Genomic DNA, 56,523 nt, shown 5'->3' on the forward strand with positions numbered 1-56,523 from the left:
CGTAAAGCTGGGGAATAGTGGGCCAATCGGAATAGTCCTTGATCCCCTGACGGATTTCATCATCGGCCAGAACATTCACGTCCATGAAATCGACGCCCATGTAGTTCAGAACCCCCGCCACGCGCGAGGAGAAGCCACATTGGGGCATCTGCTTGGTGCCTTTCATGAACAGCACCACGTTGTTGTTTTTCACCGCTTCGTCGATACGGGTCTTTGCGTCGCTCATTCTATTTTGCCTTTCTGAATGCGCTTAGTCGGGCGCTTTGGTGGTCAGCGCCAGCGCGTGCAATTCGCCATCGGGGCCGTCCATTTTGCCCTTCAGGGCGGCGTAAACGGCGCGCTGTTGTTGCACACGGTTCAGGCCGCGAAAACTTTCGTCAACCACCATTGCAGACATATGCCGCCCATCGCTGCCTTCAACGGCTATCTGCGCGTTGGGAAAGCTTTCGCGGAGCAGGTCTTCGAGTTGTTGGGCGAATATGGCCATATGTGTCTCCGGGATTCTTGGGTTCAGGGTGAATCTAGGGCGCGGTGGGGGCGGTATCAAGCGCCCGGATGTCAGGCGCTTGATCCATTTTACGGCTTAGCCAACAGCCTGTTCAAAGGCCGAGCGGTACAATGCCGCCAATTCAGCCAGCGATGCCTCGGACCCGCCAAGGCGCACGCTGTCGCCGGTGAATTTGCCGACGGTTTGGATCGTCACACCGGCCTGAGCGGCGGCGGCCATCAGGGCTTCGGCCTGATCGAAGTTGCAGGCGATCAGATAACGGGCCTGATCTTCGCCGAACAGGCGGGCCATGTCGGTTTCGTCGATTTGCACGCCAACGCCACCCGCTTCGGCCATTTCAAAGGCCGCAACCGCCAGACCGCCATCGGACAGGTCGGTACAGGCCTTGATCAGTTCGTAATTGGCGCGGATGAAATCGCCGTTACGCTTTTCTGCGTCCAGATCGACATGGGGCGCATCGCCGTCTTCGCGGTTGAACACTTCGGCCAGCAGGGCAGATTGCCCCAGATGCCCGGCGGTTTCCCCGACCAGCAGCGCGACATGCCCGTCGCGCGCGGTGCCAAGGATGGCCTTTTCCGGGCTGTCGATCAGGCCAACGGCGCAGATCGTCGGGGTGGGCAGGATGCCCTGACCGTCCGTTTCGTTATACAGCGACACGTTGCCCGACACGATCGGCACGTCCAGCGCGGCAACGGCCTGACCGATGCCCTGAATGGCGCCCACGAACTGCCCCATGATTTCGGGCTTTTCGGGATTGCCGAAGTTCAGGTTATCGGTGGTGGCCAGCGGCAGCGCGCCCACGGCGGTCAGGTTGCGATATGCTTCGGCCACGGCTTGCTTGCCGCCCTCAACCGGGTTCGCTTTGACATAGCGGGGGGTCACGTCGCTGGTGAAGGCCACGGATTTGTCCGTGCCGTGAATGCGCACGATGCCCGCGCCCAGACCGGGGGCTTGCACGGTATCGGCCATCACCATTGTGTCGTATTGCTGATACACCCACTGTTTTGCGCCATAGTTGGCGGACCCGATCAGCGCCTTCAGCCCGTCGATGGCATCGACGGCGGGAACATCGGCCAGTGCTTCGGCTTCGGGGGTGGCAACCCACGGGCGGTCATATTCCGGGGCCGAGGACGACAGTTTCGACAGCGGCAGATCGGCCTTTACGTCATTGCCGTGCAGGATCAGGAAGCGGTCTTCGGGGATGGTTTCCCCGACGATGGCGAAATCCAGATCCCATTTTTCAAATACGGCGCGGGCTTCGGCCTCTTTTTCGGGGCGCAGGACCATCAGCATCCGTTCCTGCGATTCCGACAACATCATTTCATAGGCGGTCATGTTCTGTTCGCGCTGGGGAACATCGTCCAGTTGCAGCTTGATGCCCAACTGCCCTTTGTCGCCCATTTCCACGGCAGAGCAGGTCAGACCAGCCGCGCCCATGTCCTGAATGGAAATCACGGCGCCGGTTTTCATCAGCTCCAGCGTTGCTTCCATCAGGCGTTTTTCGGTGAACGGGTCGCCCACCTGAACGGTGGGGCGCTTTTCTTCGATGGTTTCATCGAATTCGGCGCTGGCCATTGTCGCGCCGCCCACACCATCGCGCCCGGTTTTTGCGCCCAGATACACAACCGGCATCCCCACGCCCGACGCGGCCGAGTAGAAAATCTTGTCCGCATCTGCCAGACCGGCGGCAAAAGCGTTCACAAGGCAGTTGCCGTTATAGGCGGGGTGAAACCGGACTTCGCCGCCCACGGTGGGAACGCCGAAGCAGTTGCCGTAACCGCCGACACCTTCGACCACGCCATGCACAAGCTGTTTGGTTTTGGGGTGGGACACTTCGCCAAAGGACAGCGAGTTCATCGCCGCGATGGGGCGGGCGCCCATTGTGAACACATCGCGCAGAATGCCGCCAACGCCAGTGGCCGCGCCCTGATAGGGTTCGATATAGGACGGGTGGTTGTGGCTTTCCATCTTGAACACGATGGCTTGACCGTCGCCGATATCCACGACGCCCGCATTTTCACCGGGGCCACAGATGACCTGTGGGCCGGTCGTGGGCAGGGTGCGCAGCCATTTCTTCGACGACTTATAGGAACAATGTTCGTTCCACATGGCGCTGAAGATGCCCAGCTCGGTAAAGGTGGGTTCGCGCCCGATGATTTCCAGAATCCGCTCGTATTCATCCGGCTTCAGGCCGTGGGCTGCAATCAGGTCGGGCGTGATGGCTGGGTCTTGCATGGGTCTCTCTCCGCAGGCGCGCTGTTTGGGCGCTTCTTTAGGGCAAAGGGACGTCAGGGAAAAGAGGCAACACAGCTTTGCGGGGGCGTGGGATTGACGCAAGCGGCGATTTTAGCGTGAACTTTACCGATCCGGGGCGGAAGCTGGCGAAAAGGGAACGGAATGCAGCGGGGATTCGACGTATCGGAATACCGGGCGCGGGTGGTGGCGGCGCAGACCGGAATGGCGCGGGCCGGGGTGGGGGCGCTGCTGGTGATGACGGAACCCGAGGTGCGATATTTCACGGGCTTCCTGACCCGGTTTTGGGAAAGCCCATCCCGCCCGTGGTTTCTGGTGGTGCCTGCGGCGGGCGATCCCGTCGCGGTGATCCCGTCTATCGGGGCGGCACTGATGGGGCAAAGCTGGATTTCGGACATACGAACATGGAGCGCCCCGGACCCGGATGACGATGGCGTAAGCCTGCTGGCGGATACGCTGCGGGAAATCGGTGGGCCGGTGGGGGTTCCATCGGGGCCGGAAACGGTGCTGCGTATGCCGTTGACCGATTTTGAGCGGGTCAAAGCGCAATCAGGGCTGACGTTTTGCAGCGATCACGGGATCATGGCAGATTTACGGGCGATGAAATCTGAAACCGAGATTGCCAAGATCCGCCACGCCTGCGGCATTGCCGGGCGGGCCTTTGATCGTGTTGGGGATATTGCCCAACCGGGTGTGCCGCTGTCACGGGTATTTCGGAATTTTCAGCGGCTATTGCTGGAGGAAGGCGCGGATTGGGTTCCGTATCTGGCGGGCGGTGCCGGGCCGTATGGCTATGCCGATGTGATTTCCCCGGCGACGGATGCACCTTTGCAGTCCGGGGATGTGCTGATGCTGGATACGGGCGCGGTTTGGGACGGATATTTTTGCGACTATGATCGGAATTTCGCGATTGGCTCGGTGGACCCGGTTTGTGATGCCGCGCATCGTCGGGTGTTGGAGGCCACGCAGGCGGGGCTGGAGGCCGCGCGCGCCGGTGCTTTGGCCTGTGATGTCTTTGCGGCAATGGCAGGAATGGTTGAGGGTGGCGAAACCGCCGGACGTTTGGGGCATGGTTTGGGAATGCAACTAACCGAAGGTCTGTCACTGACGGCAAAGGATCGGACAGTGCTGTGCCCCGGCATGGTGATAACGCTGGAACCAGGAATCGAGGTCAGGCCCGGACAGTGGATCGTGCATGAAGAAAATATCGTGATCCGTGAAAAAGGCGCTGAAAAGCTGTCCCCGTGGACGACCGATCTGGTGCGAATTTGATTCGCGCAAAAAAAAAAGGCCGAGCACTAAGCTCGGCCGAAGTCCAACAGGGAGGTATGAAGATGATGCGAGAAGTATCAGCATCACCGTCGATTGATGAAATAGGCATCGAAATTGAATCGATCAAGCCTGAACATGCCGCAGTCGCAGCATGGCCGCTATGCAATCGGTGCATAACTCGTTTGATCTGCGCTTAACCTGTTAGTTAAGTTCCTGATCTTTCATCTGTTTACGGTAAGAGATGATTTCATCCTGCACGAAATCCCGGAAGGCTGAAATCCGTTTCGAATGGCGTAGCTCCTCGGGGTAGGCAAGGAAAACCGGCACTTCAATAGATTGCACGTCTGGCAAAACGCGCACCAGATTCGGGAAATCCTGCAAAAGATAGTCCGGCAATACCCCGATCCCCAGATGGTTGATCACCGCCTGAAGCACCCCGAAGTAGTTATTCACCGTCAGGGTTGAATGAACGTCATAGGTCATCAGGTGTTGCACCAGATTGGCGCCCGCGCCGACCTGAGTCGAGTTCGGGTTCTGGCAAATCAAACGATGCGCGCCGATTTCCTCGATCGTTTCGGGGGTGCCGTGGCGTTCCAGATATTCGCGCGACGCATAAAGCAGCATCCGCACAGACATCAGCCGTTTGCGGATCAGATCGGCCTGACTGGGTTCCTTCATGCGAATGGCCACGTCCGCTTCGCGCATGGGAAGGTCCAGAACGCGTTCTTCCAGCATCAGATCAATTTTCAGATCGGGGTATTTTTCATACAGCGCAGGCAGGCGCGGGGCCAGCCACAGCGATCCGAATCCGGTGGTCGTGGTAACGCGCAATTCGCCGAACACTTCTTCTTCGCTGTCACGAATGCGGGCGGCGGCGGTGTCCAGCCGTTTGCTCATCGCGCGCGTGGCGTCAAACAGCAGTTCCCCCTGTTCAGTGAGAATCAGCCCCCTTGCATGGCGGTGAAACAGGGTGGTGTTCAGGCTTTCTTCTAAAGAGCGGACCTGACGGCTGACAGCCGATTGCGACAAATGCAGGATGTCCCCCGCATGAGTCAGGCTGCCCGCATCCGCGACCGCGTGGAAGATTCTTAGTTTATCCCAATCCATTCCGGTAACTTTCGATTTGAGCGCCCGTCATACACGAAACATATGCAAGTTGTAGGCCTTAGCATTGCGTTACGCCGCCGGATGTCAAACTTTTCTCTTGGTAGGTCAGCTTTTTTGACCTAATATTGCCCTATAGTTAAGCACGTGATCCAGCGTTGGGAGGCGCAAGATGACCAGCCAAAAAGTATCACTGAACGATAAGTTCGATCTGACGAAATCCCCGGTTCTGATGAATGGCACGCAGGCGCTTGTGCGGTTGATGCTGATTCAAAAGGAACGGGATCGTCAGGCGGGACTGAATACAGCCGGATATGTGACGGGCTATCGTGGTTCGCCGCTGGGCGCAGTGGATTTGCAGATGACCAAGGCGGAAAAATATCTGACTGCCTCGGATGTGAAATTCCATGAAGGGCTGAACGAAGATCTGGCCGCCACGGCCCTTTGGGGTAGCCAGCAGGCGGAATTGCGCGGCGAAGGCAAATTCGACGGTGTTTTCGGCCTGTGGTACGGCAAGGGGCCGGGGGTTGATCGTTCGGGTGACGTGATGCGCCACGCGAATATGGCCGGAACATCGCAGCACGGGGGCGTGCTGATGGCGATGGGGGATGACCATACCGGGGAATCCTCGACCGTTTTGCATCAGTCGGAATGGGCGCTGGTTGATGCCTATATGCCCGTGGTTAGCCCGGCGGGCGTTCAGGAAATTCTGGATTACGGTGTTTACGGATACGCGCTGTCCCGGTTTGCCGGTGTGTGGGTCGGTCTGAAAACCATGAAAGACACGATCGAGGCGACGGCGGTGGTGGATGGCCGCCCGGACCGGATGCAATTGGTTGTTCCTGAATTTGACATGCCGCCCGGTGGGTTGAATATCCGGCTGGGGGATACACCCCACGCACAGGAAGCGCGGGTGATTGATCACAAACGCTTTGCCGCCGAAGCCTTTAGCCATGCCAACAAGATGGACAAACGCATGTGGGGCAAACCCGGTGCGAAGATCGGATTCGTGGCTGCGGGCAAGAACTGGCTGGACCTGCTGCACGCCATGAGCCTGCTGAACATTGACGAAGCCGAGGCCGAGCGGTTGGGCATCACGCTGTATAAGGTGGGGCAGACCTTTCCGCTGGATATGCGCGGTTTCCATGACTGGGCCGAAGGTCTGGACCTGATCATTGTGGTCGAGGAAAAGCGCAAGCTGATCGAAATTCAGGTGAAAGAAGCGATTTTCGATGATCGCCGGGGCCGCCGTGTCTGGGGTTGGCACAAAGGCGGGGGTGCAGGATCAATGCACGGGCCGGAATTGTTCCAGACCAAGGCCGCGCTGGACCCGATCATGATTGCCGAGCGTCTGGGGGCCATCCTGATCGAAGAAGGGCGCGGCACAGACGGGATCAAGGCCGGGATGTCCGCGCTGGAGGAAGTCCGCCGCAACGATAACGCGCAGGAAATCGCTACGCGGGTTCCTTACTTTTGTTCGGGCTGCCCGCATAACAGCTCTACCAAGGTGCCGGATGGCAGCCGGGCTTATGCCGGGATCGGGTGTCACTACATGGTGCAGTGGATGGACCGGAAAACCGAAGGCTTCACCCATATGGGGGCCGAAGGGGCCAACTGGATCGGCGAAGCGCCGTTTTCCACCCGTGACCATGTGTTCCAGAATTTGGGCGATGGCACCTATAACCATTCGGGGGTACAGGCGATCCGGGCGGCTTTGGCCTCGGACGCGAATATCACCTATAAAATCCTGTTCAACGATGCGGTAGCCATGACTGGCGGCCAACCGAACGAGGGCGGGCTGACCGCCTATCGTATTGTCAATGAAATCAAGGCGATGGGGGTGAAACATATCGCCGTTGTCTACGATGAAAAAGAAGCGGTCGATCTGGCGGCGTTCCCGTCTGGTGTGGAAAAACACGAACGGGCCGAACTGATGGCCGTTCAGGACAAATTCAGCAAAATCAGCGGTGTATCGGCCATTGTTTACATTCAAACCTGTGCCGCTGAAAAACGCCGTCGCCGCAAGCGCGGGAAGTTCCCCGACCCGGATCGCCGGGTGTTCATCAATACCGATGTCTGCGAAGGCTGTGGCGATTGCGGGGTGCAATCCAACTGTGTGTCCATCGTTCCGGCTGAAACGGAACTGGGACGCAAGCGGGCGATTGATCAATCGTCCTGCAACAAGGATTTTTCCTGTCTGAACGGGTTTTGCCCATCCTTTGTGACGCTGGAAGGCGCGCAGGTGAAAAAGGCTGAAACTGCGGCGCTGGACCTGCCGCATTTGCCGAAACCCAACCTGCCTGCGATCAACGGCACGTTCAACGTGGTGATTACGGGCGTGGGTGGCACCGGGGTTGTGACCATCGGCGCGGTGATGGCGCAAGCGGCCCAGATTGATGGTAAGGGGGCGGGCATGATGGAAATGGCCGGGCTGGCCCAAAAGGGCGGCGCGGTGCATATCCATTGCCGGATTGCGGAAACGCCCGACGACATCAGCGCCGTACGTGTGGCAACGGGCGAGGCGGATGCGCTGATCGGTGGTGATCTGGTGGTCAGCGCCGGGGCGAAAACGCTGGGTCTGACGCGCACGGGGAAAACCGGCGCGGTGGTGAACAGCCATGAAATCATCACCGGCGATTTCACGCGGAATACGGAATTCGCGCTGCCCTCGGATCGTTTGGCGTTGCAATTGCAGGCGCGGTTGCAAGACCGGGTGATGCTGTTCGATGCCTCGGATCTGGCGAAGGTTACGCTGGGGGATTCGATTTTTTCCAACATGATGATTTTCGGCGCGGCGTGGCAGAATGGATTGGTGCCGCTTAGCCATGAGGCGATCACCCAAGCCATCGAATTGAATGGTGCGGCGGTTGAACGCAATCTGCGGGCCTTTGATATCGGTCGTTGGGCGGCGCTGCACCCCGAGGACGCGGCGGCGATGCTGACCCCGAAGGTGGTCGAAAAGCCGAAGTCGCTGGACGAAAAAATCACCTACCGCGAAGCGAAACTGGTGGATTATCAAGGCAAGCGTCTGGCGAAGAAATACCGCAAACTGGTGGACCGTTTCGACGACCTGCGCCTGAAAGAGGCCGTGGCAAAAGGCTATCATAAGCTGTTGGCCTATAAGGACGAATACGAGGTGGCGCGGCTGTTGTTGGATTCCGAATCCAAAGCGCGGGCCGAATTTGACGGTGATTTCACCCTGAAATTCCATCTGGCCCCGCCGATCCTGTCCAAAGAAGGGGCAAATGGCCGCCCGGTCAAAAAGGAATTCGGCCCCGGCATGATCCGCTGGTTCCGTATTCTGGCCCGGCTCAAGGGGCTGCGCGGCACGCCATTTGACCCGTTCGGGCGCACGGCAGAACGCAAGATGGAACGGGCACTGATCAAGCAATACGAGGCCGATATGGCCGAAGTGTTGAAGCGCACCAGCCCGGATAAGATGGATGTCGCCGTGGCCCTGGCGGAATTGCCCATGTCGATCCGGGGCTTTGGTCCGGTGAAATTGGCGAATGAGGCCAAGGCTGCGAAACAGCGCGAGGCCTTGCTGGCCGAACTGCGTAATCCTGCGCCGACGATGGCGAAAGCTGCCGAATAAGTCACAGGACGGGGCCGGGATGATCCGACCCCGTTTCAACGCTGGCGTGATCCGTTCCCACCCCTTATCTGCAAAAGCAGGAGGATCGGACGCCATGACCCAGCGCCAGATTGCAAAAGATATCAGTTACGCTCACGCTGCGGCCACCCGATCCGGGCGGGCGGTGATCCGATTGATGGAAAATTCCACGGGGCGCGTGGGGCTGATCCGGCGGGCGCGGGGCTATGAGCAGGAAACGGCGGCTGGTCGCTGTTTTTGGGATGTCATGGCGGATCGTTATGGGCTGAGTCTGGATGTGGTGGGCGGTACGCTGGGCAATATTCCCGCCGATGGACCGCTAATCCTGATTGCCAATCATCCGTTCGGGATACTGGACGGGTTGATGATGGGGCATCTGCTGGCGCAGCGGCGGGGGGATTTCCGCATTCTGGCGCATCGGGTTTTCCGCAAGGCCGAAGATTTGAACCGCGTGATCCTGCCCGTTGCCTTTGATGAAACCAAAGAAGCCGTGCAGCAAAATCTTGACACCCGCAAAGAGGCGCTGCGCTATCTGGGGCAGGGCGGTGCGATTGGTGTGTTTCCGGGCGGCACGGTCAGTACTGGGCGGACACCGTTTTCGTATCCGATGGACCCCGGTTGGCGGGCTTTTACCGCGCGGATGGTCGCAAAATCCGGTGCGCAGGTGGTGCCGGTGTTTTTTGACGGGCATAACAGCCGTTTGTTTCAGATTGCCAGTCATTGCCACCCGACCTTGCGCATGGGCCTGTTGATCAAGGAATTCGCCCGCCGGGTCGATCGCCCGGTGCGTGTGGTGATCGGGCGCCCCATCCCGCAGGCGGAATTGCAGGCGCGGGCAAGGGATGCAAAAGCAATGATGGATTTCCTGCGCGTGGCGACGTATGAGCTGTCACCGACTCCGTTAGTGCCGTATAATTACGGATACGAGTTCGAGGAAAAACATCGCGGCGCACGCGGCAGATAAAGGACCGAGGCAGATGGCAGTAGGGATTTTCGACAGCGGTTTAGGCGGGCTGACGGTTCTGGACGCGGTTCAGAGGCGCCTGCCGGATGTGCCGTTTGTGTATTTCGGGGATAACGCTCATGCCCCCTATGGGGTGCGCGATGCCGATGACATTTATGCGCTGACCACCCAAGCGGTTGAACGGATGTGGGACGCGGGCTGTGATCTGGTCATTCTGGCCTGCAATACGGCCAGCGCGGCGGCGTTGCGGCGGATGCAGGAAAGCTGGATTCCTACGGATAAACGGGTGTTGGGCGTGTTTGTTCCGCTGATCGAGGCGCTGACGGAACGCAAATGGGGCGACAATTCCCCGCCGCGCGAAGTGGCGGTGAAACATGTGGCCCTGTTCGCGACACCGGCAACGGTGGCCAGCCGGGCATTCCAGCGGGAACTGGCGTTCCGCGCGATCGGTGTGGATGTCGAAGCGCAGGCTTGTGGCGGTGTGGTGGATGCCATCGAAGACGGCGACATGATCCTGTCCGAAGCATTGGTGCGGTCGCATGTGGATGCGCTGAAACGCAAAATGCCCCAGCCCGAAGCCGCTATTCTGGGCTGCACCCATTACCCGCTAATGCAGGACGTGTTTCAGGACGCGCTGGGGGCGGATGTAACCGTGTATTCGCAGGCCAATCTGGTGGCGGATGCGCTGGCGGATTATCTGGAACGGCACCCGAAAATGATTGGGACCGGAACGGACAGCGTGTACCTGACCACGGGCGATCCGCGCAAAGTGTCGTCGCGGGCGACCCAGTTTCTGAAACGCAAGATCGACTTCCAACAGGCCTGAAACCGCGCCCCGGCAAATGCCCTTCTGGAAGAATGGCATCATTTTCAAGGCCGCGAAGGCCCGATGCCGATGCGGTCGTGGCTTGGCTGCCCACCGGAGAGCGTTGGTGGATCTGACTGATTGAGCGGCGGTATTTCGCAGAGTTGTAAAAGGTGGGTGTCAACAATATCGTGGCGGAATGGAGATAGAAGTCCCGTTCCTTTCGCCAGAGCGACAAACGCTGATCGAAGCCTATGAACAGGCGGATCGGGCTGCGGTGGGGTTTTCAATGGATTACCCCAGTGGCCTGTATACTGGTATGCACAGCCATCCAAAGGCGCAGCTTATCTATGGCATTTCCGGTGTGATGCGCGTTGAAACTGAAACTGCGTTTTTCGTGCTGCCGCCGACCAAGGCGCTGTTTTTGCCCCCTGACGAGCTGCATTCCATTACGATGGAGGGCGATGTTGCGATGCGGGAGCTGTTCATAGATCGGGGTCTGGCGGAAAAAGTCGCGTCCGAGGCGCGTGTTATGACTGTTGGGCCGCTGCTGCGCGAATTGCTGCTTGCGCTCTGCAATGAACCTGTCGCGTGGGACGAGGCTGGCCGTGCCCCGCATATCGTTGCTCTTATTCTTGACGAAATCGGGCGTGCGAAGACTTTGCTCACGCGCTTGCCGTCCATTCACGAACCCCGATTGCTGCGTGTTGCCCAAGCCATTATCGAAAACCCAGCTGATGCCCGGTCCCTTGAGGATTGGGCGGAAATCTGCGGCGCGTCGGATCGGACGCTGGCCCGGTTATTCCTGCGAGAAACGGGGATGACCTTTGGTCAGTGGCGGTTGCAAGCAAGGTTGAATGCGGCGTTTATCTTGCTGATGACGGAAGGCGACATTCCGCGGGTGGCGCAAAAGGTCGGGTTCAGCAGCCAATCCGCATTCGGCGTTGCGTTCCGGCGGACGTTTGGCCTGACACCAGCGCAGGCCCGCACGCTGCACCTTGGGTAGTGCGATCGGTTTGTCTGTTTGACGACAAAGCTTGTCCTGCTGTTTTTTGCCCGGCCATGCAAATTGGCAGGCAGATGATCAACGCCGCCAAGGGGACAAAGCCATGAGTGCAGAACTTTTCAAAGAAATCGGTGTCATCCGATCGGACGAGCTTGAAGACGGTCCGATCACGCCCGGACAAATACGCCGCAAGGCGCTGGAGGCTGGCGACCTGTGGGTTGGTGAATGCCATGTCACGGCGCTGGATCAGCCAAGCCAATGGCACCACCACAAGGATTTCGACAGCGTGATGTACATGCTGTCTGGCCGCATCCGTGTCGATCATGGTCCCGGCGGCACGAAGTCTTTTGAAATGGGTGCGGGGGACTACGCCTATTTCCCGCGCCGCCTGATCCACCGTGCCCAGATCCTCGAAGGAGGTGACGATGTTCGCTACGTCTTTATTCGGATTGGCAAAGGCGAGACGTTGGAAAACGTCGATGGCCCCGACGCGGTTTGAGTGACCACAGATTATTGATGAAGGAGCCAGACATGACCGAAGACCTGTCCCTTTGGACGCCCCGCCCAACCCCCTCGACCAACCCGATGGAAGGCCGCTTTGTGCGGCTGGAAAAGCTTGAACCAGAAAAGCACGCCGATGGCCTGTTCGACGCCTCGGCCCAGCCCGATGGCGAGGAACGGTTCCGTTGGCTGCCTGATTTGGTGCCCACGGACCGCGCCGCGTTTCGCACTTGGGTGGAACAGGTCGCGGCCAGCGAAGACCCGATCTTTTTTGCGGTGATCGACAAGGCCACAGGGAAAATCGCGGGCCGCCAGACCTTCATGCGGATGGACCCGGCGAATGGGGTTGCGGAGATTGGGCATATCTATTGGGGGCCGCTGGTTTCCCGCAGGCCCGCCGCGACCGAAGCGCTGTTCCTTTTTGCTCGCCACATTTTCGATGATCTGGGCTATCGCCGCTTCGAGTGGAAATGCAACAACGAGAACCTGCCATCGAAGCGCGCCGCTGCCCGATTTGGGTTTCGCCACGAGGGCGTGTTCCATCAGCATATGATCGTGAAGGGACGTAATCGCGATACGGCTTGGTTTGCGATGCTGGACAAGGATTGGGCAAAGCTTCGGCCTGCGTATGAGGCGTGGCTGGCGGCGGGCAACTTCGACGAAACGGGCGCACAGCGTCGGAAGCTGGAAGAGCTGCGGGAGGGGGGCGAGTGACGTTGGAACCGACCACCTAAAAATGGTTCGTGGTTCGGTCCTGATATTCGCATTCTGATCGCGAATGCGTTCTGCGAGCCGTTTGCCGAACTCTCTGGTGATTGCCGCGCGTGTCTGACCTGACAAAAGGTAGCAGGGGGGGCATCTTGCAGAATGCTTGGCCGATGCTACGTGAGGGAGTAGAAAAGCAAAAAGGCCGGGCGCGGTGCGCGTTCGGCGGCACATTGGAAGGATGCGGGATCATGAAGGGGCTGAAGAAAAAGCGCAGGATACAGGTGGTTGCGATTGCTGCTGTGGCTTTGGTGCTGGCAACCGGATTGATTGGATACGGGTTGCGCGACGGGATCAATTTCTTTCGCTCGCCCAGTCAGGTGATGGCGGAACCGCCGTCCGCTTCGGAAACCTTTCGGATTGGCGGGCTGGTCGAGGAAGGCAGCCTGCTGCGCGATCAGGGCGAGGTGATCCGGTTCAACGTCACCGATGGCGGGGCGACGGTGCCTGTGGTGTTCAAGGGCATTCTGCCGGATTTGTTCGCTGAAAATCAGGGGATGATCGGCACCGGAAAATATATCAACGGCGTATTCGAAGCCTCTGAAATCCTTGCCAAACACGACGAGGATTACATGCCCAAGGAAGTGGTGGATGCGCTGAAAGAACAGGGCGTTTATCAAGATCCCAAAAGCTGACCTGATCGAAGAACGCAGTTCATGGATAGCCCCCGGTTTCACGACCGGGGGTTTTTCGTTGGGCTTAGGGCGCGCTGGTGTGAGGGGAGGTTAACCTTTGACGGGCAGGGTGATCGCATCGGGCATTACCGGGGTGATACCATGCAGACAGTCAGGCAATTGGCAGAAGAGACTATCGGGCGCGAAGGGGGCTATGTGAACGACCCGGACGATCCGGGCGGGGCCACGAATTTCGGGGTGACGGTGGGCACGATGCGACGGTTGGGGCTGGACCTGACCGGCGACGGGCTGGTGGATGCAGAGGATGTGAAAATCCTGTCGCGGGACCAAGCGGTGCAGATTTTCCTGCGCGACTATTACGAAAAGCCCCGGATCGCTAGCCTGCCCGAAGTGCTGCGGGCGTCGGTTTTTGATATGTATGTCAATGCGGGATCGAATGCAGTGAAAATCCTGCAACGGCTGTTGCGCCAGATGGGAGAAGCGGTGGCTGAGGATGGGGTGATCGGGCCGTTGACGGCTGCGGCGGCCTATCGCGCGGCGCAGGTGGCCCCGGCTTATCTGGCGGATGCGTATGGAATTGCACGGCGGAATTACTATTTCGCGCTGGCGGATGCGCGACCTGCATCCCGGAAATACGCGGTCAGCCGGGCCGGGGGCAAAGGCGGCTGGATCAGGCGGGCCGAAGACTTTATTTCGCCGCGCTATCATCTGAGCGAGGCGGCATTTCGGCAAAGGATTTCGGCATGGGGATGATGATGCGGGCAATGGAGATGCTGTTTGGCGACGGGCGCAATCTGATACAGAACACCGCCGAGGTGTTTCGGGTGAATGCCGAAGATGAAGCGGCGCGGCGCGTGGTCTTGCAGCAGGCGGCGCTGGAGCAGTTCGGGGCGGAATTCGCCCAGCCGCGCAAGGGGGTATTTGATCGGATGGTGGACGGGCTGAACAGGTTGCCGCGCCCCGGTCTGGCGCTGGGAACGCTGGCACTGTTCATTGGCGCGATGGTGGACCCTGCGTGGTTTGCTGCCCGAATGGAAGGCATCGCCTTGGTGCCGGAACCGCTGTGGTGGTTGCTGGGGGTGATCGTGTCTTTTTATTTCGGCGCACGTCACCAAGCCAAGGGGCAGGAGTTTCAGACCCGCGTGCTGCGCGACCTGTCCATGCGGTCCGGCGCAGTCCCACCCGAGGAGAACGCGGCGCTAAGCGATTGGCAGGCGCAGGGGGCGCTGGCAGGCCGGTAAAGATGCAGGGCGCGACAATGTGATCAGGGTTAGTGTCCGAATCCGATTGGACGGATATGCGCAAAGCACTATAACCACCGCATGATTACAGAGCTTGGCCACTTCGCCCTTATCCTTGCCTTTCTGGTCGCCTGTGTACAGGCGGTCGTTCCTTTGATTGGCGCCCAGAAACGCTGGCCCGGCTGGATGGCCGTCGCCGAACCTGCTGCAAATTTGCAGTTCTTGCTGACGGCATTTTCCTTTGCCGCGCTGACTTATGCCTTTGTCACCTCGGACTTTTCGCTGCGTCTGGTGGTGCTGAATTCCCATTCGCTGAAACCGATGCTGTACAAGGTGTCGGGCGTGTGGGGGAATCACGAAGGGTCCATGCTGCTTTGGGTGCTAATCCTAAGCTTGTTTGGCGCGATGGCCGCATGGTTCGGCGGGAACCTGCCCCCCACCTTGAAGGCGCGGGTTCTGGCGGTTCAATCTGCGATTTCCGTGGCATTTTTCGGGTTTATCCTGTTCACCTCGAATCCATTCCTGCGGCTGGCTGTGCCACCGTTTGACGGGCAGGATCTGAACCCGCTGCTGCAAGATCCCGGTTTGGCCTTTCACCCGCCGTTCCTGTATCTGGGTTATGTGGGGCTAAGCATGGCGTTTTCCTTTGCTGTTGCCGCACTGATCGAAGGGCGCGTGGATGCGGCATGGGGGCGCTGGGTACGCCCGTGGACGCTGGCCGCATGGGTGTTTTTGACCATCGGGATCGGTCTGGGATCGTGGTGGGCCTATTACGAATTGGGCTGGGGCGGGTTCTGGTTCTGGGACCCGGTGGAAAATGCCAGCTTCATGCCGTGGTTGCTGGCGGCTGCACTGCTGCATTCCGCGATTGTGGTGGAAAAACGGGAAAGCCTGAAAAGCTGGACGATCCTGTTGGCGATCATGGCCTTTGGGTTCAGCCTGATCGGCACGTTTATCGTGCGCTCGGGCGTGATTACCAGCGTTCATGCCTTTGCTAATGATCCTGAACGCGGGGTGTTTATCCTAGCGATTCTGGCGGTGTTCATGGGCGGTGCGCTGACGTTGTATGCTGCGCGTGCCGGTATCATGGAAGCCAAGGGCATTTTCGGTCTGGTCAGCCGCGAAAGCGGTCTGGTCGTGAATAACATCCTGTTGGCGGTCAGCGCTTTTGTGGTGTTCATCGGCACGATCTGGCCTTTGATCGCGGAAATTGCGTTCGAGCGGAAACTGTCGGTTGGTGCGCCGTTTTTTAACATGGCGTTTACGCCCTTTATGCTGGTGTTGGGTATCATCCTGCCAGTGGGGGCAATGCTGCCGTGGAAACGCGCATCCTTGCGGCGGACGATCAAACCGCTGATTCCGGTGCTGGTTCTGGCGCTGGCGCTTGGCGGGCTGGCTTGGGCTGTCCAAAGCGGGCGCAGCCTGCTGGGACCAGTGGGCGTATTCCTGGGGGCGTGGCTGGTGTTTGGCGCGGCTGTGGACCTGTGGGGCCGGACTGGGCGCAAGGATCGGCTGGCGCGCCTGATGCGCCTGCCGCGGGCCGATTGGGGCAAGGCGGTCGCCCACGCTGGTCTGGGGATCACCATGCTGGGAATTGCCGGGCTGATGGCATGGGAAGAAGAAGATATTCGTGTCGTGCAGCTTGGCGAACCGTGGAACGTGGCCGGCTTTACGCTGGAACTGACCGAGGTGAACCGGGTGCAGGGGCCGAACTATTTCTCGACCATGGGAACGATGGAACTGTCGAAGGATGGTCAACCGATTTCCACGCTGCATCCTGAAAAGCGGCAATATCCGGTGGCGCGTATGCCCACGACGGAAGCCGCGATTGATAACGGCTTCCTGCGCGATGTGTATACGGTGATCGGTGATCCGCAGGATGGCGGCGGTTGGGCTGTGCGTGTCTACTACAAACCGCTGGCCAACTGGATTTGGGGCGGGTCGATCCTGATGGCGATCGGCGGTGCGCTTAGCCTGTCGGACCGGCGCTATCGTGTGGCGGCGGGCGCGCGTCGGCGGCAAGCGATGCAAGGGGTGCCTGCGGAATGAAACGGTTGATCTTTATCCTTTCGCTGGTGCTGGCTGTTCCTGCCTATGCTGTGCAACCCGATGAAATGCTAAGTGACCCCGCGCTGGAAGCGCGGGCGCGTGAAGTCTCCAAGGATTTGCGCTGTCTGGTTTGCCGCAACGAAAGCATCGACGATTCCAATGCCGAATTGGCCCGTGATCTGCGTATTCTGGTGCGTGAACGGATCACGGCGGGCGACAGCAATCCCGAGGTGAAGCAATACCTGGTGGATCGCTACGGCGAATATGTGCTGCTGAAACCGCTGACCGGCGGCGTGAACTGGCTGTTGTGGGGGGCAGGGCCGCTGATGTTGTTGATCGCGCTGGTGATCGGCATTGGCTATCTGCGCAAGCGGCAATCGGGCACGGAAACCCCGGTCGTTGCCTTGTCCGAGGAAGAGCAGACCCGCCTGAAGGAAATTATGGGCGAGTAAGGCGCTGTTTCCCTTTACCAGACCGTGCAGCCGGTTATGTTGCGCTGGAAACGGCACGGGAGGCCCTAAATGGACTATCAGACCATAACGCTGAACACGACCGACTGTGTTGCGGTGTTGACGCTGAACCGCGCGGATAAGATGAACGCGCTGAATGCCCAGATGCGGGCAGAAATCGCCCATGCCGCACAAGAGGCCGGAAAAACGGCGCGTGTACTGGTGATTACGGGCGATGGCCGGGCGTTTTGTTCCGGTCAGGATCTGAGCGATCGGGCCACGGCTGCCAATCTGGATCTGGAACGCACGCTGCGCGACGAATATTACCCGATGCTGAAGGCGATATTTGATTGCCCAATCCCGACGATTTCGGCGGTGAATGGCCCGGCGGCGGGCGCGGGGGCCAATCTGGCATTGGCGGCGGATGTGGTGATTGCCACGGAAAGCGCCTATTTTATGCAGGCCTTTACCCGGATCGGGCTGATCCCGGATGCGGGCGGCACCTATTGGATGACGCGCAATATGGGGTCGGCCAAGGCAATGGGCGCGGCCCTGTTCGCGGATAAGATCAGCGCCCGGCAGGCCGATGACTGGGGCCTGATCTGGGAAGCGGTGCCAGATGCGGAATTCGATGCAGTGTGGAAATCCCGTGCTGCTCATCTGGCGAAGGGGCCAACGCTGGCCTACGCCCATGTGAAACAGGCGATCCGCGGCAGTTGGGACAACACGCTGGAAGACCAGCTTGGCGTTGAAGGTCGATCTCAGGGCGTCTGCGGCCAAAGCCGGGATTTCAAGGAAGGCGTGCTGGCCTTTCTGGAAAAACGCGCCCCAAAATACGAAGGCCGCTAGGGGGAGCACCCCTCCGCGCCTTTCATCTTGCCCAAAATACTCACTGCACAGCATTTGACACAAACGGGCCGCCTGTGATGTTCACCTGCGGCCCGTCATGTCATTTGGGGGCGTTGATCGGGCGGTTTTGCGTCCAGTCATAGGTGCCTGTATCGCGTTCATGGACCGCCTGTTTCCAGCCCACATCCTCGGCCCGATTTTTGAAATTGATGCCTTCGGGGGAATGGCGGGTGATGCCGTCGAAAATCGTGGCCAGCCGCTGGGTGTTCATCAACCCGGTTTGTTCCACGGCCTGATTGATCACCATCTTTTGCATCACCAGTTGGTTAATCGGAACCGAGGCCATGCGATCCGCCATTTCCTCGACCGCGTTATCCAGATCGGCGGCGGGGGTGGCTTTCAGGATCAGGCCCATGTCCTCGGCTTCGCGTCCGGTGATTTTATCGCCGGTGAACATCATACGCTTGGCCTTTTCCGGGCCAAGACGATAGACCCACATCGCGGTGGTGGGGCAACCCCAGACGCGGGCGGGCATATAGCCGATTTTTGCCGTGTCCTCCATGAACACCAGATCGGAACACAGCGCGATGTCCGATCCCCCCGCAACGGCAAAGCCGTGGACCTTGCAAATCACAGGCTTCAGCGCACGAAACAGCGACATAAAGGCCTGTGTGTTTTTCCACATAAAGGCATAGTCCTTGATCGGATCCCACGGCATGTCCTGCGTGGCCTGACCGTTGCCGTTGCCTTCGGCGTAATAGGTCAGATCATAGCCTGCGCAAAACGCCGGGCCATTGCCTGACAAAACCATCACATGCACACCGGGGTCGGCATCGGCTTGCGCCACTGCTGCGGCCAGTAGATGCGGTAATTCGTCGTCGATGGCGTTCATCACCTCGGGGCGGTTGAGGGTGATACGGGCGATCCGTCCGGTTTTCTCATACAGAACTTTTGTCATGCGCTCCTCCCTTTGCGAAGACGGGAACAGGGTGGCGCGATGCAGGCAGGCTGCCAAGGGAAAACGGCAAAGGTGACGCATCGTCCCGTTTGGGGGTTTTCTTTCCGCCTGATCCATGAGAAAGGGACGTGCCAACACCGATCCCCATTTTGCCGGAGTCCTGCCAATGGAAATTCGTGAGGCCCTTACCTTCGATGACGTTCTTCTGGTTCCCGCTGCGTCCAGCGTTTTGCCGTCTACGGCGGATACGCGCACGCGTGTGACCAAATCTATCGCATTGAATATCCCGCTGCTCAGCTCGGCTATGGATACCGTGACCGAAAGCCGGATGGCGATTGCCATGGCGCAGGCCGGTGGCATGGGCGTGATCCACAAAAACCTGACCGCAGACCAGCAGGCCCAAGAGGTTCGCCGGGTCAAACGGTTTGAATCCGGTATTGTGTATAACCCTGTAACCCTGACCGTGAACCAAACGCTTGCCGATGCCAAGGCACTGGTCGAGCGTTATAATTTCACCGGCTTTCCGGTGGTTGATGAACGCGGGCTGGTTGTGGGTATCCTGACCAACCGGGACATGCGGTTTGCCAGCTCGGACGATATGCCGGTGTCGGCAATGATGACCAGCAATGATTTGGCGATGCTGGCGGAACCCGCCGATCTGGACGAAGCCAAAAGCCTGATGAAGGCGCGCCGTATCGAAAAGCTGCTGGTGCATGATGGGAACGGAAAGCTGACGGGCCTGTTGACGCTGCGCGATACCGAACAGGCCGTGCTGAACCCGACCGCCTGCAAGGACAATCTGGGCCGTTTGCGTGTGGCGGCGGCCACGGGCGTGGGCGATGCCGGGTTTGAACGGTCCGAGGCGCTGGTGGATGCCGGTGTGGATATTCTGGTGGTGGACACCGCGCACGGCCATTCGGCGGGTGTGCTGGAGGCGGTCAAACGCGCCAAGGCCCTGTCGAACGAAGTGCAGGTAATCGCGGGCAACGTGGCCACCGCCGCAGCCACAAAGGCGCTGATTGATGCAGGGGCCGATGCCGTGAAGGTCGGGATCGGGCCGGGGTCTATCTGTACCACGCGGATGGTGGCCGGTGTGGGTGTGCCGCAGCTAACGGCCATCATGGATTGCGCGGGTGCGGCGGGCGAAACGCCTGTCATCGCGGATGGCGGGATCAAATTTTCGGGCGATTTCGCCAAGGCGATTGCCGCCGGTGCAAGCTGCGCAATGGTCGGCAGCATGATCGCCGGGACCGATGAATCGCCGGGCGAGGTGATCCTGTATCAGGGTCGGTCGTTCAAATCCTATCGCGGTATGGGGTCTTTGGGCGCAATGGCACGCGGCTCTGCGGATCGCTATTTCCAAAAAGATGCCGCCAGTGACAAGCTGGTGCCCGAAGGGATCGAAGGGCAGGTGCCGTACAAAGGTCCGGCCTCGGCGGTTATTCACCAATTGGTCGGCGGTTTGCGGGCGGCGATGGGCTATACCGGCAATGCGACGGTCGAAGAGATGCGCAAGAACTGCAATTTCGTAAAGATCACCAATGCCGGTCTGACCGAAAGCCATGTGCATGACGTGCAGATCACGCGTGAAAGCCCGAACTATCGGATTGGTTGATTTATCAATCTGTTGCGCATCAAAGCTAAGGTAACGCTATGACCCCAGAGGCCCGGATCGGTGCAGCCGCCGAAGTGTTGGAACTGATCCTGGCCGGGGAGCCAGCGGAAAAGGCGCTGACCTCTTGGGGGCGGCGCTCGCGTTTTGCCGGGTCCAAGGATCGTGCGGCGGTACGCGATCACGTTTTCGATGCGTTGCGCTGCAAACGGTCCTTTGCCGTTCTGGGCGGGGGGCTGTCGGGGCGTGGTCTGATGATTGGCCTGCTGCGATCCGAAGGGCGCGACCCGGCGCAGGTCTTTACCGGACAGGGCCATGCGCCCGCGCCGTTGACGGAACAGGAAGCCGCAGGCGGTTCTGTTCCCGAAGGTGCCGATGCGCTGGATTTGCCGGATTGGATCGTGCCGGAATTGCAGGCGTCGCTAGGCGATCCGGCCCCATTGGCACAGGTTTTGCGGTCCCGTGCGCCGGTGATGTTGCGGGTTAATCTGCGGAAATCCTCGGTTTCCAAGGCCGTCGCGCAGTTGGCCGCAGATGGGATTGTTGCGGCGCCGGTTTCGGTGTCGCCAACCGCGCTGCTGGTGTCCGAAGGCGCGCGCCGGGTGAATGGCTCTGCTGCCTATCTACAGGGTATGATCGAATTGCAGGACGGCGCATCGCAGGCGGTGGTGGATCGTCTGCCGCTGCGTGATGGGATGCGTGTTCTGGATTATTGCGCTGGTGGCGGTGGTAAAACCCTGGCGATGGCAGGCCGGGCGCGGGCAGAGTTTTTTGCCCATGACGCCAATCCCCGGCGGCTGAAGGATCTGCCTGTACGGGCGGACCGGGCTGGTGTTTCTGTTAAGCTATTGGAAAATAGCGGGTTATCCGGGGCAGGTCCGTTCGATCTGGTTCTGTGCGATGCGCCCTGTTCCGGTAGCGGTGCATGGCGGCGCAGCCCCGAAGGCAAATGGGTGTTTGATGCGTCCGCCTTGGCTGAGTTAACGCAAATTCAGGATGAAATTCTGGATCAGGCCCAAGGGCTTGTGGCGCAAAATGGCGTCCTTGCCTATGCGACCTGCTCTGTTTTGCGGGCTGAAAACGATGCGCGGGTAGATGCGTTTCTGGCGCGGCATCCAGATTGGGATTTGCAGTGGTCCCAACAATGGTTTCCCGGTCCCGAAGGCGACGGGTTTTTCGCCTGCTGCTTGACCAAATCACCGAAGTGACGCAACCATAAGCTGAAATGGCGCAAATTAAGCGCCGATTAACTGTTTCCGGGGCAGTCTGGGGCAGAATCAACAGCTGGATGGTGGGACATGACATTGACTGCGCAGACCATGCCTGTGACACCGCAGCGTCGCGGACCGGGGCGGGGGATGGTGTTGTTGGCCCTTGGGCTTGGGGCCGTGCTGGCTGCGTTTTTGCTGCCAAATGGCGCGGCCGCGCAGGGGGCTTTGGCTGCCGGGATCGGTTTGCTGACGGTGTCTGCTGTGGTTTTGGTACAGCAATTTCGCCTGTCACGTGCGCAAAACGCTTTGCAGGCGCTGGCTGCGGAATTTTTAGCACATGATCCCGCTTTGGGTTTTATGACGGATGATCTGGGGCAGATCAAATCGTTTAATGCTGCGGCGCAGGCGCGGTTGCAGCCCGTGCGAGGCATGACACTGGCGTCATCTTTGCGGGATGTGCTGCCTAATCCGGGAACCTCTTTGGCGCGGTTACAAATCCGGGCAACCGAAGCGGGAGGCGCACAAGATGAAATCGCGACGCGGCGTGGGTATGTCCGCTTGAGCGTTACCGCAGTGGGGGCGTATAATTTTATCTGGCGGATTGAGGAAGTGACGGAACAGCGTCCGCGTGGCGGCCCCGGCGCGGCCTTGCCAATGCTGACGACTGGGCGCAGTGGTGCGATCCTGTCGATGAACGAAGCCGCACGTGAATTTGTGGGCGGGCGCGTCCGGCGGCTGGAGGAGGTGTTTCCAGACCTGCCACTGCAATCGGGGCATATAAATCCGGTGCGGCATGGGGATGGCACATACCCGTGTTTTGTTGTGGAAACACAGGCAAATGCGGGAAAACGTGAGGTTTTCTTTCTACCCTCTAACATGGGCGAAGACGCGTGGGATGCCGAATGGGCGGCTTTCGACGGATTACCAGTAGCGATCCTGCGGTTGGCTGTTGGTGGGGAAATCGTGCAATCCAATCGCATGGCGCGCAATCTGTTGGGGCTGCCCCGGACCGAAGGGGTGACTTTGCCACGTGTTCTGGAAGGGTTGGGCAGACCCGTTTCGGATTGGCTGAACGATGCGTTGCAGGGGCGTGATTTGGGGGAGTCAGAATTCCTGCGCCTGAAATCCAGCGAAACAGAAGTGTTTCTTCAGGTTTCTTTGGGGCGGGTCGAGGATCCGTCAGGCCCATCGCTGATTGCAATCCTGCATGATGCGACCGAATTGAAAAGCTTGGAGGCGCAATTTGTACAAAGTCAGAAAATGCAGGCGATCGGCGAATTGGCCGGGGGGGTGGCGCATGATTTCAACAACCTGCTGACGGCGATTTCCGGCCATTGCGATTTGTTGCTTCTGCGCCATGATCAGGAAGACCCCGATTACGCCGATTTGGTGCAAATCACACAAAATGCCAATCGCGCGGCGGCGCTTGTGGGGCAGCTTCTGGCGTTTTCCCGTAAACAAACGTTGCGTCCTGAAATCTTGGCGGGAAACGCTGGCTGATCTGACGCATCTGCTAAATCGCTTGGTGGGGGAAAAGATCACTCTGACCTTGATGCATGATCCGGTGCTGAAAAATGTACGGGCGGATAAGCGGCAGTTGGAACAAGTGCTGATGAATCTGGTTGTGAACGCCCGCGACGCCATGCCAGAGGGCGGGGACATTCGGATCGAAACTGGTATTCAGCGGTTGGAAATTCCATTGGAACGGGACCGTGCCACAGTCCCGCCGGGGGAATATGTGACGGTTCAGGTGTCTGACAAAGGATGCGGCATTCCTGTTGATAAGTTGCAAAAGGTGTTTGAACCCTTTTTTGCCACCAAGCGACAGGGCGAAGGCACAGGTCTGGGGTTGTCCACGGCATATGGGATCGTCAAGCAAAGCGGTGGTTTCATCTTTGTGGACAGCACTGTGGGCCGGGGCACGACCTTTACGCTGATGTTCCCTGTTTATCAGGGCGTTCCTGTTGCTGGACCTGCGCGGGACAAACCTCTGCCGTCTCGGAACGTGCCTATGCCACGTGATGAAGGTGTGGTGCTGCTGGTCGAGGACGAGGCCCCGGTGCGGGCATTTGCATCGCGGGCGTTGAAGCTCAAGGGCTACACGGTGATCGAGGCGGGAACAGGTGAAGAGGCGATGAACCTATTGCAAGACCCGTTGTTGGATGTGGATCTGTTCGTGACGGATGTGATTATGCCGGGGATGGACGGCCCCACATGGGTTCGTCAGGCACGCCAAATCCGCCCGGATGTACGGGTGGTTTTCGTGTCCGGCTACGCCGAGGATGCGCTGGACGACAGCGCAGACCCCGTCAGCAATTCCGTCTTTTTACCCAAGCCGTTTTCGCTGACCGATCTGCTGGATACGGTGCAAAAACAAATGGCGTGATGTGGGCTTACCGCGCCGCGCTTTCCCATAGCGCGAATTCTTCGGGGCGTTTGCGTCGCAGGCGGCGTTCGATTTCGGGGGACAGGTCCAGCGACATTTGCGGAGAGACGTTTTCTTGTGTCAACTCCAGTGTGACGTTCAATCTGTCCTCTAGAAAGCGACGTAATTCGGGTTGGTCTTCGTAGCGAAACAGATGTGTCACGGCTGTGCCGTTTGGGCGCGGTTCCAGAAATTTGGCCTGACTGCCGACATTGGCAAAGCCGGGCGGTTTCCCCTGAAGATAACCTTCGACGAATGCGTCGAAGCTGACGTTATGGGTTGCATTTGGCCGTCCTTCCATAAAGGGGCGGCGGCGGTATCTATACCAGCTTCCCAGCCAACTGATCGGTTCGCGCACAACCGCCAGCGTCTCCATATCGGCCCCGCCCACCTTGTCGAACATCGGGCGGAAGAAGCGGTTATAGCGGTAAAGCGGGGCATGTTTCAGCTCCGGCGGGTCGGTCACGACCATCGTCGCACGGGGGGCAAGGGCTGCCTGATAGGCTGTCGTGCCGGTTTTTGGAACAGACAGAAAAACAATTTTTTCCTTCCAAAACACAAGCATGTGCGGAATTCCTTATGTGATATTTGAAAATATACCGGCGGCGTCAACCAATCATTAACGCTCTTTGCTCAAATTGAAACTAGGAATTTTTCTGTTGTAATGTTCTTGTTTTGTATTCATAACGAGCGGGAACATACGGCGAACACATGCAGCGATTGCCGCGGGGCGGCTGGTATGGGATAAGGAAGCGAACAATGGCAACGGCAGATCTTCTTTCGATGGACAGCAAACGCAACGCGGATAAGCAAAAGGCGCTGGATAGCGCATTGGCGCAGATTGAACGGCAATTCGGCAAAGGCTCGATCATGAAACTGGGCGGCGAAAATGCCGTGCAAGAGATCGAGGCGACCTCGACCGGGTCTTTGGGGCTGGATATTGCGCTGGGGATTGGCGGCCTGCCTAAGGGGCGGATTATCGAAATTTACGGGCCGGAAAGTTCGGGGAAAACCACGCTAACGTTGCATTGCGTGGCCGAAGAGCAGAAAAAAGGCGGGATTTGCGCCTTTGTCGATGCCGAACACGCGCTGGACCCGCAATATGCCAAGAAGCTGGGCGTTAATCTGGATGAGCTGCTGATCAGCCAGCCTGATACGGGCGAACAGGCATTGGAGATCGTGGATACGCTGGTGCGGTCCGGGGCCGTCAGCATGGTTGTTGTCGACTCGGTCGCGGCGCTGACCCCGAAATCCGAGCTGGAAGGCGACATGGGCGACAGCAATGTCGGCGTACAGGCCCGCCTGATGAGTCAGGCCATGCGTAAATTGACCGGGTCCATCGCGCGCAGCAAGTGTATGGTGATCTTCATCAACCAGATCCGCATGAAAATCGGCGTTATGTTCGGCAGCCCGGAAACCACGACTGGGGGCAATGCGCTGAAATTCTACAGCTCTGTCCGGCTGGATATCCGCCGCATTGGGGCCATTAAGGACCGGGACGAAGTGGTGGGCAACTCCACCCGCGTGAAAGTGGTGAAAAACAAGGTTGCGCCGCCGTTCAAACAGGTCGAATTCGACATCATGTATGGCGAAGGCATTTCCAAAACTGGCGAACTGCTTGATTTGGGCGTGAAAGCGGGCGTGGTGGATAAATCGGGTGCTTGGTTCAGCTATGCCGATGAACGGCTGGGGCAGGGACGAGAGAACGCCAAGCAATTCCTGCGCGACAACCCGGAAATCGCCTATCAGATCGAGGATAAAATCCGCGCTGCGCATGGTTTGGATTTCCACATGAACGAAGAAGATGACGACGTGCTGGAGGCCTGATCGGTCCCACCCATCCCGTTTCATTTGCAAAAAGCCGGGTGCAGTATCGCGCCCGGCTTTTCCATATTCCGGATTTTGTAACGGCGTGACGGATTGCAAACCAAGCTAGCTGTGGACACCGGGCGCGGGCGGGGCTAAATCTGCGGGAAATTTGGCCTTGCCTGAAAGATCGTGAAACCGATGCCCAGCCTGAACGAGATCCGCTCGACCTTCCTGAACTATTTCCAAAAACAGGGGCATACGATTGTCCCGTCCAGTCCGCTTGTGCCGCGCAACGACCCGACGCTGATGTTCACCAATTCGGGGATGGTGCAGTTTAAGAACTGCTTCACCGGGGTGGAAAAGCGCGATTACGTCCGCGCAACAACCGCGCAGAAATGTGTGCGCGCGGGTGGGAAACACAACGATCTGGACAATGTCGGCTATACCGCGCGGCACCACACGTTTTTTGAAATGCTGGGGAATTTCAGCTTTGGCGATTATTTCAAAAAAGAAGCGATCCCATTCGCATGGGAACTGGTGACGAAAGAATTCGGGATCGACAAATCCCGCCTGCTGACCACGGTTTACCATACCGATGACGAGGCGTTTAATATCTGGAAAAGCGTGGGCGTGCCCGAAGACCGGATTATCCGCATCGCCACCAGCGATAATTTCTGGCAGATGGGGCCGACTGGTCCCTGCGGTCCCTGCACCGAAATTTTCTATGATCACGGCGATCACATCTGGGGTGGCCCTCCGGGTAGCCCGGAAGAAGACGGCGACCGTTTCATTGAAATCTGGAACGTCGTTTTCATGCAGAACGAACAGTTCGCAGACGGGTCGATGATTGATCTTGATATGCAATCCATCGACACTGGCATGGGGCTGGAACGGATCGGGGCGCTGTTGCAGGGCAGCCATGACAACTATGACACCGATCTGTTCCGCGCGTTGATCGAAGCCTCGGCCCATGCCACGAATGTGGACCCGTTCGGGGATCAGAACGTGCATCATCGGGTGATCGCGGATCACCTGCGGTCAACCTCGTTCCTGATTGCGGATGGGGTGATGCCCAGCAATGACGGGCGCGGTTATGTGCTGCGGCGGATCATGCGCCGTGCCATGCGCCATGCGCATCTGTTGGGGGCGAAAGACCCGGTGATGAACCGGCTGGTGCCAACGCTGGTGGCGCAGATGGGCGATGCCTACCCGGAATTGCGGCAGGCGCAGGCGCTGATCGAAGAAACGCTTCTGCTGGAAGAAACACGGTTCAAGCAAACGCTGGATCGTGGCCTGAAGCTTCTGGATGACGAAGTGGCAGGTTTGGGCGACAGCACGGCGCTACCGGGCGAGGCGGCGTTCAAGCTGTATGATACCTATGGGTTCCCGCTGGACCTGACGCAGGACGCGCTGCGCGAAAAGGGTCTGACCGTGGATACCGATGGGTTTGACGCGGCAATGGCCGAGCAAAAGGCCAAGGCCCGCGCGGCCTGGGCCGGTTCGGGCGAAGCCGCGGATGCAACCGTTTGGTATGACATCGCGGAAAACAAGGGCGTGACCGAATTTCTGGGTTATGACACCGAAACGGCCGAAGCGCAGGTGGTGGCCGTGGTCAAGGATGGCGCGCAGGCGGACAAAGCCGCCAAGGGCGACAGCATCCAGATCGCAGTGAACCAGACGCCGTTTTATGGCGAAAGCGGCGGTCAAGTGGGGGACACCGGCACGCTGAAAACCGAAACCGGCGTGGCGCGTATCACCGATACCAAGAAAGCGGCGGGCGTGTTCATCCACTTTGCCGAAGTGACCGAGGGCGAAATCGCCACCGGCGCAGCGGCGGTGCTAGAGGTGGATCACGCGCGGCGGTCGGCCATTCGGGCCAACCACTCTGCGACGCACCTGCTGCATGAAGCACTGCGCGAAACGCTGGGCGAACATGTGGCGCAGCGCGGATCGCTAAATGCGCCGGATCGTCTGCGGTTCGATTTCAGCCATGCCAAGGCGCTGTCGGATGCGGAATTGAGCAAGGTTGCCGCCGATGTGAACGCCTATATCCGGCAGAACACGCCGGTAGATACCCGGATCATGACGCCGGATGATGCGCGGGCGCTGGGGGCGCAGGCTTTGTTCGGTGAAAAATACGGGGACGAGGTGCGCGTGGTGTCGATGGGCCGTGCGCCAACCGGCAAAGGGCAGGATGGCAACACCTATTCGCTGGAGCTGTGCGGCGGCACCCATGTGAAACAGACCGGCGATATCGGCATGTGCGTGATCCTTGGTGACAGCGCGTCCAGCGCCGGGGTGCGCCGGATCGAGGCGCTGACCGGACAGGCGGCGCTGGAATATCTGCACGAACAGGCCAATACCTTGTCTGCCGTGATGGGCGCATTGAAGGCCCAGCCGACCGAGGTGGTCGAACGGGTCGAAGCGTTGCTGAGCGAGCGCAAGGCGCTGAGCAACGAGGTTGCGCAACTGCGCCGTGATCTGGCGATGGCTGGCGGGGCCGGGCAGGGCGGTGGCGCGGGCGCCGAGGAGGTGAACGGCGTGCAATTCGTGGCTCAGGTTCTGAGCGGCGTTTCAGGCCGGGATCTGCCGCCGCTGGTGGATGAACACAAGGCGCGGCTGGGATCTGGTGCAGTGCTGCTGATTGCCGATGCCGATGGCAAGGCAGCCGTGGCAGCGGGTGTGACGGGCGACCTGACCGATCGGCTGTCTGCGGTTGAAATGGTGCGGGCCGCGGTGGCCGAACTGGGCGGCAAGGGCGGCGGTGGCCGTCCCGATATGGCGCAGGGTGGGGCCAAGGACGTGGCCAACGCCGATGCCGCGATTGCCGCAGCCAAAGCTGTGTTGCAGGGATAAGGAGAGCCACATGACGGCCTATATCATCGCGCGGATCGACGTAACCGATCCCGAAGATTACATGACCTATGCCAGCCAGACGGTTGCGCTTGCGGAAAAGGCCGGGGGGCGGTTTCTGGTTAAGGGCGGCGAACAGGAAACGGTCGAAGGCGAAGCCCGCAGCCGTCAGGTTCTGATCGAATTCCCGGATCGTGCTGCGGCAATTGCGTGGTATAACTCGGCCGAATATCAGGAAATTTTGCCGATTGCTTTGCGTGCCAGCGTCCGCGACATTGTTGTCGTGGATGGTGTCTGAGAAAAAGGAGAGCCGACATGCCAGCCCTATGGATTGCCCATGTGACTGTCACCGATGCCGAGGCTTACGGTAAATATGCCGAACTGGCCGGGCCTGCGATTGCCAAACACGGCGGCCGTTTCATTGCTCGCGCAGGACGGTTCGTACAGTTGGAAGGTAAGGAACGCCCGCGCAACGTGGTGGCGTGGTTCCCCGATGTGGATACGGCGGTGGCCTGTTATAACAGCCCCGACTACCAAGAAGCGCTGAACCACGCCCGTGGCGCGTCCGAACGGGAATTGATGGTGGTTGAAACGTCTGAATAAGGACGGAACCGTAACAAATCAAAGGCCGCGCGGGATGCGCGGCCTTTTTCGTTTCAGAACGGGTTTTTCGCGCTGCGATCCGATGACAGCGAGTGTTGGCGGGTTTCGACCAACTCCTCGATTGCGTCGGCCAGATGGATTTCCTGAATGTTGTAATCCCCACGTTCCACCCGGATTTTATGGGCGCGGATCATCACATCGGCATAGGTGCAGCCCACGGGCGGTTCAAACCGATAACAGGCCAGTTCGATCAACAGCCCCAGCGGGTCCTTGAAATACAGCGAATCCATGAAACCGCGATCTTTCGGCCCGTGAACGACAATCCCGCGTGCTTTCAGACGGTCGGCGGCCTGGGTGAAGCTGGCCTTGCTGACGTTGAACGCGATGTGATGCACAGCCCCCGTATCGGTCGAGGTACGGCGGCGGTCTGCCTGACGGTCTTCGTTGGTGAAAATCGTGATCAACCGCCCGTCACCGGGATCGAAATACAGGTGGCTGTCTTTGGGATTGTCCAGATTGGGCTGCTCAAAGACGAAGGGCATCCCAAGCACGCCTTCCCAAAAGTCGATACTGGTTTGGCGGTCAGCCCCCATCAGGGTGATGTGGTGAACGCCCTGTGATTGAATTTTGCGCATGATGGTGTTCCTTCCTTTGGCCCCCAAGATAATACGCACAGAAGCGTTTGCGAAGGCGGGTTTTTGTGCATCTGCGCGAAGATGCTGTGCCGAAGAAAAAGGCCGCCCCGAAGGGCGGCCCATCAGCATCAGGCTTGGCGTGCCATCCGCTTGCGTTCATGCGGGTCCAGATAGCGCTTGCGCAGGCGGATCGCGTTCGGCGTCACCTCGACCAGTTCATCGTCGTTGATATAGGCAATCGCCTGTTCCAGCGTCATGCGCGAAATCGGCGTCAGGCGTACCGCTTCGTCCGTGCCAGAGGCGCGCACGTTGGTCAGTTTCTTGCCTTTCAGCGGGTTCACTTCCAGATCGTTATCGCGGGAATGTTCCCCGATGATCATGCCCTGATACACTTTTTCCTGCGGTTCCACGAACAGCTTACCGCGTTCCTCAAGGTTCCACAGCGCATAGGCCACGGCCTCGCCATCCTCCATCGAGATCAGAACGCCAGCGCGGCGGCCCGGAATGGAACCCTTGTGTTCGGACCAGCCGTGGAACACGCGGTTCAGCACGCCGGTGCCGCGCGTATCGGTCAGGAATTCGCCGTGATAGCCGATCAACCCGCGCGACGGCACATGGGCGATGATGCGGGTTTTACCTGCACCGGCGGGTTTCATTTCCACCAGTTCGCCCTTGCGTGCGCCAGTGATTTTTTCGATCACAGCACCCGAGTAATCGTCATCCACGTCGATGGTGACTTCTTCGACCGGCTCGATCCGCTTGCCGTCTTCTTCTTTCATGATCACCTGCGGGCGCGAGATCGACAATTCGAACCCTTCGCGGCGCATGTTTTCAATCAGAACACCCATCTGCAATTCGCCACGGCCCGACACTTCGAACGCTTCACCGCCGGGGGTGTCGGCAATTTTGATGGCGACGTTGGATTCCGCTTCTTTCATCAGGCGATCACGGATGACGCGCGATTGCACCTTTTTGCCATCCCGGCCCGCCAGCGGGCTGTCGTTGATGCCAAAGGTCACGGTGATGGTGGGCGGGTCAATCGGTTGCGCGTCCAGCGGTTCATCCACAGCCAGCGCACAAATGGTATCAGCCACGGTGGCCTTGCTCATCCCGGCCAGCGTCACGATGTCACCGGCAACGGCTTCGTCGATTTCCTGCATGGCCAGACCGCGGAAGGCCTGAATTTTCGTCACGCGGAATTGTTCGATTTTCTGACCCACGCGGCTGATCGCCTGCACGGTTGCGCCCACTTTGGCACGACCGGATTCAACACGGCCCGTCAGGGTACGACCGATAAAGGGGTCGCTGCCCAGCGTGGTCGCCAGCATACGGAAATCTTCGTCCTGGTGCTTCAACTGTTTCGGGGCCGGAACGTGGTTCACAATCAGTTGGAACAGGGCGTGCAGGTCTTTGCGCGGACCATCCAGATCGGCATCTGCCCAGCCATTGCGCCCCGAGGCATACATATGCGGGAAATCAAGCTGGTCTTCGTCGGCACCAAGGCTGGCGAACAGGTCAAAACATTCGTCCAATGCGCGGTCAGGTTCGGCATCGGGTTTGTCGACCTTGTTCAGCACCACGATCGGACGCAGGCCCAGTGCCAGCGCCTTCGAGGTCACGAATTTGGTTTGCGGCATCGGGCCTTCGGCGGCGTCCACCAGCAGAACCACACCGTCCACCATGCTGAGGATACGTTCCACCTCGCCGCCGAAATCGGCGTGGCCGGGGGTGTCCACGATGTTGATACGGGTGTTTTTCCATTCAACACTGGTGGGTTTGGCGAAGATGGTGATCCCGCGTTCCCGTTCCAGATCGTTGCTGTCCATGGCACGTTCGGCCACGGCCTGATTTTCACGGAAGGCCCCGGACTGTTTCAGCAGCTCATCCACAAGGGTGGTTTTGCCGTGGTCAACGTGGGCGATGATGGCGATATTTCGCAGATCCATAAGCGTTTCCTGACTTGTTCGGGGTCCGCCTATACTGACTTAGCCAAAAAGGCCAGAGGGAAAGCCGCCCCAGTGCCTGAACGTTCTGAGCAAGGGCGAAAGCACAGGCAAAGACAGCCATGTATGCCCCAGTTTTACGGGGATTGCACCGCTGCCCAGCTTGAATCGGGCCAGACCGGGGGCGGTTCGGGTGTCCAGCGGTCCCAGTTCCAGATGGGTCACGCTGCGGGTGCGCAGGATTTGGCTGGCGCGCCACAACAGCAACGTATGGGCATTCAGCGCGTGACCTTCGGGGTTGGACCAGCCGATATGATAGGTCGCGCCGGGGGCGTGCAGCAAAAACAGCATTGCCGCAACGGGGCGGTTTTGCCGGGTCGCGGTCAGCAACAGGGTTTGGTCACACGGATAGGCACAGGTAAAGGTATGGGGCAGGGCGCGGTAACGGCGCGTTTTGCGCTGGTGGGTTTCGTGATCTAACAACCAGCCGTGGCGGGCCGGATCGAAACGACAGGCGTGGGTTTTCAACGGGGCCGCCGCAGCCCGGCGCAGACGATTGCGCCATTTGCCATGCTGGGCGGCCATCCGTGCGGGATCATCCGGGCGCAGGTCCAGTACAGCCATGATTTGCGGTGTCATCACCGGGATATGCCCCGCAGCGTGGTGCCGCGTATCGGCAGCCGGATCGGGGGCGTTGATCAGGCAGGGACCGGGCGGCAGATCGCCGGGGCAGGTGGCACGGGGCAGATAGGTCAAATCCCCAAGCAGCGGCACCCGCCGGTGCAGAGACAGCGCCGGACCAATCCGGTGCGTGGGAACCCCAAGCGCCATCATGGCCGTGGCATAGGGGGCGGATTGTTGGAGCGGGGCGATTTCCATAGCTCTGTTAAGACAATGAAAACCTAATGTGTGGTTAATACGGTCTTATGAGGTCACAGAAATCAACCGTTTTGGGGCATGACGCCCCGCCGCCGCGCCTGACGATGCAGGCGTTGACATTGATCGCCTGTGCTTTGTCTGTCCCCGCGGCGTTAATCCTGTGGGGCATCGAAGCGATAGTGCGCTAAATGCAAAAGGCCGCCCGAATAGGGGCGGCCTTTGTGTCTGTGGTGAAAATACCGGGATCAGAACGGGATTTCGTCGTCAATGTCGCCACCGCGCGACCCGCCGCCCTGATTGCCGCCGCCATAGGACGGACCCGAGTCATAAGACGGGCCGGAATCGTAACCGCCGCCATAGCCGCCGCCCTGATTGCCACCACCGTAGCCGCCGCCACCCTGACCGCCGCCGCCTTCGCCGCGACCGTCCAGCATGACCAGCGTGCCGCCGAAACCTTGCAGGACGATTTCAGTGGTATAGCGGTCCTGACCGGATTGATCCTGCCATTTGCGGGTTTGCAACTGGCCTTCGATATAAACCTTGGAGCCTTTGCGCAGGTATTGTTCTGCAACGCGCACCAGACCTTCTTGGAAGATCGCGACCGAATGCCATTCCGTCCGTTCACGGCGTTCGCCGGTGTTGCGGTCTTTCCACGTTTCCGAAGTGGCGATGCGCAGGTTGCAGACTTTGCCGCCATTCTGGAAGCTGCGCACCTCGGGGTCGCGGCCCAGATTGCCCACCAGAATTACCTTGTTCACAGATCCGGCCATGATGCTCTCCCGTTGACTCGTTTCCCTGCTTACACCACGGGCAGGGGAAAAGGTAAAGTTCCGACAATACCCCGGTTCGTCAGTCGTCTGTTCACGTAAAACCGCCTAAACCTAAGGTATAGGCGCAGGGGTTTCCCGCAAATACACCCCCGGACCAATAGGATTTCCTGCGTTACCCTGCGATTTGATCCAGACCGGCGCAGGGCCGGAACAGATACAGGAGAAACGAATATGATCCGCAAATTGACCTCGGCAGCATTGGCAGGCGTTCTGGTTGCAGGGCTGGCAAGCCCGGTTTTGGCCAGTGGCAAAGTGTCCGAAGATATGCAGACGAAAATCCGCGCGCATCTGACCGAGCAGGGGTATGACGTGCGCAAAATCAAACGCGAAGACGGCCTGTACGAGGCTTATGTGATGAAGGACGGCCAAAAGCTGGAAGTCTATCTGGACGAGCAACTGACCGTGGTACGCACCAAGAGCGACGATTGATCTGACGTGATGAATGGGCCGGGGCGGGAAACCGCCCCTTGGCCCCTTTTGGAAAAGGACAGAATGATGACCGAGGTCAAAGTCTGGGACCCGTTTGTACGGCTGTTCCATTGGATGCTGGTATTGGGGATCGCCTTAAACGGGCTGATCCTGGACGATGAAAGCAAGTTGCATAACTGGATCGGCTACGGGGTTGTGGCGCTGGTGGCTGCGCGAATGATTTGGGGGCTGATTGGCACGAAACACGCGCGGTTTTCGGATTTCCCGCCCGATGTCAATGCGTCGCTGGAACAGGTGCAGGACATTGCCTTGGGTCGGGTCAAATATCACAAGGGGCATACCCCGCTTGGGGCGCTGATGATCTATAACCTTCTGCTGTCGGTGGCGCTGATCGGATTGACCGGCTACATGATGACCACCGATATGTTTTGGGGGGTCGATTGGGTGGAAGAACTGCACGAAATACTGGCCGGTTGGATCGGGTTTTCCGTTGCGGCCCATGTGGCGGCAGTACTGTTTGAAAGCTGGCGCACAGGGGTGAACCTGCCGCGTGCTATGGTCACTGGCCGCAAGCAGATGCCAGATACAGCCGGGGATCGCCCGTGATTGATCCGGGGCTGAAACGGCGGGGCCTGTCACTGTTGATCCTGATCACGGTGCAGGCTTTTGCCGCGGTGTTTTTCGTGACGGATTCGGTGGCCGATTATTGGGACAGCGGGGCGTTATATGTCGATCTGCATCTGATCGTTGAAACGCTGGCGGCGCTGACGCTGGCGATTTCCATTGTGATCGAGGTGGTGTACCTGCTGCGGATGCTGCGCCGTCAGGCCCGGATGGAGCGGGGTTTGTCTGTTGCGTCCGGGGCGTTACACGAATTGATGGAAAGCTATTTTCAGGCGTGGCGGCTGACACCATCGGAACAGGATGTCGCAACCTTTGCAATCAAGGGGGCGTCGATCAGCGAAATCGCGCAAATGCGGGGCAGCGCCGAAGGCACGGTCAAAGCGCATCTGAATGCGATATATCGCAAGGCCGGGGTGAATGGCCGGGGTGATCTGGTCAGTTTGCTGATCGAGGATTTGATGACGCAACCCTTGGTGCCGTCCGGCGATGGGCAGGCTGCTGCCGACTGATCCGGTTCAGGGGTGGAAATTCGGCTGATTACGGCTAATATGCGCCGCAAGTAAACGGTGTGGGACAGAATGATGCGCAAAATGGTGATGGCCGTCAGTGCGCTGGCTGTAATGTCGGCGGGTGCGGTGCAGGCGGATATTCTGTCTTCCAAGTCGCGGAACAAGCTGTTCAGATCCCAGACAAAGGTTTTGGATAACCGGGCCTCGGATCAATACAAAGCCAGCGTGCGATTGCAGCCGCCCAGCGTGAACACCCCAACGAACTGGGGGCCGCAGATGTATAACGGGAAATATCGCGGGCCGTATCTGGATATGGCGCGATCCGCCGCGCAGCGTCATGGCGTCCCCGAGGAGCTGTTTTTGCGGCTGGTGCATCAGGAAAGCCGTTTCAACGCCAATGCCAAATCACACAAGGGGGCGCTGGGACTGGCGCAGTTGATGCCGGAAACGGCGCAGGTGCTGGGGGTGGACCCGCTGGACCCGTTCCAAAATCTGGATGGCGGCGCACGCTATCTGGCGCAGCAGTTCAAAAATTTCGGATCGTGGCGGCTGGCTTTGGCGGCGTATAATGCCGGACCGGAAGCCGTGCGCAAATATGGCGGCGTGCCGCCCTATGAAGAAACCCGCAATTATGTTGTGACCATCTGGGGCAGCTAAATCAGTTTACCTTATATCCAACAAAATTACTCGACTATTGATTATTGTCAAGGTAAGTCCCTGCCATGCGGGTAGACCCGCCTGATCGTCGAATATTGGGGATGTGGGCGTATGGCACGGATTTGGATTGCATCGGCATTTGTACTTGGCGCCGGATTGGCCGCAGTGATCGGTGTTGCCGAAAATCAGCGGTATGATACCCGCGAAGCTTTGGGCGCGGCGTTGTTTTTCGATGTGAACCTGTCCCAAAACCGAACCCAGTCCTGTGCGACCTGCCATGATCCGGAAACCGGATTTGCCGATCCGCGCGGTGTACGGCTGGGGATGGCGACATCTCTGGGGGATGATGGGGTGTCTTTGGGGGATCGCAATGCCCCAACGGCCAGCTATGCCGCGTTTTCGCCGGGGTTCCACAAACGTGAAGACGGGAAATGGAATGGCGGGCAGTTTCTGGATGGACGCGAGGCCGGACTGGAAGGACAAGCCGGTGGGCCGCCGCTGAACCCGGTGGAAATGGGTATGTCGGATAAGGCCGAAGTGATCGCTAGGTTGCAGGAGAACCCGGATTATGTTTCTGCGTTTTCAGTTCTTTATGGTGAAAACGTCATGCAAAACCCTGACGCGGCCTATGATGCGATGACCGATGCCATTGCCACGTTTGAACGTGGTCCCGCCTTTGCCCCGTTCGATTCCAAATATGACCGCTATCTGCGCGGCGAGGTGGAACTGACCAAGCAAGAAGACCTTGGGCGGCTTTTGTTCTTTTCGCAGCAATTCACCAACTGCAATATTTGCCACCAATTGCGCACCAGTGCGGTTGATGCGCGGGAAACCTTCTCGAACTACGAATTCCACAACATCGGCACCCCGGCCAACTCCACGTTAGAGGACCAACTGGGCCGTCAGGTGCGGGATGCTGGCTTGGCGGCGCATATCGACGATCCTGCGCAACGCGGAAAATTCAAAGTGCCGACCTTGCGGAACGTGGCCGTGACGGGGCCGTATATGCATAACGGGGTGTTCAAAGACCTGCGCACCGTGATCCTGTTTTACAACAAATACAATTCGCGGGCGGCGCATCGGCAGATCAACCCTGAAACCGGGGCGGAATGGGGTGCGCCCGAGGTGGCCGAGAACATATCGCTTGAGGAATTGAAAACTGGACCAGCCCTGAAAGATGATCGGATTGACGCGCTGGTTGCCTTCTTAAAGACATTGACAGACGCCCGATATGAGCCGCTGTTGGCGGAACTGGAGGCGAGTGAGGCGAAAAATTGAGAAAATATTTTTCGTTTAAAAACAGCATATAATAATGTATTATTGGTGTAATTTGTGTGATTTTTGAAAATTGAACAGGAACTTCCGGGCGGATTGGCCCGTTGGAAAGCCATACAAAACGCGGGGCTGCAAACAATGGTGCCGCGTTAGCTTAACAACGTAGGAAGAGTGATCATGTTCAAGAAATCTATGACTGCACTGGCTTTGGTTTTCGGTCTGACGGGGGCGGCTTTTGCTGCTGATCAACTGCCTGTTGAAACGCTGGATGTGGATGACACCATTCAGAAAATGCCGTGGGAAAATAGCGATGGGGCGCTCAAACATCCGACGCTGCCCGCTGACTTGAGCGCGGTAATCAAGTCTGAATTGGACAACCGCGTTGCTGACAATGGCTTTATCGTGGATGTGGACATCTGGGAAATCTCGATGGCGGGGGACACCAACCTGCCCGAAGATGGCCGGTTCGACCGTCTGGGCGGTTTTGTCTATATCTCGAAATCGGAAGGCACGCAGCCGGACTATACTTTTCCGATCCTGATGCATGCCGTCGATGCGGATGCGGTTCCGACCGATGCCTTGCAAACTGCGATGATTGCGGCTTTTGCGGATGAAACGGCCAACCGTCTGGATGGCATGAACGTGGCCGAACCAAAAGCAGGCGCGATGAACTGATCATAGCGCCAGATGGATGCTAATATCGTCTGTTTGGGACAAGTATGGCCCCCGTCCTTTGGGCGGGGGCTGTTTCCACCGAGGTGCGGCGCCGCAGGTCTGTGGGGCTTTGCCCGGTATGTTGCAATACAAAGCGCGAAAAATAGGCGGGGCTGCCAAAGCCGATGGCCTCGCTGATCTCCTTGAGCGGCATATCGGTGGTTTCGATCAGCAGGCGGGCTTCGTACAGGCTGCGTTTGGTCAGAATGTCCGCCGCAGTGATGCCCGTATGTTCCCGGCAGGCGCGGGACAGATGCGTGGGTGTGACCCCCAGCATTGCCGCAAATTCCGCCATCGTTTTGCCGGTACGAAATTCCTGCGTCACCAAGGCGCAAAATGCTTCGACAAGGCGCTGACCGGCAGGCAGTTTGGGTTCGTCCGGCCCATGCAATGCCAAGGCTTGCCGCCGCATCCAAACCGAAATCAACGCCACATGGGCGCGGGCGGCTTCGTCCATGAAGGGGGCATTGTGATCCCGTTCCCGTTGCAGATGATCCAGCAGACCCGTCAATTCGGATTGGGCGTGAACCTCGCGGATGCGCAGCAGCATGGGGGCGTCGTGCAGCGTTAGCGCCGGATCGTGTGGAATGCGCACCGCGATTCCAAACCCGGTGCGCCCCAGATCCAAGGAAAACAGCGTACCGGCAGGGATGTAAAACGCGTTATGCGCGCCGACGCCGCAGCGGACCCCTTGCAGGATGGCTAATCCCTGTCCTTTCGTGACCCAAAGCAACAGATCATGATCGCGGTCATGCAATTCCGCCAACCGCCACGCCCCATTGCGCAAGACCTGCGCGATAGAGGTAATGCGAATCTCGCTTGGTTTACGGGGTTCGGCGTTTGGGGGCATAATGATCGCTTTTGACTACCCATTTTGCTGGTTTCCCATGCTTGATGCGGCGAATAGTCGAAAAATGTAAAGCGATAATTGATGCGAATTTTCGCTTACGGCTGAAATCCGCGCCAGCGCTTCATTTTTGACCGGAACCATGTGCGCTGACGTTTGGCGAACTGTCGTGTGGCGATGGTGGCGTTTTCTCGGGCCTGATCCAAGGTCAGTTCGCCGCGCAAATGGGCGATGAGTTCCGGCGCACCGATGGCTTTGGCAGACAGATGTGCCGGGTTCCATGTGGGTAGGTTGGCGCGGGCTTCGTCCAGGGCGCCTTGTTCCAGCATCAGATCAAACCGCCGGGCGATCCGGTCGTTCAGCCAATCGCGATCCACGTCAAACAGGATGGGTGTGGTGCGCTCCAGCGGCAGTAGCGGCGGCGGGGTGTCGTCCTGCCACGCGGCCAATCCGCGTCCGGTGGCTTGTTGCACTTCCCACGCGCGTTGCACCCGCATCGGGTTCAGCACATCCAGACGGGCGCGGGTTTGCTGATCCAGTTCATCCAGCAGGGGGGTATGCCCATGTTCGGCAATTCGGGCATCCGCAATGGCGCGAATGTCGGGCGGTGTGGCGGGGATGTCGGCCAATCCTTCGGTCAGGGCCGTGAAATACAACCCCGTGCCACCCACGATGATTGGGAGTTCCGATCCCTGTAACAGCGGTTTCAGGTCACGCAGCCAATGGCCTACGGAATAATCGGCATCACCGGGAATATGCCCATACAGGCGATGGGGCTGGTCCGCCTCTTCCTTGGATGTGGGGCGGGCGGTCAGAATTCGCCAGTTGGCATAGACCTGAATCGCATCGGCATTGATGATGACGCCGCCTTGGGTGCGGGCAATTTCCAGCGCCAGCGCCGATTTTCCGGATGCCGTTGGTCCCGCAATCAAAACCGGGCGGTTTGCGGGGATATCGGCAAGAAGATCGGTCAGCTTTGTCATGGCCCCGCGATACCTGTTTCCGGCCCGTTTGATAAGGGGGGGGCAGGGAAATACGGTAAAGCGGGACTCTCGGATTGAACCCGGCGGCGTTTTCCTACATTTTGCGCGACAAATATAACAAGACCGTACACGGAGCCTCCCACATGGCCGATGAGATTCTTTCTGCAACGGACAAAGCCGCTGCGACCAAGTTCAAACGGGTGATGTTAAAAATTTCGGGGGAGGCGCTTATGGGCTCCCAGGGATTCGGGCTGCACCCACCGACCGTTGAACGCATCGCCCGCGAGGTGAAATCGGTTCACGATCTGGGCGTTGAAATCTGCATGGTGATCGGGGGCGGCAATATTTTCCGCGGGCTACAGGGTAGCGCGCAGGGGATGGAACGCACCACGGCCGATTATATGGGAATGCTGGCCACGGTGATGAACGCGCTGGGGATGCAGGCCGCGCTGGAACAACTGGGCGTGTTCACCCGCGTGATCAGCGCCATTCCGATGGATCAGGTGTGCGAACCCTATATCCGCCGCCGTGCCGTGCGCCATCTGGAAAAGAAACGGGTCTGCATTTTCGCAGCAGGCACCGGCAACCCGTATTTCACCACCGACACCGCTGCCACGTTGCGGGCGAATGAAATGGCCTGTCAGGCGATTTTCAAAGGCACCAAGGTGGACGGCGTTTACGATAAAGACCCGGTGAAATTCCCCGATGCGAAACGGTTCGATACCGTCACCTATGACGAGGTGCTGGCGCAGCATCTGGGCGTGATGGATGCCAGCGCCATTGCACTGGCGCGGGACAACAACCTGCCGATCATCGTGTTTTCGCTGGATGAACCCGGTGGGTTCCGGGGTATCCTTGCCGGGGAAGGCACCTATACAACCGTGGCCGGTTAAGCGTATCCTGCCAACAGCCATTCAAGACCCGGCCAGCGGGCAAAAAGGAAGAGCAAGAACATGTCTGACGATGAAATCATGATCGACACCGATGATCTGTCGCGCCGCATGGATGGGGCGATGAACGCCTTGCGCAACGAATTTGCCTCGTTGCGGACCGGGCGGGCGTCCAGTTCCATGTTGGACCCGATCCATGTTGACGCCTATGGCCAGATGACGCCGATCAACCAGCTTGGCACCGTGAACGTGCCGGAACCGCGCATGGTGACGATCAATGTTTGGGATAAAAGCATGGTCAGCAAGGTGGAAAAGGCAATCCGCCAAAGCGGTCTGGGCATCAACCCGCAACTGAATGGCACCATCATCATGTTGCCGATCCCCGAACTGAACGAAGAACGCCGCCGCGAACTGACCAAGGTGGCCGGGGATTATGCCGAACGCGCCCGGATCGCCATCCGCAACGTGCGCCGCGACGGTATGGACCAGATCAAAAAGTCCAAAGCAAACGGCATGTCCGAGGATGACCAGAAATTCTGGGAAACCGAAGTGCAGGAACTGACCGACAAGCACATCGGGCTGGTCGATAAGGCGCTGGAAAACAAACAAGCCGAGATTATGCAGGTCTGAGACCGGGAAGGGGTCTTATGACCGCCGTTGCAGCACAGCAATCGGGGCCACGCCACGTTGCCATTATCATGGATGGGAACGGACGTTGGGCGCAGGCGCGGGGCCGTCCGCGCCTGTTTGGCCATCATGCGGGTGCCCGCCGCGTTCGTGAAATCGTCGAGGCTTGTCCCGATCTGGGGGTGAAATACCTGACGATTTTCGCCTTCTCGACAGAGAATTGGAAACGAACGCAGGTCGAAGTGGCCGGGCTGATGAGCCTGTTTCGCCGCTATATCACCAAGGAAGCGCGGGCGCTGTTCAACGAAGGCGTGCGTGTGCGGTTTATCGGGGATCGGGTGAAGCTGGATAAAAAGCTGATCGCGCTGATGGATGAACTGGAACAGATCACCGCCGGGAATGACCGGGTGCATCTGACTATCGCGCTGAACTATGGCGGGCGGGACGAAGTGGCCCGCGCCACCAAGCGGCTGGCCGAAGATGTGGCGGCGGGGCGTCTGGACCCGGCCAAGGTGGACGAAGAAACCTTGCCCCGGTATCTGGATACTTGTGTGCTGCCTGATCCCGATTTGGTGATCCGCACCAGTGGCGAGGCCCGGATTTCCAACTTCTTGCTGTGGCAATCCGCTTATGCCGAATATGAATTTATTGACACGCTATGGCCCGACTTTACCGCCGAAATATTCGCGGGGATCGTCGGAAGCTACGCCGGGCGGGACCGGCGGTTTGGCGGGGTAAAGGTCTGACAATGGCGACGAACTGGGATGATCTGGCGCCGCGTGTGATTTCTGCCGTGGGAATGCTGGCCGTGGGCGGCTTTGCGATCTGGCAAGGCGGGATGGTGTTCACGCTGCTGCTGGCGGCGGTCTGCGGATTGATGGCGTGGGAATTGCTGCGCATGTTGCAGCCCGATACATCCGGTCTGGCCGTGCAGATGGGGCTGTTATCTGCCGTTGCTGTGCTGATCTCGGCGTTTCTGCCGCCCTTGTACGTCTTGCCGGTGTTACTGGCACCGTCCTTGTCCGGTGTGGGGCGGTTGCACACGCACAAGGGGATTTTTGCGGCCTATCTGGCGGTGATCCTGCTGGCGGGTAAAGGCGCGATTTCCCTGCGGGTGGATCACGGTATGATCTGGACGCTGTGGCTGGTCGCTGTGGTGATCGTCACCGATGTGGCGGGATATTTTGCCGGGCGTCTGTTGGGCGGTCCGAAATTCTGGCCCCGTGTCAGCCCCAAGAAAACATGGTCCGGCACCGCCGCCGGATGGGTCGGGGCCGCGCTGGTGGCCTTTGGGTTCATGTCGCAAACCGGGGTTGGGGCGGGGCTGATTGTGATCAGTGTTGTGTTGTCCTTTGCCTCGCAAATGGGGGACGTGGCCGAAAGCGCGATCAAGCGGATGACCGGGGTCAAGGACAGTTCCAACCTGATTCCGGGGCATGGCGGGTTGCTGGATCGGTTTGACGGGATGCTGGGCGCACTGATGCTGTTCCTGCTGGCCAGTTTCGCGGGCTTCCCGCCGGTCACCACCCCATGAGACGCGTTTCCGTTTTCGGGGCCACGGGGTCCATTGGGCAAAACACGCTGGATCTGATCGCCCGCGCCCCGGACGATTACGATGTGGTCGCGCTGACGGGCGGGCGCAATATCGCGCAACTGGCGCGTGATGCCGTGGCCTTGCGGGCGGATCTGGCCGTGACAGCGCATGTCGATCTGCTGGCGGATTTACAGGCGGCATTAGCTGGCAGCGGTGTCGAGGCCGCAGCCGGGCAGGGTGCCTTGCTCGACGCGGCCGCGCGGCCTGCGGATTGGGTGATGTCCGCCATTGTCGGCGCGGCGGGGCTGGCCCCCGGATTGGTGGCGCTGGAACAGGGGGCAACCCTAGCACTGGCCAACAAGGAATCGCTGGTGACGGCGGGGCCATTGTTGATGGAAACCGCCAGGGTGCACGGGGCGACCGTGCTGCCGGTGGACAGCGAGCATTCCGCGATTTTTCAAGCCTTGGTGGGCGAGGATATGGCGGCGGTAGAGCGCGTTATCATCACCGCCAGCGGTGGGGCGTTCCGCGATTGGCCGATAGAGAAATTGGCTCAGGCAACGTTGGAACAGGCGTCCTCGCATCCCAATTGGGACATGGGGCAGCGGATCACGATCGACAGTGCGTCCATGTTTAATAAGGCGATGGAAGTCATAGAAACCAAAGAGTTTTTTGGCGTCCAACCCGAACAGATCGAGGTTCTGGTACATCCTGAATCCATGATTCATGCCTTGGTGGGGTTCAATGATGGGGCGTTGATGGCCCATGTCGGTGCGCCGGATATGCGTCACGCGATTGGCTATGCCTTGCACTGGCCGGAACGCCGCCCGCTGCCGGTGGCGCGGCTGGATCTGGCGCAGATCGGGCAGTTGACGTTCCGCGCCCCCGATCCCGACCGCTATCCAGCGCTGCGACTGGCGCAAGAGGTTATGCAGACAGGCGGCATGATGGGCGCGATTTTCAACGCGGCCAAGGAACGGGCGCTGGATGGGTTTATTGCCGGGCAGATCGGATTTTTGGATATGGCGCAGGTGGTCGAAGATGTGATGACACAATTGTCATCCGATAATGGCCTTATTCGCGCCGGGTTTACTCTTGATAACGTTGCTTCAGCAGACCATCTGGCCCGTATACGGGCCGATCAGGTCATGGCAGATAAAACAGGCAGATAACGGGACAGGTCTTTGGATATTATTGGTGCAATCCCCGCTTTCGGTGGTTTTCTGACGACGGCATTGGCCTTTGTGATCGCGCTGTCAGTGATCGTGGCAATCCATGAATACGGGCATTACATCGTCGGGCGCTGGTCCGGCATCCATGCCGAGGTGTTTTCGCTGGGCTTTGGGCCAGTGTTGTTTTCGCGGGTCGATAAACGCGGGACGCGGTGGCAACTGGCGCTGTTGCCCTTTGGTGGCTATGTGAAATTTCTGGGCGATGCTAATGCCGCCAGTGGCCCCGACGAAGAAGCCGTGGCCCAACTGTCCCCCGATATGCGCCGTCACACCATGCTAGGGGCACCGTTGTGGGCGCGTACCGCCACCGTTGCGGCGGGGCCGGTGTTCAATTTCATTCTGGCGGTTGCGATTTTCACCGGCATCGGCCTGACGTCAGGTGTGGTCAAGGAACCGCTGACCGTGGGAACGATCCTGCCCACCCCGTATGAGGTGAACCTGCTGCCGGGGGATGAAATCGTAGCCATCGAAGGCCAGCGTCTGCCATCCGCCGATGGTGGGCCTTATGACGGGTTCATGGACGACCTGCCGCTGCAAAACCTGCTGCGCTATACCGTGATCCGCGATGGGGCGGAACGGACCGTGACAGGCCCGCATCCTATGACCCCGATCATTTCCCAACTGGCCCCGCAATCTGCGGCTTATGACATCGACCTGAAAGTCGGCGACGTGTTCACCGCCGTGGATGGTCAGCCGATTCAGGTGTTTGAACAGTTGAAAGACGCCGTGGTTGCCGCCGAAGGTAAGCCGCTGAAAGTGACGGTGTGGCGGGATGGCCAGACCCTTGATTTCACACTGGCCCCGCGCCGGGTGGACGAACCGCAACCCGGCGGTGGGTTTGAAACCAAATGGCGCATCGGCATTGTGGGCGGCATGTTCTTTGACCCCGCAACGGAATACGCGGGTCTGGGAACCGCGTTCCTGAATGGTGTGGGGATCACATGGGAAATCATGCAAGGGTCGGTTTCGGGCCTGTATCACATGATCACCGGCGCGATCAGCAGTTGCAACATGTCCGGCCCCTTGGGCATTGCCGAAGTTTCCGGTGCGATGGCCAGTCAGGGCACGCAAAGCTATATCTATTTCATCGGCGTTTTGTCCGCTGCGGTGGGGCTGCTGAACCTGTTCCCGATTCCGGTTCTGGATGGCGGACATCTGGTGTTTTACGCTTACGAGGCTGTCGTGGGACGTGCGCCCAGCGAAAAGGCCCTGCGTATTCTGATGACAGTGGGGCTGGCGTTCATCCTGACCACGATGTTGTTCGCCCTGTCGAACGATCTGTTCTGCCCGTGATCTGATGATCTGATCGGGGCGCATGTCGGCGGAATGCCGCCATTGCGCCCCAGTTCCGCCTTATTCGCGCGTTAGCCATTCAGGGACAGTTTGAAATAACGCTCTGAAGGCTGGAAAGATGCAAACGATTCAAAACGGAACACGCGGTTTGAGCCTGCTTTTGTTGCTCAATTGGGATCGGATTCTTGTGGTTGGTGCCCTGACGCTGGCGATGGTCGCCGGGGCGTATTGGCGCACGTTCTAAATCTTTGCCGTCCGGCCTATCTAATGCGCCCATTGGTTCACTCCGGTGGGCGTTTTGCCGTTTTGACAAGACGGGTCTTTCCCGATACTCAGGTTGGTAATGGGATGTCTGACTGGGTTAACCGAATGACCAATTCAACGGGCGGGCGGCGTCTGTGCCGCGCCGAAAATTACGTTCAATTGCGCCGGTTCGGCGTGGTGTTTTTTCTTTTGTTTGCAATGGCTTTTGCGGCTCTGCCACAGCACGCAAGCGCGCAAAGCTATCGATTCACATCGGTGCAGATCGAAGGCAATCAACGGATCGGTGGGGATGCAATCCTGACCTACGCGGGAATCGCCCGCGGTAAGACGGTGAGCGCGGCAGAACTGAATGACGCCTATCAACGGATCGTTGGCAGCGGTCTGTTTGAAAAGGTCGAAATCACCCCGCGCGGCAATACTTTGGTGATTGCCGTTCGCGAATATCCCACGATCAACCGTATCTCGGTCGAAGGGAACCGCCGCCTGAAAGACGATGCCCTGACCGCTTTGATTGAATCCAAACCGCGCCGCGTGTTCAGCCCGTCGGTCGCCGAAGCGGATGCCGCGATCATCGCCGCAGCCTATAACCAAGAAGGGCGCCTGTCCGCAAAGGTCACGCCCCGCATCATTCGCCGTAGCGACAACCGGGTAGATGTGATTTTCGAGGTGTTCGAGGGCGGCGTGATCGAGATCGAGCGGCTCAGTTTCGTGGGCAACGAACAGTTCAGCGACGGCCGTTTGCGACGTGTCTTGTCCACGAAACAGGCCGGTCTGCTACGCAGCCTGATCCGTGCGGACACGTATATTCCTGACCGGATCGAGTTCGACAAACAAGTGTTGCGCGATTTCTATCTGTCGCGCGGCTATGTCGATATGCGGATCACCGGGGTGAATGCCGAACTGACCGAAGAGCGCGATGCGTACTTTTTGGTTGTGAATGTGCAGGAAGGCCAGCAATTCAAATTCGGCAACATCACCACCACTTCGGAAATCAACGATGCGGACGCCGAAGAGTTTCAGGCTGCACTGAAAATCAAATCCGGTGTGGTCTATTCTCCGTCTCTGGTTGAAAACTCGATTGCACGGATGGAACGTCTGGCGCTGAAAAAAGGCCTGAATTTCGTTCGGATCGAACCGCGTATCACCCGGAACGAACGCGACCTGACGCTGGATGTGGAGTTCGTTCTTAGCCGTGGGCAGCGTGTTTTCGTGGAGCGGATCGACATCGAGGGTAACACCACCACGCAAGACCGCGTGATCCGTCGCCAGTTCCGCATCGTCGAGGGCGACCCGTTCAACCCGCGTGAAATCCGCCAGAGCGCCGAACGTATCCGCGCCTTGGGGTTCTTTGAAAAAGCCGATGTTCAGGCGCGCGAAGGATCCTCGCCGGATCAGGTGATCGTGGACGTGGATGTGATCGAAAAACCCACAGGGTCGTTGTCCTTTGGCGGTAGCTATTCGACCAATGGCGGTTTCGGTCTGCTGATGAACCTGAAAGAGGATAACTTCCTTGGGCGTGGGCAAAAGCTGTCGCTGTCCATGTCGGGGGCTTCGGACAATGCGATTTACGGCCTGCGGTTTACCGAACCGGCATTTTTGGGCCGTGATGTCCAATTCGATTTCGACATCAGCTATCGCGAAACCGAAAGCAACTACGCCAACTATGACACCAATATTGCCTCGTTTAGTCCGGGCTTTACCTTCCCGCTCAGCGATAATGGCCGTCTGGGTCTGTATTACGCCGCCCGTTGGGGCGAAATGAAAGCAGCGGATGGCGCGACCACTGGCGGCATCGTGGATTCGGAAATTGCGCAGGCCGGGCTTTGGTCCAGTTCTGTCGGCTATAAATACACCTTCGATTCCCGTCGCACCGGATTGAACCCGAATGCGGGCTGGCTGTTTGAATTCGGTCAGGAACTGGCCGGTCTGGGTGGCGATTCCGAATTTGTCAAAACCACCGCCAAAGCCGTGGCGCAAACCAAGGTTATGCACGAAGAGGTGACATTGCGCGCATCGCTGGAAGCGGGGATGCTGAACTATAGTGGCACCACGACCGGGCGTTCGATTGATCGTTTCCAGATCGGATCGGGGATCATGCGCGGGTTTGAACCCGATGGTATTGGCCCGCGTGAATATGACTCGGGCACTGGCGTCAACGACTCGCTTGGCGGCGACATGTTCGCTGTCGCACGTCTGGAAGCAGAATTCCCGCTGGGGCTGCCCGAAGAATACGGCGTGACCGGCGGCCTGTTCTACGACATCGGGTCTGTCTGGGGGCTGTCCAACAGCGGCGCGGCAACCGGATCTGTTCTGTACGAGGATTTCTCGGCCCGCCATGTAATCGGGATGACGATCTTCTGGACGACCCCCATCGGGCCGCTGCGCTTCAACTTCTCGAAGGCGCTGCGCAAGGAAGATTTCGATCAGGAACAAACCTTCAACGTTTCTATTGCGACGACGTTCTGATGCGTATCTATCTGGAAAAAGGGCTGGCCATGCTGGCCCTTCTTCTTCTGCTGACCACTGGTGCCACGGCACAAGAGGGTGGTTCGATTGTCCAAAGCCCGGTTCTGACCATTGATTCCGACAGGATGTTTGCTGCATCGGCGTTCGGTCAGCGCGTGGCACAGGATTTTGAAGCCCAAGGTAAGGTTCTGGAAACGGAAAACCGCAGGATCGAAGCGGAACTGATTGCCGAAGAAAAGGATCTGACCACCAAGCGGGCGACCTTGCCGCCCGAGCGGTTCCGCGCCTTGGCGGACGCTTTCGATGCCAAGGTGGAAACGATCCGCAGCGAACAAAACGCCAAAACCCGCGCTTTGACCCAAACCACGGACACGGCCCGGCGGCAATTTTTGATCGCGGCGCGGCCTGTTTTGGAACAGCTTATGCAGGAAACCAACGCGGCTATCATCGTTGAGCGCCGCTCCATTTTCTTATCGGCACGGGCAATCGACATTACCGATCTGGCAATAGAGCGGCTGAACGCCCAGATCGGCGATGGCAGCGATTTACCCAAGCCGGATCAGGCCACGGATACCCAATCTGATCAGGAATAGCCGTCACGCTTGCCCAGACCTGCTGGTGTTGGTACTGGAAAGCCAAGGAAAAGAAAGGACCACGCCATGTCAGAGCAGCTTTTGAGCGCGGATATCGCCTTGATCCAGCGGATCATTCCACATCGTTACCCGTTCCTGTTGGTGGACAAGGTGGTGGATATTGACGGGATTAAGTCCGGTCGCGGCATCAAAAATGTCACCATGAACGAACCGCATTTTCAGGGGCATTTCCCCGGAAAGCCGATTATGCCCGGCGTGACCATCATCGAGGCAATGGCGCAAACCGCTGCAATCATGGTGGGGACCGCGCTGGATATGGCCGACAAAAACATGCTGGTTTACTTCATGGCCATCGACAAGGCCAAGTTCCGCCGCATGGTCGTGCCCGGTGATGTGCTGGAACTGAACGTCACCACCACGCGCGGCAAACCCGGCGGCAAGGTCTGGAAATTCTCGGGGGTGGCCACGGTCGAAGGCGAAATGGCCGCCGAGGCTGAATTTACCGCCATGATGGATCTGGGGCAGGAGTGACGCGCATGAGCGTTGATATTCACCCGTCTTCGATTGTCGATCCCGGTGCCGTGCTGGGCGAGGGCGTGAAGATCGGCCCGTTTTGTATCGTGGGGCCGAATGTGGTTCTGGGCGATCGGGTTGAGCTGAAAAGCCATGTCGTTATCACTGGCCGAACCGAGGTGGGGGACGACACTGTTATTTTTCCCTTTGCCGTGATCGGGGAAATTCCGCAGGATTTGAAGTTCAACGGCGAAGAAACCCGCCTGAGCATCGGGAAACGTAACCGTATCCGCGAACATGTCACCATGAACACCGGCACCGAAGGCGGCGGCGGATTGACCAAGGTGGGCGATGACGGGCTGTTCATGGCGGGCTGTCACATTGCCCATGACGTGATCCTTGGGGATCGTGTGATCGTGGTGAATAACGCGGCTTTGGCCGGGCATTGTCAGGTTGGGGATGATGTGATCATCGGCGGGCTGTCTGGCGTTCACCAATGGGTACGGATCGGGCAGGGTGCTATCATTGGCGCGGTGACGATGGTCACGGCCGATGTGATCCCTTATGGTCTGGTGCAGGCCCCGCGCGGGGAACTGGATGGGTTGAATCTGGTTGGACTGAAGCGTCGCGGCGTCGCGCGGGCGGATATTTCTGCGCTGCGGGATGCGTTGAAGCGACTGGCCTCGGGCGACGGGGCATTTCAGGATCGCGCCCGCGCTTTGGGGGATGATACCCAAAGCGATTATGTGCGCCAGATTGTCGAGTTTGTGACTGGTTCCAGTGATCGGTCTTTCCTGACACCGAAATGACCGGACGTCTGGCGATATTGGCGGGGGGCGGTGCGCTGCCCGCCGCGTTGGCTGTGGCCGCGCCGGATGCGCTGTGCATCAGCTTTGCGGGTGTTCCACATCAGCTTTGCAATGTAACCCACGAACATCACTTTGAAAAACTGGGTGAGTTGTTTTCTGATCTGAAATCCGAAGGGGTGTCAGACGTTGTATTTGCCGGATCAATGTCGCGGCCCCCGTTGGATCCTGCGGCATTTGATCCGGTTATGATGGCGCTGGCGCCACGCCTGCTGTCTGCGATGCAGGGCGGTGATGACGCGCTGTTGCGTCTGGTGATCCAGATATTCGAGGAACAGGGATTTACCGTCCGCGGCGCCCATGAAATCGCGCCGCAACTGACCGTTGCAGAAGGTGTTTTCGCCGGACCAGCCCCATCTGAAGCGGCGTTGACGGATGCGGACCGGGGGGCGGATATTCTGAATGCGTTGGCTCCTGTGGATGTGGGGCAAGGCTGCGTTGTGGCCGGTGGCCTGTGTCTGGGAATAGAAACCATTCAGGGGACCGATGCCTTGCTGCGGTTCGTGGCGGATACGCCGAAACCGTTGCGGCGTAATGCAAAAGGCGTGTTCGTCAAAGCCCCGAAACGCGGGCAGGATTTGCGCGTGGACATGCCCGCCATTGGGCCGGAAACGGTGCGGAATGCTGCCGCTGCGGGGCTGGAGGGGATCGTGCTACAGGCCGGGGGTGTTTTGATCCTTGATCGTCAAAACACCATAGAAGCCGCTGAAAATGCTGGTGTTTTCATCATGGGGCGTGTGCTGTGATCCGGGTGTTCCTGATTGCGGGTGAAGCATCGGGGGATAAGCTGGGCGCGGCATTGATGGCGGGCCTGAAATCCCTGACCGAGGTCGAATTTTTCGGCGTTGGTGGCCCGTTGATGGAAGCCGAAGGATTGCAAAGCCGCTTTCCGATGGATGAACTGTCTGTTATGGGGATTGCGGAAATTTTACCGAAATACCGCCACCTGATGCGGCGGATAAATGAAACCGCCGAAGCTGTGGTGCAGATCAACCCCGATGTGTTGATCACCATCGACAGTCCTGATTTTTGCCTGCGCGTGGCGCGAAGGGTGAAAGCAAAATCTCAAATCAGAACCGTGCATTACGTCGCGCCTACCGTCTGGGCATGGCGGTCTGGACGGGCGGCGAAAATGGCTAAGGTGATTGATCATGTGCTGGCGCTGTTTCCGTTTGAACCCCCGTATATGGAAGCGGCCGGGATGGAATGCGATTTCGTTGGGCATCCCGTGGTCGCCGAACGCATTGCCACGCAGACAGAGGCGGACGCTTTTCGCGCCCTGCATGGGATCGGGGATAAGCCGCTTTTGATGGTGTTGCCGGGGTCTCGTCAGGGCGAGGTTTCGCGCCTGACCCCCATTTTCGGTCGGGCGGTGCAGGCGGTTCTGACGGCCCGCCCGGATCTGAGATTGGTTATTCCCACCACCGCAAATGTCACCGAACTGGTGCAGGAGCAGGTGAAAGACTGGCCTGTGAAGCCGCTGATCCTTAGCCCAATTAATCAAAACAAAGATGCCTATCTGTCTGAAAAGGCAGCATGTTTCGCGGCTGCCGATGTGGCGCTTGCGGCGTCTGGCACGGTATCTTTGGAATTGGCAGCCAGCGATACGCCGATGGTGATCGCCTATGACATGAGCTGGCTGTCGCGTCAGATCATCAGCCGGATGCTGAAGGTGGATACGGTGACATTGGTCAATCTGGTGTCTGAAACGCGCACCGTGCCGGAATTTATCGGAAAGCACTGTCAGCCGGATGCAATTGCGCAGGCTGTTCTGGCCGTTCTGTCCGATCCCGAACAACAACAGGCTGCGATGCAATTGACAATGGCACGACTGGGCAAGGGCGGCGAGGCCCCCGGATTACGGGCCGCGCGCGCTGTCTTGCGGGGAATGCAGCAGGGCTAAGCCCAATCAGGCAAAGGCGGCTTTCAGGTCTGCCAGTATTTTTTCGGGTGCGTCAGACGCCCAGATTTCCTGACCAATCCCAAAGAAATCGGTGACGGGGGACAATTGCCGGATCAGATCGACCGAAAGCGCTCCTTCGGCGACCACGGGAACCTCGATCATCTGGGACCACCATTCAAACAGGTCGTATTCTGCGACGGTGCCGTCAAACAGCGGGGTTTTCCCAACCGGCCCAAAGGCGACGTAATCGGCCCCGGATTCCGCGGCGCTCATCCCGTCATGGCGGGACGATCCGCAAAACGCGCCGACAATGGCATCGTCGCCCAGTTCCTTGCGGGTTTTGCGTAGGGACCGCGCGCCGTCCGTCAGGTGGACACCATCCAGCCCCAGACGTTCCACCAACAGGATATGGCTGTCGATCACGATTGCCACGTCGCGGGCGTGGCATACCTCGCGCAGGGCATCGCCCGCCCGCAACAAGCGGTCCTCGTCGCGGGTGGACAGCGCCAGCCGGACACAGGCAATTTCATGGCTGTCCAGCACACCGGCCAACCGGGTGGGAAAGTCCGACAATTCAAATTCGGGCGGAGTGATGAGATAAATCTGCGGCTGCTCGATCTCGGACATGGCGGACTCCTGCGGTGATGGTTCGGGGCGATATAGCGCGGAAAATCCGGTTTGGAAATGGGGCGCGGTGCGTCAGTGGCCTGTGTTGCGCCATGAGTATTTATAGCAAGATGAAAGCGGGGGTGGAAATAGGGGCAGGGCTGGCGTATCAGCCTGCGGGGAAAAGTATGGAGACAGCGAATGCCAAGCGGAACCCCTCAGCCTGCTTTTGTTCTGGTGCGCCCGCAAATGGGTGAAAATATCGGCGGGGCAGCGCGTGCGATGTGGAATTTCGGGCTGGACCGGATGCGCGTGGTCAGCCCGCGCGATGGGTGGCCGAACGAAAAAGCCGTGGCAATGGCCAGCGGTGCCGGGCGCTTGCTGGACGAGGCAGTGATTTATGACAGCGTGGCCGAATCCGTAGGCGATTGTTCCTATGTCTTTGCCACAACCGCACGGGCGCGGGGGCTTACAAAGCCGGTGGTCAGCCCGCAACGCGCTATGGAAATCGCCCGCGAAAAAATTGCCGCCGGGGAAAAAGTGGCGGTGATGTTCGGGCCGGAACGCGCGGGGCTGGAAAACGAAGACATCGCGCGGGCAAATGCCATCATTTCGGTGCCCGTGAACCCCGAATTTGCCAGCCTGAATCTGGCGCAATGCGTGCTGTTGACAGCCTATGAATGGCAACGGCAATCGGTGCAGGTGATCCCCGAAGTGGTGGAACTGGCCGGATCGGAATGGGCCAGCGTGATCGAGGTGGAGAAGCTATCCGAACATTACGAAGGCCGATTGGACGAGGCGGGGTTCTTTTTCCCGCCAGAAAAGGCCGAGGGTATGAAAATCGTTCTGCGCAATCTATGGAGCCGAATGCCGTTGACGCGCAGCGATGTGCAGATGCTGCATGGTATCCTGCGGCAAATGGTGCGCTGGAAAGAGCGCGGCTAGGGCCGGGCGGTTCTGGACGGCGGGCGCGCCGCGCCCTAGGTTTGGGCCTTAGGTTTGGCAGGACACGATAAAAGGCAGGGAAGATGAGCGGAAAGCGCAGCATTTTCGAAGAGGTCGGGGCCGCGCCCCAGACCGGGCGTCAGGCACCCGCGGGCGGGGTGATCGACAAGGGCAAGCGCGGTGCGCGTCGCGGTATTCGCGCCTGGCTGATGGTGCTGTTTGCGCTGGTCATGGTGATGATCGCCGTGGGCGGGCTGACCCGGCTGACCGACAGCGGGCTGTCCATCACCGAATGGAAACCTCTGACCGGGGCCATGCCGCCGATGACCGAAGCGGACTGGACTGCCGAGTTCGAGAAATACAAAGCCATCCCCGAGTTTCAGATCCAAAACAAATGGATGGAGCTTTCGGATTTCAAAGCGATCTATTGGTGGGAATGGGGACATCGCCAATTGGGCCGGGTGATCGGGCTGATCTGGGCGGTTGGGTTCCTTGGCTTTCTGGTGGCGCGGGCTATCCCTGTGGGCTGGACCGGGCGGCTGATCTGGATCGGTGCCTTGGGCGGTGCGCAGGGCGCTGTGGGCTGGTGGATGGTCAGCTCCGGGCTGAAGGGAACAATGCTGGATGTTGCCAGCTATCGGCTTGCGACCCATCTGGGGCTGGCCTTTGTTATTCTGGGCTTTATCGCGTGGTATGTATTCCTGCTGGGCCGCGAGGAACGTGACCTGATGCAGGCCCGCCGTGGCCGCGAGGGTAAGCTGTGGGGGCTGTCGACGGGCTGGCTGCATCTGGCATTCGTGCAAATCCTGCTTGGGGCCTTGGTGGCGGGGATTGATGCGGGACGGTCCTATACCGATTGGCCGCTGATGGGCGGGCAGGTGTTTCCGCCTGATCCGTTCATGCTGGAACCTGTCTGGAAGAACTTCTTTGAAAACCCCGGTTTGGTGCAATTCATTCACCGTTGTGTGGGGTATCTGCTGCTGGCTTTTGGGATCATGGTCTTTGTCAAAGGTCGCAAATCCGCCCATGCGGGGACGCGGGCGGCGTTTAACGCGGCGTTTATTGCGCTGTTGGCGCAGGTCTGTCTGGGGATTTACACGGTTCTGACCGCCGCGCCGTGGCAAGTGGCGATCGTGCATCAGGTATTGGCGGTTGTGGTTTGGGTGCTGATCCTGCGGGCGCGGTTCCTGAGCGGCTATCCGGTTGCAACCTCTATTCGTGGAGCAGGGAAATGAGTGCATTTAACGAGTTGATGGGATTTACGCGGCAGACACAGGCCTTGGCGCAGGTGTCCGGGCGGTTGGGCTGGGATCAGGAAACCACCATGCCGCGCGGTGCCGCCGAACAGCGCGCCGAAGAAATGGCCGCGATGGAAACGGTTCTGCACGCCCGCCGGGTGGACCCGCAGGTTGGTGATTGGCTGTCTGCGGTGGATGAAACGGCGCTGGATGCCGTGGGCAAGGCACAGATCCGGCATATCCGCCGGTCCTATGAGCGGACGGCGAAAATCCCGGCAAAGCTGGCCGAGGATCTGGCGCGGCTGACCAGCCGGGCGCAAGGCCAATGGGCCGAGGCGCGGGCGGCTGACGATTTCGCGGCCTTTGTCCCGGTGCTGGAACAGATCGTGACGTTAAAGCGCGAGGAGGCCGCCGCCTTGGCCGATGGCGGCGATCTGTATGACGCGCTGTTGGACGATTACGAGCCCGGTGCAAAAGCCGCGGATCTGGAGGCCATGTTTACCGCCCTACGCCCCGGTCTGGTGGGTTTGCGGGCGGCGGCGCTGTCGCAACCGGCCCCCGAAGGGGTTCAGGGTACGTTTGATGAACCGGCCCAGATGAAACTGACGCGGAAGCTGGCGAAAACCTTTGGCTATGATTTCACGCATGGCCGGGTGGACAAGGCCGTGCATCCGTTTAGTTCCGGGTCCGGTCTGGATGTGCGGATCACCACGCGGACCAATCCGACCGATCCGTTCAATTGCTTTTATTCCACGATCCACGAAGTCGGCCATGCCTGTTACGAGCAGAATATCGACCGCGCGTATTTGCTGACTCCGCTGGGGGGCGGTGTGTCGATGGGCGTGCATGAATCGCAATCGCGGATTTATGAAAACCAGCTTGGGCGCTCGCGGGCGTTTACCGGGTGGCTATATGGCCAGATGCGTGATGCTTTTGGCGAATTCGGGATCGCGGATGAAGATGCGTTTTATCGTGCTGTGAACCGTCTGCAAAACGGGTTCATCCGGACCGAGGCGGACGAGGTGCAATATAACCTGCATGTCATGCTGCGGTTTGATCTGGAACGGGCGCTGATTGCCGGTGATTTGGCGGTGCGTGATCTGGAAACCGCGTGGAACGATCGGTTCGCCGCAGATTTCGGGTTTGCGGTAGACAAAGCCTCGCACGGGTGTTTGCAGGATGTGCATTGGTCCGTGGGGCTGTTTGGCTATTTCCCGACCTATAGTTTGGGGAATGTGTATGCAGGGTGTCTGCATCAGGCATTACGGAACGATGTGCCCGATCTGGATGCGGCCTTGGCGCGGGGCGATACCACCCCGGCAACGGATTGGCTGCGGGATAAGGTGCAGGTGCATGGCGGGCTGTATGAACCGCGCGACGTGATCACGCGGGCCTGCGGCACTGCCCCGTCCGAAGCCCCGTTGCTGTCCTATCTGGATCAGAAATTCCGCGACATCTACGGCCTGTAGGCGTTTCGACGGTGTTTCAAACGAAAGGCGCGGCCCACAGGTGGCTGCGCCTTTTTTGATGTGCTGCTGACCCGACCACTGGGCCGGGTCATGGGGTTATTTTTCGGGGATCAGGCCGCGTGGGCTGAAGCGCAGCACCAGTAGCAATACCAATCCCATCGTCAGCAGGCGCATATGCGCGGCGCTGTCCAGAAGATGCGTTTTCAGCGCCCCGTCTGCCATACCGCTGGTGATCAGTTCCATCAGCCACAGGCCAATCGGTTCTACCTGTACC

General features: G+C 59.0%; 55 protein-coding genes and 1 pseudogene (2 of these 56 only partly in view). 42 read left to right on the forward strand and 14 right to left on the reverse strand.

Annotation, left to right across the window (positions count from 1 at the left end):
- The 3 genes from grxD to purL all read right to left on the reverse strand — a co-directional run.
- Positions 1–226, reverse strand: partial view of a Grx4 family monothiol glutaredoxin gene (gene grxD / locus FN828_RS05420; protein ID WP_142492379.1) — the 5' portion only. Its footprint begins 137 nt before the window's first position; the window shows 226 of its 363 coding nt (coding positions 1–226); its start codon is at positions 224–226; its stop codon lies off the left edge, out of view.
- 24 nt (positions 227–250) lie between these two features.
- Entirely contained in the window at positions 251–487 is a 237-nt protein-coding gene (locus FN828_RS05425; protein WP_142492380.1) for a BolA/IbaG family iron-sulfur metabolism protein, read from the reverse strand.
- A gap of 96 nt (positions 488–583) precedes the next feature.
- Complete coding sequence (gene purL / locus FN828_RS05430) at positions 584–2,743, reverse strand: phosphoribosylformylglycinamidine synthase subunit PurL (RefSeq protein ID WP_142492381.1); 2,160 nt, start codon at positions 2,741–2,743, stop codon at positions 584–586.
- A gap of 162 nt (positions 2,744–2,905) precedes the next feature.
- Between purL and FN828_RS05435 the strand changes: the two genes are divergently transcribed.
- Entirely contained in the window at positions 2,906–4,033 is a 1,128-nt protein-coding gene (locus FN828_RS05435) for a M24 family metallopeptidase (protein ID WP_142492382.1), read from the forward strand.
- 201 nt (positions 4,034–4,234) lie between these two features.
- On the opposite strand, the gene FN828_RS05440 is transcribed toward FN828_RS05435, so the two are convergent.
- Positions 4,235–5,140, reverse strand: a complete 906-nt coding sequence (locus tag FN828_RS05440) for a LysR family transcriptional regulator (protein ID WP_142492383.1) — start codon at positions 5,138–5,140, stop codon at positions 4,235–4,237.
- A gap of 169 nt (positions 5,141–5,309) precedes the next feature.
- Between FN828_RS05440 and FN828_RS05445 the strand changes: the two genes are divergently transcribed.
- From FN828_RS05445 to FN828_RS05500, 12 genes are all read left to right on the forward strand, one after another.
- The gene (locus FN828_RS05445) at positions 5,310–8,732 is read left to right on the forward strand and encodes an indolepyruvate ferredoxin oxidoreductase family protein (RefSeq protein WP_142492384.1); all 3,423 of its coding nucleotides are present in this window, start codon (positions 5,310–5,312) and stop codon (positions 8,730–8,732) included.
- A 94-nt stretch (positions 8,733–8,826) separates the two neighbouring features.
- On the forward strand, positions 8,827–9,714 hold the full coding sequence (locus FN828_RS05450) for a lysophospholipid acyltransferase family protein (protein WP_142492479.1): 888 nt from the start codon (positions 8,827–8,829) through the stop codon (positions 9,712–9,714).
- A 13-nt stretch (positions 9,715–9,727) separates the two neighbouring features.
- A complete protein-coding gene (murI, locus tag FN828_RS05455; RefSeq protein WP_142492385.1) occupies positions 9,728–10,540 on the forward strand; it encodes a glutamate racemase in 813 nt (270 codons plus the stop codon).
- A gap of 178 nt (positions 10,541–10,718) precedes the next feature.
- Positions 10,719–11,525, forward strand: a complete 807-nt coding sequence (locus FN828_RS05460; RefSeq protein ID WP_142492386.1) for an AraC family transcriptional regulator — start codon at positions 10,719–10,721, stop codon at positions 11,523–11,525.
- 103 nt (positions 11,526–11,628) lie between these two features.
- On the forward strand, positions 11,629–12,024 hold the full coding sequence (locus FN828_RS05465) for a cupin domain-containing protein (protein ID WP_142492387.1): 396 nt from the start codon (positions 11,629–11,631) through the stop codon (positions 12,022–12,024).
- A gap of 32 nt (positions 12,025–12,056) precedes the next feature.
- Positions 12,057–12,740, forward strand: coding sequence for a GNAT family N-acetyltransferase (locus tag FN828_RS05470; protein ID WP_142492388.1), 684 nt, complete (start codon positions 12,057–12,059; stop codon positions 12,738–12,740).
- Between the two features lie 242 nt (positions 12,741–12,982).
- Positions 12,983–13,426: a cytochrome c maturation protein CcmE gene (gene ccmE, locus FN828_RS05475; RefSeq protein WP_142492389.1), complete on the forward strand. Its 444-nt coding sequence runs from the start codon at positions 12,983–12,985 to the stop codon at positions 13,424–13,426.
- Positions 13,427–13,567: 141 nt separating this feature from the next.
- On the forward strand, positions 13,568–14,179 hold the full coding sequence (locus FN828_RS05480) for a holin-associated N-acetylmuramidase (protein ID WP_142492390.1): 612 nt from the start codon (positions 13,568–13,570) through the stop codon (positions 14,177–14,179).
- On the forward strand, positions 14,170–14,667 hold the full coding sequence (locus FN828_RS05485; RefSeq protein ID WP_142492391.1) for a holin family protein: 498 nt from the start codon (positions 14,170–14,172) through the stop codon (positions 14,665–14,667). Before FN828_RS05480 ends, FN828_RS05485 begins: the two co-directional genes overlap by 10 nt.
- Before the next feature lie 81 nt (positions 14,668–14,748).
- Positions 14,749–16,716, forward strand: a complete 1,968-nt coding sequence (locus FN828_RS05490) for a heme lyase CcmF/NrfE family subunit (protein WP_142492392.1) — start codon at positions 14,749–14,751, stop codon at positions 16,714–16,716.
- Entirely contained in the window at positions 16,713–17,168 is a 456-nt protein-coding gene (locus FN828_RS05495) for a cytochrome c-type biogenesis protein (protein ID WP_142492393.1), read from the forward strand. Before FN828_RS05490 ends, FN828_RS05495 begins: the two co-directional genes overlap by 4 nt.
- 69 nt (positions 17,169–17,237) lie before the next feature.
- On the forward strand, positions 17,238–18,014 hold the full coding sequence (locus FN828_RS05500) for an enoyl-CoA hydratase-related protein (RefSeq protein ID WP_142492394.1): 777 nt from the start codon (positions 17,238–17,240) through the stop codon (positions 18,012–18,014).
- Between the two features lie 100 nt (positions 18,015–18,114).
- Here FN828_RS05500 and FN828_RS05505 read toward each other — a convergent pair whose 3' ends face one another.
- The gene (locus FN828_RS05505; protein WP_328592203.1) at positions 18,115–19,089 is read right to left on the reverse strand and encodes a crotonase/enoyl-CoA hydratase family protein; all 975 of its coding nucleotides are present in this window, start codon (positions 19,087–19,089) and stop codon (positions 18,115–18,117) included.
- 49 nt (positions 19,090–19,138) lie between these two features.
- Here FN828_RS05505 and guaB point away from each other — a divergent pair, with 49 nt between their 5' ends.
- From guaB to FN828_RS21080, 3 genes and pseudogenes are all read left to right on the forward strand, one after another.
- Positions 19,139–20,587 (forward strand): IMP dehydrogenase, encoded by a 1,449-nt coding sequence (guaB, locus tag FN828_RS05510; protein WP_142492396.1) that lies wholly within the window; start codon positions 19,139–19,141, stop codon positions 20,585–20,587.
- 38 nt (positions 20,588–20,625) lie between these two features.
- Positions 20,626–21,792 carry an RsmB/NOP family class I SAM-dependent RNA methyltransferase gene (locus FN828_RS05515; protein WP_142492397.1) on the forward strand — a complete coding sequence of 389 codons (1,167 nt, stop codon included), beginning with the start codon at positions 20,626–20,628 and terminating at the stop codon, positions 21,790–21,792.
- Positions 21,793–21,882: 90 nt separating this feature from the next.
- Positions 21,883–24,181 (forward strand): annotated as a pseudogene (locus FN828_RS21080) (ATP-binding protein).
- A 7-nt stretch (positions 24,182–24,188) separates the two neighbouring features.
- Here the strand turns inward: FN828_RS21080 and FN828_RS05525 are convergent.
- Positions 24,189–24,785, reverse strand: coding sequence for a sulfotransferase family protein (locus tag FN828_RS05525; RefSeq protein WP_142492398.1), 597 nt, complete (start codon positions 24,783–24,785; stop codon positions 24,189–24,191).
- Positions 24,786–24,979: 194 nt separating this feature from the next.
- Here FN828_RS05525 and recA point away from each other — a divergent pair, with 194 nt between their 5' ends.
- The 4 genes from recA (at position 24,980) to FN828_RS05545 (ending at position 29,485) form a co-directional block, all read left to right on the forward strand.
- A complete protein-coding gene (gene recA, locus FN828_RS05530) occupies positions 24,980–26,047 on the forward strand; it encodes a recombinase RecA (RefSeq protein WP_142492399.1) in 1,068 nt (355 codons plus the stop codon).
- A 180-nt stretch (positions 26,048–26,227) separates the two neighbouring features.
- The gene (alaS, locus tag FN828_RS05535; protein ID WP_142492400.1) at positions 26,228–28,885 is read left to right on the forward strand and encodes an alanine--tRNA ligase; all 2,658 of its coding nucleotides are present in this window, start codon (positions 26,228–26,230) and stop codon (positions 28,883–28,885) included.
- 10 nt (positions 28,886–28,895) lie between these two features.
- Entirely contained in the window at positions 28,896–29,180 is a 285-nt protein-coding gene (locus tag FN828_RS05540) for a DUF1330 domain-containing protein (protein WP_142492401.1), read from the forward strand.
- Positions 29,181–29,197: 17 nt separating this feature from the next.
- The gene (locus FN828_RS05545; RefSeq protein ID WP_142492402.1) at positions 29,198–29,485 is read left to right on the forward strand and encodes a DUF1330 domain-containing protein; all 288 of its coding nucleotides are present in this window, start codon (positions 29,198–29,200) and stop codon (positions 29,483–29,485) included.
- Positions 29,486–29,538: 53 nt separating this feature from the next.
- Here FN828_RS05545 and FN828_RS05550 read toward each other — a convergent pair whose 3' ends face one another.
- From FN828_RS05550 to ssb, 4 genes are all read right to left on the reverse strand, one after another.
- Positions 29,539–30,120: a VOC family protein gene (locus tag FN828_RS05550; protein ID WP_142492403.1), complete on the reverse strand. Its 582-nt coding sequence runs from the start codon at positions 30,118–30,120 to the stop codon at positions 29,539–29,541.
- A 128-nt stretch (positions 30,121–30,248) separates the two neighbouring features.
- Positions 30,249–32,066, reverse strand: coding sequence for a translational GTPase TypA (typA, locus tag FN828_RS05555; protein ID WP_142492404.1), 1,818 nt, complete (start codon positions 32,064–32,066; stop codon positions 30,249–30,251).
- A gap of 39 nt (positions 32,067–32,105) precedes the next feature.
- Positions 32,106–32,942: a GNAT family N-acetyltransferase gene (locus FN828_RS05560; RefSeq protein WP_142492405.1), complete on the reverse strand. Its 837-nt coding sequence runs from the start codon at positions 32,940–32,942 to the stop codon at positions 32,106–32,108.
- A gap of 245 nt (positions 32,943–33,187) precedes the next feature.
- Positions 33,188–33,712 (reverse strand): single-stranded DNA-binding protein, encoded by a 525-nt coding sequence (gene ssb, locus FN828_RS05565; protein WP_142492406.1) that lies wholly within the window; start codon positions 33,710–33,712, stop codon positions 33,188–33,190.
- A gap of 231 nt (positions 33,713–33,943) precedes the next feature.
- Between ssb and FN828_RS05570 the strand changes: the two genes are divergently transcribed.
- The 6 genes from FN828_RS05570 to FN828_RS05595 all read left to right on the forward strand — a co-directional run bounded on the left by FN828_RS05570 (position 33,944) and on the right by FN828_RS05595 (position 37,941).
- Positions 33,944–34,201, forward strand: a complete 258-nt coding sequence (locus FN828_RS05570; protein WP_142492407.1) for a PepSY domain-containing protein — start codon at positions 33,944–33,946, stop codon at positions 34,199–34,201.
- 66 nt (positions 34,202–34,267) lie between these two features.
- Positions 34,268–34,807, forward strand: a complete 540-nt coding sequence (locus FN828_RS05575; RefSeq protein ID WP_142492408.1) for a cytochrome b/b6 domain-containing protein — start codon at positions 34,268–34,270, stop codon at positions 34,805–34,807.
- Positions 34,804–35,334 (forward strand): helix-turn-helix transcriptional regulator, encoded by a 531-nt coding sequence (locus tag FN828_RS05580; RefSeq protein WP_142492409.1) that lies wholly within the window; start codon positions 34,804–34,806, stop codon positions 35,332–35,334. Before FN828_RS05575 ends, FN828_RS05580 begins: the two co-directional genes overlap by 4 nt.
- Before the next feature lie 72 nt (positions 35,335–35,406).
- Positions 35,407–35,991 (forward strand): lytic transglycosylase domain-containing protein, encoded by a 585-nt coding sequence (locus FN828_RS05585; RefSeq protein WP_142492480.1) that lies wholly within the window; start codon positions 35,407–35,409, stop codon positions 35,989–35,991.
- Between the two features lie 111 nt (positions 35,992–36,102).
- Complete coding sequence (locus FN828_RS05590; RefSeq protein ID WP_142492410.1) at positions 36,103–37,269, forward strand: cytochrome-c peroxidase; 1,167 nt, start codon at positions 36,103–36,105, stop codon at positions 37,267–37,269.
- Positions 37,270–37,443: 174 nt separating this feature from the next.
- Positions 37,444–37,941 (forward strand): hypothetical protein, encoded by a 498-nt coding sequence (locus tag FN828_RS05595; protein ID WP_142492411.1) that lies wholly within the window; start codon positions 37,444–37,446, stop codon positions 37,939–37,941.
- 19 nt (positions 37,942–37,960) lie between these two features.
- On the opposite strand, the gene FN828_RS05600 is transcribed toward FN828_RS05595, so the two are convergent.
- Positions 37,961–38,830 carry a helix-turn-helix transcriptional regulator gene (locus tag FN828_RS05600; protein ID WP_142492412.1) on the reverse strand — a complete coding sequence of 290 codons (870 nt, stop codon included), beginning with the start codon at positions 38,828–38,830 and terminating at the stop codon, positions 37,961–37,963.
- Positions 38,831–38,925: 95 nt separating this feature from the next.
- Positions 38,926–39,810: a tRNA (adenosine(37)-N6)-dimethylallyltransferase MiaA gene (gene miaA / locus FN828_RS05605; RefSeq protein ID WP_142492413.1), complete on the reverse strand. Its 885-nt coding sequence runs from the start codon at positions 39,808–39,810 to the stop codon at positions 38,926–38,928.
- Positions 39,811–39,953: 143 nt separating this feature from the next.
- On the opposite strand from miaA, the gene pyrH reads away from it, so the two are divergent.
- From pyrH to lpxB, 13 genes are all read left to right on the forward strand, one after another.
- Positions 39,954–40,703, forward strand: coding sequence for a UMP kinase (gene pyrH / locus FN828_RS05610; protein WP_142492414.1), 750 nt, complete (start codon positions 39,954–39,956; stop codon positions 40,701–40,703).
- A gap of 60 nt (positions 40,704–40,763) precedes the next feature.
- Positions 40,764–41,330 (forward strand): ribosome recycling factor, encoded by a 567-nt coding sequence (gene frr, locus FN828_RS05615; protein ID WP_142492415.1) that lies wholly within the window; start codon positions 40,764–40,766, stop codon positions 41,328–41,330.
- 17 nt (positions 41,331–41,347) lie between these two features.
- Positions 41,348–42,073 (forward strand): polyprenyl diphosphate synthase, encoded by a 726-nt coding sequence (uppS, locus tag FN828_RS05620; RefSeq protein ID WP_142492416.1) that lies wholly within the window; start codon positions 41,348–41,350, stop codon positions 42,071–42,073.
- 2 nt (positions 42,074–42,075) lie between these two features.
- A complete protein-coding gene (locus FN828_RS05625; protein WP_185958940.1) occupies positions 42,076–42,861 on the forward strand; it encodes a phosphatidate cytidylyltransferase in 786 nt (261 codons plus the stop codon).
- Positions 42,858–44,033: a 1-deoxy-D-xylulose-5-phosphate reductoisomerase gene (gene dxr, locus FN828_RS05630; protein ID WP_142492417.1), complete on the forward strand. Its 1,176-nt coding sequence runs from the start codon at positions 42,858–42,860 to the stop codon at positions 44,031–44,033. Before FN828_RS05625 ends, dxr begins: the two co-directional genes overlap by 4 nt.
- Before the next feature lie 12 nt (positions 44,034–44,045).
- Complete coding sequence (gene rseP / locus FN828_RS05635; protein WP_142492418.1) at positions 44,046–45,386, forward strand: RIP metalloprotease RseP; 1,341 nt, start codon at positions 44,046–44,048, stop codon at positions 45,384–45,386.
- 118 nt (positions 45,387–45,504) lie between these two features.
- Complete coding sequence (locus FN828_RS20975) at positions 45,505–45,630, forward strand: hypothetical protein (protein ID WP_268987202.1); 126 nt, start codon at positions 45,505–45,507, stop codon at positions 45,628–45,630.
- Between the two features lie 125 nt (positions 45,631–45,755).
- Complete coding sequence (gene bamA, locus FN828_RS05640) at positions 45,756–48,116, forward strand: outer membrane protein assembly factor BamA (RefSeq protein ID WP_142492419.1); 2,361 nt, start codon at positions 45,756–45,758, stop codon at positions 48,114–48,116.
- A complete protein-coding gene (locus FN828_RS05645) occupies positions 48,116–48,709 on the forward strand; it encodes an OmpH family outer membrane protein (RefSeq protein WP_142492420.1) in 594 nt (197 codons plus the stop codon). Before bamA ends, FN828_RS05645 begins: the two co-directional genes overlap by 1 nt.
- Before the next feature lie 66 nt (positions 48,710–48,775).
- Positions 48,776–49,240, forward strand: coding sequence for a 3-hydroxyacyl-ACP dehydratase FabZ (fabZ, locus tag FN828_RS05650; protein ID WP_142492421.1), 465 nt, complete (start codon positions 48,776–48,778; stop codon positions 49,238–49,240).
- 5 nt (positions 49,241–49,245) lie between these two features.
- Positions 49,246–50,031, forward strand: a complete 786-nt coding sequence (lpxA, locus tag FN828_RS05655) for an acyl-ACP--UDP-N-acetylglucosamine O-acyltransferase (RefSeq protein ID WP_142492422.1) — start codon at positions 49,246–49,248, stop codon at positions 50,029–50,031.
- Positions 50,028–50,834, forward strand: coding sequence for an LpxI family protein (locus FN828_RS05660; RefSeq protein ID WP_142492423.1), 807 nt, complete (start codon positions 50,028–50,030; stop codon positions 50,832–50,834). Before lpxA ends, FN828_RS05660 begins: the two co-directional genes overlap by 4 nt.
- A complete protein-coding gene (gene lpxB / locus FN828_RS05665) occupies positions 50,834–51,991 on the forward strand; it encodes a lipid-A-disaccharide synthase (protein ID WP_142492482.1) in 1,158 nt (385 codons plus the stop codon). The genes FN828_RS05660 and lpxB overlap by 1 nt, the downstream gene beginning before the upstream one ends.
- Before the next feature lie 6 nt (positions 51,992–51,997).
- Here the strand turns inward: lpxB and FN828_RS05670 are convergent, their stop codons facing one another.
- Positions 51,998–52,618, reverse strand: coding sequence for a thiamine phosphate synthase (locus tag FN828_RS05670; protein ID WP_142492424.1), 621 nt, complete (start codon positions 52,616–52,618; stop codon positions 51,998–52,000).
- Positions 52,619–52,798: 180 nt separating this feature from the next.
- Between FN828_RS05670 and FN828_RS05675 the strand changes: the two genes are divergently transcribed.
- The 3 genes from FN828_RS05675 (at position 52,799) to FN828_RS05685 (ending at position 56,249) form a co-directional block, all read left to right on the forward strand.
- Complete coding sequence (locus tag FN828_RS05675) at positions 52,799–53,542, forward strand: RNA methyltransferase (protein ID WP_142492425.1); 744 nt, start codon at positions 52,799–52,801, stop codon at positions 53,540–53,542.
- Between the two features lie 83 nt (positions 53,543–53,625).
- Positions 53,626–54,777 carry a heme A synthase gene (ctaA, locus tag FN828_RS05680; RefSeq protein WP_142492426.1) on the forward strand — a complete coding sequence of 384 codons (1,152 nt, stop codon included), beginning with the start codon at positions 53,626–53,628 and terminating at the stop codon, positions 54,775–54,777.
- Positions 54,774–56,249, forward strand: coding sequence for a carboxypeptidase M32 (locus FN828_RS05685; RefSeq protein ID WP_142492427.1), 1,476 nt, complete (start codon positions 54,774–54,776; stop codon positions 56,247–56,249). The genes ctaA and FN828_RS05685 overlap by 4 nt, the downstream gene beginning before the upstream one ends.
- 96 nt (positions 56,250–56,345) lie before the next feature.
- Here the strand turns inward: FN828_RS05685 and FN828_RS05690 are convergent, their stop codons facing one another.
- Positions 56,346–56,523, reverse strand: partial view of a branched-chain amino acid ABC transporter permease gene (locus FN828_RS05690; protein WP_142492428.1) — the final stretch only. Its footprint extends 1,124 nt past the window's final position; 178 of the gene's 1,302 nt are visible here — the last part of the coding sequence; its start codon lies off the right edge, out of view; its stop codon occupies positions 56,346–56,348.

This window comes from Thalassovita litoralis, assembly GCF_900182725.1.
Classification (GTDB): Bacteria; Pseudomonadota; Alphaproteobacteria; order Rhodobacterales; family Rhodobacteraceae; genus Thalassobius; species Thalassobius litoralis.

What these genes read in the sequence shown, in the direction of transcription:
- FN828_RS05425 (WP_142492380.1), bottom strand. Translation starts at nt 487, where the DNA reads ATGGCCATATTCGCCCAACAACTCGAAGACCTGCTCCGCGAAAGCTTT.
- purL (WP_142492381.1), bottom strand. Translation starts at nt 2,743, where the DNA reads ATGCAAGACCCAGCCATCACGCCCGACCTGATTGCAGCCCACGGCCTG.
- FN828_RS05435 (WP_142492382.1), top strand. Translation starts at nt 2,906, where the DNA reads ATGCAGCGGGGATTCGACGTATCGGAATACCGGGCGCGGGTGGTGGCG.
- FN828_RS05440 (WP_142492383.1), bottom strand. Translation starts at nt 5,140, where the DNA reads ATGGATTGGGATAAACTAAGAATCTTCCACGCGGTCGCGGATGCGGGC.
- FN828_RS05445 (WP_142492384.1), top strand. Translation starts at nt 5,310, where the DNA reads ATGACCAGCCAAAAAGTATCACTGAACGATAAGTTCGATCTGACGAAA.
- FN828_RS05450 (WP_142492479.1), top strand. Translation starts at nt 8,827, where the DNA reads ATGACCCAGCGCCAGATTGCAAAAGATATCAGTTACGCTCACGCTGCG.
- murI (WP_142492385.1), top strand. Translation starts at nt 9,728, where the DNA reads ATGGCAGTAGGGATTTTCGACAGCGGTTTAGGCGGGCTGACGGTTCTG.
- FN828_RS05460 (WP_142492386.1), top strand. Translation starts at nt 10,719, where the DNA reads ATGGAGATAGAAGTCCCGTTCCTTTCGCCAGAGCGACAAACGCTGATC.
- FN828_RS05465 (WP_142492387.1), top strand. Translation starts at nt 11,629, where the DNA reads ATGAGTGCAGAACTTTTCAAAGAAATCGGTGTCATCCGATCGGACGAG.
- FN828_RS05470 (WP_142492388.1), top strand. Translation starts at nt 12,057, where the DNA reads ATGACCGAAGACCTGTCCCTTTGGACGCCCCGCCCAACCCCCTCGACC.
- ccmE (WP_142492389.1), top strand. Translation starts at nt 12,983, where the DNA reads ATGAAGGGGCTGAAGAAAAAGCGCAGGATACAGGTGGTTGCGATTGCT.
- FN828_RS05480 (WP_142492390.1), top strand. Translation starts at nt 13,568, where the DNA reads ATGCAGACAGTCAGGCAATTGGCAGAAGAGACTATCGGGCGCGAAGGG.
- FN828_RS05485 (WP_142492391.1), top strand. Translation starts at nt 14,170, where the DNA reads ATGGGGATGATGATGCGGGCAATGGAGATGCTGTTTGGCGACGGGCGC.
- FN828_RS05490 (WP_142492392.1), top strand. Translation starts at nt 14,749, where the DNA reads ATGATTACAGAGCTTGGCCACTTCGCCCTTATCCTTGCCTTTCTGGTC.
- FN828_RS05495 (WP_142492393.1), top strand. Translation starts at nt 16,713, where the DNA reads ATGAAACGGTTGATCTTTATCCTTTCGCTGGTGCTGGCTGTTCCTGCC.
- FN828_RS05500 (WP_142492394.1), top strand. Translation starts at nt 17,238, where the DNA reads ATGGACTATCAGACCATAACGCTGAACACGACCGACTGTGTTGCGGTG.
- FN828_RS05505 (WP_328592203.1), bottom strand. Translation starts at nt 19,089, where the DNA reads ATGGATCAGGCGGAAAGAAAACCCCCAAACGGGACGATGCGTCACCTT.
- guaB (WP_142492396.1), top strand. Translation starts at nt 19,139, where the DNA reads ATGGAAATTCGTGAGGCCCTTACCTTCGATGACGTTCTTCTGGTTCCC.
- FN828_RS05515 (WP_142492397.1), top strand. Translation starts at nt 20,626, where the DNA reads ATGACCCCAGAGGCCCGGATCGGTGCAGCCGCCGAAGTGTTGGAACTG.
- FN828_RS05525 (WP_142492398.1), bottom strand. Translation starts at nt 24,785, where the DNA reads ATGCTTGTGTTTTGGAAGGAAAAAATTGTTTTTCTGTCTGTTCCAAAA.
- recA (WP_142492399.1), top strand. Translation starts at nt 24,980, where the DNA reads ATGGCAACGGCAGATCTTCTTTCGATGGACAGCAAACGCAACGCGGAT.
- alaS (WP_142492400.1), top strand. Translation starts at nt 26,228, where the DNA reads ATGCCCAGCCTGAACGAGATCCGCTCGACCTTCCTGAACTATTTCCAA.
- FN828_RS05540 (WP_142492401.1), top strand. Translation starts at nt 28,896, where the DNA reads ATGACGGCCTATATCATCGCGCGGATCGACGTAACCGATCCCGAAGAT.
- FN828_RS05545 (WP_142492402.1), top strand. Translation starts at nt 29,198, where the DNA reads ATGCCAGCCCTATGGATTGCCCATGTGACTGTCACCGATGCCGAGGCT.
- FN828_RS05550 (WP_142492403.1), bottom strand. Translation starts at nt 30,120, where the DNA reads ATGCGCAAAATTCAATCACAGGGCGTTCACCACATCACCCTGATGGGG.
- typA (WP_142492404.1), bottom strand. Translation starts at nt 32,066, where the DNA reads ATGGATCTGCGAAATATCGCCATCATCGCCCACGTTGACCACGGCAAA.
- FN828_RS05560 (WP_142492405.1), bottom strand. Translation starts at nt 32,942, where the DNA reads ATGGAAATCGCCCCGCTCCAACAATCCGCCCCCTATGCCACGGCCATG.
- ssb (WP_142492406.1), bottom strand. Translation starts at nt 33,712, where the DNA reads ATGGCCGGATCTGTGAACAAGGTAATTCTGGTGGGCAATCTGGGCCGC.
- FN828_RS05570 (WP_142492407.1), top strand. Translation starts at nt 33,944, where the DNA reads ATGATCCGCAAATTGACCTCGGCAGCATTGGCAGGCGTTCTGGTTGCA.
- FN828_RS05575 (WP_142492408.1), top strand. Translation starts at nt 34,268, where the DNA reads ATGACCGAGGTCAAAGTCTGGGACCCGTTTGTACGGCTGTTCCATTGG.
- FN828_RS05585 (WP_142492480.1), top strand. Translation starts at nt 35,407, where the DNA reads ATGCGCAAAATGGTGATGGCCGTCAGTGCGCTGGCTGTAATGTCGGCG.
- FN828_RS05590 (WP_142492410.1), top strand. Translation starts at nt 36,103, where the DNA reads ATGGCACGGATTTGGATTGCATCGGCATTTGTACTTGGCGCCGGATTG.
- FN828_RS05595 (WP_142492411.1), top strand. Translation starts at nt 37,444, where the DNA reads ATGTTCAAGAAATCTATGACTGCACTGGCTTTGGTTTTCGGTCTGACG.
- FN828_RS05600 (WP_142492412.1), bottom strand. Translation starts at nt 38,830, where the DNA reads ATGCCCCCAAACGCCGAACCCCGTAAACCAAGCGAGATTCGCATTACC.
- miaA (WP_142492413.1), bottom strand. Translation starts at nt 39,810, where the DNA reads ATGACAAAGCTGACCGATCTTCTTGCCGATATCCCCGCAAACCGCCCG.
- pyrH (WP_142492414.1), top strand. Translation starts at nt 39,954, where the DNA reads ATGGCCGATGAGATTCTTTCTGCAACGGACAAAGCCGCTGCGACCAAG.
- frr (WP_142492415.1), top strand. Translation starts at nt 40,764, where the DNA reads ATGTCTGACGATGAAATCATGATCGACACCGATGATCTGTCGCGCCGC.
- uppS (WP_142492416.1), top strand. Translation starts at nt 41,348, where the DNA reads ATGACCGCCGTTGCAGCACAGCAATCGGGGCCACGCCACGTTGCCATT.
- FN828_RS05625 (WP_185958940.1), top strand. Translation starts at nt 42,076, where the DNA reads ATGGCGACGAACTGGGATGATCTGGCGCCGCGTGTGATTTCTGCCGTG.
- dxr (WP_142492417.1), top strand. Translation starts at nt 42,858, where the DNA reads ATGAGACGCGTTTCCGTTTTCGGGGCCACGGGGTCCATTGGGCAAAAC.
- FN828_RS20975 (WP_268987202.1), top strand. Translation starts at nt 45,505, where the DNA reads ATGCAAACGATTCAAAACGGAACACGCGGTTTGAGCCTGCTTTTGTTG.
- bamA (WP_142492419.1), top strand. Translation starts at nt 45,756, where the DNA reads ATGACCAATTCAACGGGCGGGCGGCGTCTGTGCCGCGCCGAAAATTAC.
- FN828_RS05645 (WP_142492420.1), top strand. Translation starts at nt 48,116, where the DNA reads ATGCGTATCTATCTGGAAAAAGGGCTGGCCATGCTGGCCCTTCTTCTT.
- fabZ (WP_142492421.1), top strand. Translation starts at nt 48,776, where the DNA reads ATGTCAGAGCAGCTTTTGAGCGCGGATATCGCCTTGATCCAGCGGATC.
- lpxA (WP_142492422.1), top strand. Translation starts at nt 49,246, where the DNA reads ATGAGCGTTGATATTCACCCGTCTTCGATTGTCGATCCCGGTGCCGTG.
- FN828_RS05660 (WP_142492423.1), top strand. Translation starts at nt 50,028, where the DNA reads ATGACCGGACGTCTGGCGATATTGGCGGGGGGCGGTGCGCTGCCCGCC.
- FN828_RS05670 (WP_142492424.1), bottom strand. Translation starts at nt 52,618, where the DNA reads ATGTCCGAGATCGAGCAGCCGCAGATTTATCTCATCACTCCGCCCGAA.
- FN828_RS05675 (WP_142492425.1), top strand. Translation starts at nt 52,799, where the DNA reads ATGCCAAGCGGAACCCCTCAGCCTGCTTTTGTTCTGGTGCGCCCGCAA.
- ctaA (WP_142492426.1), top strand. Translation starts at nt 53,626, where the DNA reads ATGAGCGGAAAGCGCAGCATTTTCGAAGAGGTCGGGGCCGCGCCCCAG.
- FN828_RS05685 (WP_142492427.1), top strand. Translation starts at nt 54,774, where the DNA reads ATGAGTGCATTTAACGAGTTGATGGGATTTACGCGGCAGACACAGGCC.